The 57,671-nt window shown below is 68.8% G+C and carries 52 protein-coding genes and 3 pseudogenes (1 of these 55 running past the window's edge); 21 read left to right on the forward strand and 34 right to left on the reverse strand.

The features are described 5' to 3' along the window. Together ABD993_RS27940 and ABD993_RS27945 are read right to left on the reverse strand one after the other, a co-directional pair. A partial coding sequence (locus ABD993_RS27940; protein ID WP_345424891.1) for a 2-oxoacid:acceptor oxidoreductase family protein occupies positions 1-365 on the reverse strand: 365 nt, incomplete at its 3' end. 242 nt (positions 366-607) lie between these two features. Further along, positions 608-1,636: a YeiH family protein gene (locus tag ABD993_RS27945; protein WP_425569162.1), complete on the reverse strand. Its 1,029-nt coding sequence runs from the start codon at positions 1,634-1,636 to the stop codon at positions 608-610. 71 nt (positions 1,637-1,707) lie between these two features. On the opposite strand from ABD993_RS27945, the gene ABD993_RS27950 reads away from it, so the two are divergent. After that, positions 1,708-2,697, forward strand: coding sequence for a LysR family transcriptional regulator (locus ABD993_RS27950; protein ID WP_345424893.1), 990 nt, complete (start codon positions 1,708-1,710; stop codon positions 2,695-2,697). Positions 2,698-3,200: 503 nt separating this feature from the next. On the opposite strand, the pseudogene ABD993_RS27955 reads toward ABD993_RS27950, so the two are convergent. After that, a pseudogene (locus tag ABD993_RS27955) lies at positions 3,201-3,437 on the reverse strand (IS30 family transposase); the annotation flags it as partial. A gap of 173 nt (positions 3,438-3,610) precedes the next feature. Between ABD993_RS27955 and ABD993_RS36955 the strand changes: the two are divergent. After that, positions 3,611-3,799 (forward strand): IS3 family transposase, encoded by a 189-nt coding sequence (locus tag ABD993_RS36955; RefSeq protein WP_425569163.1) that lies wholly within the window; start codon positions 3,611-3,613, stop codon positions 3,797-3,799. A gap of 101 nt (positions 3,800-3,900) precedes the next feature. Here ABD993_RS36955 and ABD993_RS27960 read toward each other — a convergent pair whose 3' ends face one another. The 3 genes from ABD993_RS27960 to ABD993_RS27970 are packed head-to-tail and all read right to left on the reverse strand — an operon-like array spanning position 3,901 to position 5,814. Next, positions 3,901-4,743 carry a cupin domain-containing protein gene (locus ABD993_RS27960; RefSeq protein WP_345424898.1) on the reverse strand — a complete coding sequence of 281 codons (843 nt, stop codon included), beginning with the start codon at positions 4,741-4,743 and terminating at the stop codon, positions 3,901-3,903. Beyond that, positions 4,740-5,243 (reverse strand): nuclear transport factor 2 family protein, encoded by a 504-nt coding sequence (locus tag ABD993_RS27965; RefSeq protein WP_345424901.1) that lies wholly within the window; start codon positions 5,241-5,243, stop codon positions 4,740-4,742. Before ABD993_RS27965 ends, ABD993_RS27960 begins: the two co-directional genes overlap by 4 nt. A gap of 16 nt (positions 5,244-5,259) precedes the next feature. Beyond that, a complete protein-coding gene (locus ABD993_RS27970; protein ID WP_345424903.1) occupies positions 5,260-5,814 on the reverse strand; it encodes an antibiotic biosynthesis monooxygenase in 555 nt (184 codons plus the stop codon). Between the two features lie 200 nt (positions 5,815-6,014). Between ABD993_RS27970 and pdxR the strand changes: the two genes are divergently transcribed. After that, a complete protein-coding gene (gene pdxR, locus ABD993_RS27975) occupies positions 6,015-7,517 on the forward strand; it encodes a MocR-like pyridoxine biosynthesis transcription factor PdxR (protein WP_345424905.1) in 1,503 nt (500 codons plus the stop codon). Here pdxR and ABD993_RS27980 read toward each other — a convergent pair. The 9 genes and pseudogenes from ABD993_RS27980 to ABD993_RS28020 form a co-directional block, all read right to left on the reverse strand. Next, the gene (locus ABD993_RS27980; protein ID WP_345424908.1) at positions 7,510-8,058 is read right to left on the reverse strand and encodes a (Fe-S)-binding protein; all 549 of its coding nucleotides are present in this window, start codon (positions 8,056-8,058) and stop codon (positions 7,510-7,512) included. The two genes, pdxR and ABD993_RS27980, sit on opposite strands and share 8 nt — an antisense overlap. Then, positions 8,058-9,458, reverse strand: a complete 1,401-nt coding sequence (locus tag ABD993_RS27985) for an FAD-binding oxidoreductase (RefSeq protein ID WP_345424910.1) — start codon at positions 9,456-9,458, stop codon at positions 8,058-8,060. Before ABD993_RS27985 ends, ABD993_RS27980 begins: the two co-directional genes overlap by 1 nt. Positions 9,459-9,658: 200 nt before the next feature. Next, a pseudogene (locus tag ABD993_RS27990) lies at positions 9,659-10,276 on the reverse strand (FAD-binding oxidoreductase); the annotation flags it as partial. Beyond that, on the reverse strand, positions 10,258-11,838 hold the full coding sequence (locus ABD993_RS27995; RefSeq protein WP_345424913.1) for an AMP-binding protein: 1,581 nt from the start codon (positions 11,836-11,838) through the stop codon (positions 10,258-10,260). The pseudogene ABD993_RS27990 and the gene ABD993_RS27995, both read right to left, overlap by 19 nt. Further along, the gene (locus ABD993_RS28000; protein ID WP_345424916.1) at positions 11,835-13,007 is read right to left on the reverse strand and encodes a thiolase domain-containing protein; all 1,173 of its coding nucleotides are present in this window, start codon (positions 13,005-13,007) and stop codon (positions 11,835-11,837) included. The genes ABD993_RS27995 and ABD993_RS28000 overlap by 4 nt, the downstream gene beginning before the upstream one ends. Before the next feature lie 49 nt (positions 13,008-13,056). Then, complete coding sequence (locus ABD993_RS28005) at positions 13,057-13,779, reverse strand: SDR family NAD(P)-dependent oxidoreductase (RefSeq protein ID WP_345424918.1); 723 nt, start codon at positions 13,777-13,779, stop codon at positions 13,057-13,059. A gap of 45 nt (positions 13,780-13,824) precedes the next feature. Next, complete coding sequence (locus ABD993_RS28010) at positions 13,825-15,255, reverse strand: Rieske 2Fe-2S domain-containing protein (RefSeq protein ID WP_345424921.1); 1,431 nt, start codon at positions 15,253-15,255, stop codon at positions 13,825-13,827. Then, on the reverse strand, positions 15,252-16,385 hold the full coding sequence (locus tag ABD993_RS28015; protein WP_345424923.1) for an amidohydrolase family protein: 1,134 nt from the start codon (positions 16,383-16,385) through the stop codon (positions 15,252-15,254). The genes ABD993_RS28010 and ABD993_RS28015 overlap by 4 nt, the downstream gene beginning before the upstream one ends. Before the next feature lie 23 nt (positions 16,386-16,408). Then, positions 16,409-17,545: an amidohydrolase family protein gene (locus ABD993_RS28020; protein ID WP_345424926.1), complete on the reverse strand. Its 1,137-nt coding sequence runs from the start codon at positions 17,543-17,545 to the stop codon at positions 16,409-16,411. A gap of 236 nt (positions 17,546-17,781) precedes the next feature. Here ABD993_RS28020 and ABD993_RS28025 point away from each other — a divergent pair, with 236 nt between their 5' ends. From ABD993_RS28025 to ABD993_RS28035, 3 genes are all read left to right on the forward strand, one after another. Next, positions 17,782-18,522, forward strand: coding sequence for an IclR family transcriptional regulator (locus ABD993_RS28025; protein WP_345424929.1), 741 nt, complete (start codon positions 17,782-17,784; stop codon positions 18,520-18,522). Between the two features lie 319 nt (positions 18,523-18,841). Further along, positions 18,842-20,362 (forward strand): aldehyde dehydrogenase family protein, encoded by a 1,521-nt coding sequence (locus ABD993_RS28030; protein ID WP_345424931.1) that lies wholly within the window; start codon positions 18,842-18,844, stop codon positions 20,360-20,362. A gap of 89 nt (positions 20,363-20,451) precedes the next feature. Then, positions 20,452-21,294, forward strand: coding sequence for a cupin domain-containing protein (locus ABD993_RS28035; protein ID WP_345424934.1), 843 nt, complete (start codon positions 20,452-20,454; stop codon positions 21,292-21,294). A gap of 628 nt (positions 21,295-21,922) precedes the next feature. Here ABD993_RS28035 and ABD993_RS28040 read toward each other — a convergent pair. From ABD993_RS28040 to ABD993_RS28085, 10 genes are all read right to left on the reverse strand, one after another. After that, positions 21,923-22,579 (reverse strand): AmiS/UreI family transporter, encoded by a 657-nt coding sequence (locus ABD993_RS28040; RefSeq protein WP_345424937.1) that lies wholly within the window; start codon positions 22,577-22,579, stop codon positions 21,923-21,925. Positions 22,580-22,617: 38 nt separating this feature from the next. After that, positions 22,618-23,001 carry a hypothetical protein gene (locus ABD993_RS28045; RefSeq protein ID WP_345424940.1) on the reverse strand — a complete coding sequence of 128 codons (384 nt, stop codon included), beginning with the start codon at positions 22,999-23,001 and terminating at the stop codon, positions 22,618-22,620. Between the two features lie 45 nt (positions 23,002-23,046). Next, positions 23,047-24,063 carry a ribose-phosphate diphosphokinase gene (locus tag ABD993_RS28050; RefSeq protein ID WP_345424942.1) on the reverse strand — a complete coding sequence of 339 codons (1,017 nt, stop codon included), beginning with the start codon at positions 24,061-24,063 and terminating at the stop codon, positions 23,047-23,049. After that, positions 24,063-25,019 carry a nitrilase-related carbon-nitrogen hydrolase gene (locus ABD993_RS28055; RefSeq protein ID WP_345424944.1) on the reverse strand — a complete coding sequence of 319 codons (957 nt, stop codon included), beginning with the start codon at positions 25,017-25,019 and terminating at the stop codon, positions 24,063-24,065. The genes ABD993_RS28050 and ABD993_RS28055 overlap by 1 nt, the downstream gene beginning before the upstream one ends. Further along, complete coding sequence (locus tag ABD993_RS28060; protein WP_345424947.1) at positions 25,016-26,029, reverse strand: SIS domain-containing protein; 1,014 nt, start codon at positions 26,027-26,029, stop codon at positions 25,016-25,018. Before ABD993_RS28060 ends, ABD993_RS28055 begins: the two co-directional genes overlap by 4 nt. 70 nt (positions 26,030-26,099) lie before the next feature. Then, entirely contained in the window at positions 26,100-27,572 is a 1,473-nt protein-coding gene (locus tag ABD993_RS28065; RefSeq protein ID WP_345424949.1) for a nicotinate phosphoribosyltransferase, read from the reverse strand. A gap of 283 nt (positions 27,573-27,855) precedes the next feature. Continuing rightward, positions 27,856-28,866, reverse strand: coding sequence for a LacI family DNA-binding transcriptional regulator (locus ABD993_RS28070; protein WP_345424952.1), 1,011 nt, complete (start codon positions 28,864-28,866; stop codon positions 27,856-27,858). Between the two features lie 173 nt (positions 28,867-29,039). Continuing rightward, entirely contained in the window at positions 29,040-29,564 is a 525-nt protein-coding gene (locus tag ABD993_RS28075) for a pyridoxamine 5'-phosphate oxidase family protein (RefSeq protein WP_345424954.1), read from the reverse strand. A 10-nt stretch (positions 29,565-29,574) separates the two neighbouring features. Continuing rightward, positions 29,575-29,946, reverse strand: a complete 372-nt coding sequence (locus tag ABD993_RS28080) for a cupin domain-containing protein (RefSeq protein WP_345424956.1) — start codon at positions 29,944-29,946, stop codon at positions 29,575-29,577. Between the two features lie 175 nt (positions 29,947-30,121). Then, a complete protein-coding gene (locus tag ABD993_RS28085; protein ID WP_345424958.1) occupies positions 30,122-31,573 on the reverse strand; it encodes an aldehyde dehydrogenase family protein in 1,452 nt (483 codons plus the stop codon). 251 nt (positions 31,574-31,824) lie between these two features. On the opposite strand from ABD993_RS28085, the gene ABD993_RS28090 reads away from it, so the two are divergent. Together ABD993_RS28090 and ABD993_RS28095 are read left to right on the forward strand one after the other, a co-directional pair. After that, positions 31,825-32,733 (forward strand): pseudouridine-5'-phosphate glycosidase, encoded by a 909-nt coding sequence (locus ABD993_RS28090; RefSeq protein ID WP_345424961.1) that lies wholly within the window; start codon positions 31,825-31,827, stop codon positions 32,731-32,733. Positions 32,734-32,755: 22 nt separating this feature from the next. Continuing rightward, complete coding sequence (locus ABD993_RS28095) at positions 32,756-33,391, forward strand: HAD family hydrolase (protein ID WP_345424963.1); 636 nt, start codon at positions 32,756-32,758, stop codon at positions 33,389-33,391. A 584-nt stretch (positions 33,392-33,975) separates the two neighbouring features. Here ABD993_RS28095 and ABD993_RS28100 read toward each other — a convergent pair. Further along, complete coding sequence (locus ABD993_RS28100; protein WP_345424966.1) at positions 33,976-35,346, reverse strand: MFS transporter; 1,371 nt, start codon at positions 35,344-35,346, stop codon at positions 33,976-33,978. Positions 35,347-35,599: 253 nt separating this feature from the next. On the opposite strand from ABD993_RS28100, the gene ABD993_RS28105 reads away from it, so the two are divergent. Genes ABD993_RS28105 through ABD993_RS28135 form a run of 7 tightly spaced genes read left to right on the forward strand, consistent with a single transcriptional unit; the run spans position 35,600 to position 42,938 of the window. Beyond that, positions 35,600-35,980 (forward strand): RidA family protein, encoded by a 381-nt coding sequence (locus tag ABD993_RS28105; RefSeq protein ID WP_345424969.1) that lies wholly within the window; start codon positions 35,600-35,602, stop codon positions 35,978-35,980. After that, entirely contained in the window at positions 35,980-37,632 is a 1,653-nt protein-coding gene (locus ABD993_RS28110) for a hydantoinase B/oxoprolinase family protein (RefSeq protein WP_345424972.1), read from the forward strand. The genes ABD993_RS28105 and ABD993_RS28110 overlap by 1 nt, the downstream gene beginning before the upstream one ends. Beyond that, positions 37,629-39,722 carry a hydantoinase/oxoprolinase family protein gene (locus ABD993_RS28115; protein ID WP_345424975.1) on the forward strand — a complete coding sequence of 698 codons (2,094 nt, stop codon included), beginning with the start codon at positions 37,629-37,631 and terminating at the stop codon, positions 39,720-39,722. The genes ABD993_RS28110 and ABD993_RS28115 overlap by 4 nt, the downstream gene beginning before the upstream one ends. Beyond that, positions 39,719-40,450 carry a type 1 glutamine amidotransferase gene (locus ABD993_RS28120; protein WP_345424978.1) on the forward strand — a complete coding sequence of 244 codons (732 nt, stop codon included), beginning with the start codon at positions 39,719-39,721 and terminating at the stop codon, positions 40,448-40,450. The genes ABD993_RS28115 and ABD993_RS28120 overlap by 4 nt, the downstream gene beginning before the upstream one ends. A gap of 8 nt (positions 40,451-40,458) precedes the next feature. Further along, entirely contained in the window at positions 40,459-41,466 is a 1,008-nt protein-coding gene (locus ABD993_RS28125) for an LLM class flavin-dependent oxidoreductase (protein ID WP_345424981.1), read from the forward strand. Then, positions 41,463-42,119, forward strand: a complete 657-nt coding sequence (locus ABD993_RS28130) for a pyridoxamine 5'-phosphate oxidase family protein (RefSeq protein ID WP_345424984.1) — start codon at positions 41,463-41,465, stop codon at positions 42,117-42,119. Before ABD993_RS28125 ends, ABD993_RS28130 begins: the two co-directional genes overlap by 4 nt. A 48-nt stretch (positions 42,120-42,167) precedes the next feature. Next, complete coding sequence (locus tag ABD993_RS28135; RefSeq protein WP_345424987.1) at positions 42,168-42,938, forward strand: IclR family transcriptional regulator; 771 nt, start codon at positions 42,168-42,170, stop codon at positions 42,936-42,938. Between the two features lie 493 nt (positions 42,939-43,431). Here the strand turns inward: ABD993_RS28135 and ABD993_RS28140 are convergent, their stop codons facing one another. Continuing rightward, positions 43,432-44,895, reverse strand: coding sequence for an ammonium transporter family protein (locus ABD993_RS28140; RefSeq protein WP_345424990.1), 1,464 nt, complete (start codon positions 44,893-44,895; stop codon positions 43,432-43,434). Between the two features lie 599 nt (positions 44,896-45,494). Between ABD993_RS28140 and ABD993_RS28145 the strand changes: the two genes are divergently transcribed. Then, positions 45,495-46,274: an isocitrate lyase/PEP mutase family protein gene (locus ABD993_RS28145; protein ID WP_345424993.1), complete on the forward strand. Its 780-nt coding sequence runs from the start codon at positions 45,495-45,497 to the stop codon at positions 46,272-46,274. Between the two features lie 236 nt (positions 46,275-46,510). On the opposite strand, the pseudogene ABD993_RS28150 reads toward ABD993_RS28145, so the two are convergent. Next, positions 46,511-46,898: pseudogene (locus tag ABD993_RS28150) on the reverse strand (transposase); the annotation flags it as partial. Between the two features lie 124 nt (positions 46,899-47,022). Then, entirely contained in the window at positions 47,023-47,649 is a 627-nt protein-coding gene (locus tag ABD993_RS28155) for an AmiS/UreI family transporter (protein ID WP_345424996.1), read from the reverse strand. Between the two features lie 173 nt (positions 47,650-47,822). On the opposite strand from ABD993_RS28155, the gene ABD993_RS28160 reads away from it, so the two are divergent. From ABD993_RS28160 to ABD993_RS28180, 5 genes are read left to right on the forward strand one after another with little or no spacing between them, the layout of a single operon-like run. After that, positions 47,823-48,749, forward strand: a complete 927-nt coding sequence (locus ABD993_RS28160) for an FAD binding domain-containing protein (RefSeq protein ID WP_345424999.1) — start codon at positions 47,823-47,825, stop codon at positions 48,747-48,749. 2 nt (positions 48,750-48,751) lie between these two features. Next, a complete protein-coding gene (locus tag ABD993_RS28165; protein WP_345425002.1) occupies positions 48,752-49,285 on the forward strand; it encodes a (2Fe-2S)-binding protein in 534 nt (177 codons plus the stop codon). Positions 49,286-49,287: 2 nt separating this feature from the next. Continuing rightward, complete coding sequence (locus ABD993_RS28170; RefSeq protein WP_345425005.1) at positions 49,288-51,687, forward strand: xanthine dehydrogenase family protein molybdopterin-binding subunit; 2,400 nt, start codon at positions 49,288-49,290, stop codon at positions 51,685-51,687. Beyond that, the gene (locus ABD993_RS28175; RefSeq protein ID WP_345425008.1) at positions 51,684-52,628 is read left to right on the forward strand and encodes an AAA family ATPase; all 945 of its coding nucleotides are present in this window, start codon (positions 51,684-51,686) and stop codon (positions 52,626-52,628) included. The genes ABD993_RS28170 and ABD993_RS28175 overlap by 4 nt, the downstream gene beginning before the upstream one ends. Then, complete coding sequence (locus tag ABD993_RS28180; protein ID WP_345425012.1) at positions 52,625-53,809, forward strand: vWA domain-containing protein; 1,185 nt, start codon at positions 52,625-52,627, stop codon at positions 53,807-53,809. Before ABD993_RS28175 ends, ABD993_RS28180 begins: the two co-directional genes overlap by 4 nt. A gap of 23 nt (positions 53,810-53,832) precedes the next feature. On the opposite strand, the gene ABD993_RS28185 is transcribed toward ABD993_RS28180, so the two are convergent. The 5 genes from ABD993_RS28185 to ABD993_RS28205 form a co-directional block, all read right to left on the reverse strand. Next, positions 53,833-55,482 carry a helix-turn-helix domain-containing protein gene (locus tag ABD993_RS28185; RefSeq protein ID WP_345425015.1) on the reverse strand — a complete coding sequence of 550 codons (1,650 nt, stop codon included), beginning with the start codon at positions 55,480-55,482 and terminating at the stop codon, positions 53,833-53,835. Between the two features lie 143 nt (positions 55,483-55,625). Then, positions 55,626-56,642, reverse strand: a complete 1,017-nt coding sequence (locus tag ABD993_RS28190; protein WP_345425018.1) for an aromatic/alkene monooxygenase hydroxylase subunit beta — start codon at positions 56,640-56,642, stop codon at positions 55,626-55,628. 31 nt (positions 56,643-56,673) lie between these two features. Further along, complete coding sequence (locus tag ABD993_RS28195; RefSeq protein WP_345425021.1) at positions 56,674-56,979, reverse strand: MmoB/DmpM family protein; 306 nt, start codon at positions 56,977-56,979, stop codon at positions 56,674-56,676. A 34-nt stretch (positions 56,980-57,013) separates the two neighbouring features. Then, positions 57,014-57,367, reverse strand: a complete 354-nt coding sequence (locus tag ABD993_RS28200; RefSeq protein ID WP_345425025.1) for a Rieske 2Fe-2S domain-containing protein — start codon at positions 57,365-57,367, stop codon at positions 57,014-57,016. Positions 57,368-57,416: 49 nt separating this feature from the next. Then, on the reverse strand, positions 57,417-57,671 hold the 3' portion of the coding sequence (locus tag ABD993_RS28205) for a toluene-4-monooxygenase system B family protein (protein ID WP_345425027.1). Its footprint extends 18 nt past the window's final position; only the last 255 of its 273 coding nucleotides appear in the window; its start codon lies off the right edge, out of view; the stop codon is at positions 57,417-57,419.

Below are 57,671 nucleotides of genomic sequence, written 5' to 3' on the forward strand. Positions count from 1 at the left end.
TTGGTGAACTCGTCGGTGTTGACGATCAACACCCCGCCCTTGGGCAGGTCGGCGATGTTGGCCTTGAGCGCGGCCGGGTTCATCGCCACCAACACGTCCGGCCGGTCGCCGGGGGTGAGGATGTCGTAGTTGGCGAAGTGCAGCTGGAACGAGCTCACCCCGGGCAGGGTCCCGGCAGGAGCCCGGATCTCCGCGGGGAAGTTCGGCAGGGTCGACAGGTCGTTGCCGAACGTCGCCGTCTCCGAAGTGAAACGGTCACCGGTCAACTGCATCCCGTCCCCGGAGTCGCCCGCGAACCGGATGACGACCCGGTCCTTCGTGACGACGTCCCCCAGCATGGGCACGCCGTCGTGCGTGACAGACATCGGCCGGTCCTTCCCGAGAAGCGTTGTCATTCGTTGACTCGGACTGGGTCTATCAGTGAATGAAGCTAACTGCAGATGCAGAGATGAGCCGTGTAGCATGCATCACAGTCGGTTGCATGGTCCAGGCTGTCGACTGACTCGGATGAGAGCTGAGCCCGGCTGTACGACTGAGGGCTGCGCTCCCTCTTGCTGCCACGACGGAAATGACCGTACATTGGATGTCTATGTTCAGATCATGGGAGTCAGACGGCTCCCGCCACGGCCAGCGCCCCGAACCCGACGACTGCGACGAGCACGGTCGAGAGTGCACCGAGCACAAGGCCGCGGCGGCCCGTGCGCAGCAGTCGGCCGAGCCGGACGCCGGTACCGAGCCCGAACAGGGCGGCGGCGAACAGCAGCGTGGTCAGGGTCTGGGCGGCGGACAGCACGCCGAAGGGCATGATCCCGCTGCTGCGCAGCAGCATCAGCGCGAGGAATCCGAGGACGAACAGGGGCACGATCGGCGGCAACTCGCCGGTCCCCGTGTCGGCTTCCCGTCGGCGGCGCTCGAGCACGCTCACCCCGGCGACCATCGGCGCGAGCAGCAGCACGCGGGTCAGCTTGACGATCACTGCGATGGCGACGGCCGAGGCACCGGCAGGCGAGGCCGCGGCGACCACCTGAGCGACCTCGTGCACGCTGAGCCCTGCCCAGGCGCCGAGGTGTTCGGGAGTGAGTCGCAGCGCGCCGCCGACCAGCGGTACGAGGGCGATGGCCGCGCTGCCGTAGAGCGTCACGAGGGTGATCCCGGTGGCCACGTCCTCGCGGTCGTTCTCGGTCACGCTGTCCATCGCCGCGATCGCGGACGCACCGCAGATCGAGAACCCGGTCGCGACCATCAGGCTGAGGCCGCGGGACACCCCGAGCAATCGGCCCAGCGCAAGTGTGCCGAGGAATGCGACCAGCACGGTGACCACAACGGCGATCACTGTCCCGGCGCCGAGCCCGAAGACCTCGCGGAGGCCGAGCTGCAGGCCCAGCAACACGACCCCGAGCCGCAGGAACTTCCGGGTCGACCAGCCCAGCCCGGTCCGGCTGCACTCCGGCAGAACCTGGCCCACCAGTACACCCAAGACGACTGCGACGGTCAGGGCGCTCACCGACGGCAGCAGCCGGCTCACGCCGAACGCGATCGCGGTCCCGGCGGCAGCGCACGCCAGACCCGGCAACAGGGCGCAGGTTCGGAGCCGCACGCGGCGGGGAATGGCCGGTCGGTCATCCGCAGTAGTCACGGCGCAGACGGTGCGCCCTCTCGACGTCGCCCGGTACCCGCCGTCTTTGCCGGACGTCATCACCGTGGGGAATGGCCGTCGTGACCTGGCGGCCCGATCCGGAGTCGTTGAGTCTGCTCGTCCTGGTCGGCGAGCGGGGAAGCCTGACCGCCGCGGCCTGTGAGCTCGGCATCACCCAGCCCGCCGCGAGCAAACGGATCAGCCTCCTGGAGCGGCGTCTCGGAGTGCGACTGTTGGTACGAACCCGGCAGGGATCGGCCCTGACTGAGAGCGGAGACCTCGTCGCCGGATGGGCGCGGCGGGTCCTCGACGAACTCGACACGCTGGTCGACGGGGCCGCGGCCCTGCGTAGGCGGTCCGCGGCTCAGCTCGCGGTCGCCGCCAGTCTGACCGTAGCCGAACATCTGCTCCCGACCTGGCTCGGCGAGCTGCGGGCTGGCGCCGCGACGCTGCGGGTCGGGCTGGAGGTCACCAACTCGACGCGGGTGTGCGCCATGGTGCGGGGCGGCTCGGCCGACGTCGGGTTCATCGAGTCGCCCGGGGTGCTCGCCGGCCTGCGCGGGCGGCCGGTGGCGCAGGACCGACTGGTGCTGGTGGTGGCGCCTGGCCACCCGTGGGCGCGCCGTCGCCGCACAGTGGAAGCCGCGGAGCTTGCCCGGACCCCGCTGATCAGCCGGGAGGAGGGCTCGGGAACCCGGGACACCGCGGAGCGTGCTCTCGCGGAGATCGGGGAGCGGCTCGTGGCCCCTCTGCTGGAGCTCGGATCGAGCGCGGCGGTCCGCAGCACGGTGCTGGCCGGCGGCGGTCCCGCCCTGCTCAGTGAGCTGGTCGTGGGGGCGGACGTGGCTGTGGGCGCCCTGGTGGAGGTGCCGGTCGCGAGGCTGGACCTCGGTCGCACGCTACGGGTCGTTTGGCGAGCGGGTCAGCGACCGTCCGGAGCAGCGGGTGCGCTCGTCGAGCTTGCAGTAGCCGCAGGACAGGCCCGTAGCTCGTCTGCTCGGGGTGTGGGGGCGTCGGTGACGATAGCGGGATCCGAAGATCCCCTTCGCAATGGCAACTGACGGTCGAAGGAGCGCTCGGCCAGCGCCTGCGACAACTCGCCAGTCATTGTGGTCCGGTCGGCGACATCGGCCAGCAGACGCGACCCGGCATGCGACACCACCCCGGCCCCGTCGGCGGTCACGATGATCTTCGGACGGGTCGTTGTAGACTGCACTCGGAACGTGCCTCCTCGACCACGGTGAACAAAGCCCTCGACTCCCGGTCCGGTTGAACGGCCAGGTGTCGGAGAAGTCACTCACCGCGCCTGAGCCTTGCCCATGCCGTCTCCCGGAGCACGAATTTCTGGATCTTGCTGTCGCGGGATCGCGAATTCTGTCTGTGAGACTGCGTGGGCCGGTCCGGCCGGGAGCAGCCGGCCTGATCAGGAGCTTGACCGCCAGTAGCAGCTGGCGTATCCCGTCACAGTCATGCCGAGTCTCCCGAACCGGACCGGACCGGACCGAGCAATCGTCAAGACCTGTGGATCAAGCTCTTTTTAGGCGGCTTCTGGTTGAGGGTGCTGCTCCCCACGCGCGAGGCCGCGGGAGATCTCCTCACGCTCAGCGAGGGTGAGCGAGCCCTCCCGACGCCGCCGCGGCGCCGGAACGTACCCACCGGTGCCCCTGAGCACGGTGAACACCGACCCGGGCGGACGCAGGATCGCCCGCGCGATCTCGGAGATCGACTCCCCACGCCCCCACCGGTCCCACAACTCCTGCCTGTCCTCGTGCGACATGCCCGGACGGCCCAGCCTCGCCATCGCCAGCACCTCCACCATGATCATCTATCACGGTGTTGCACTGACCGGTTGAGCCCAGGCAATTCACGTCATGGGCGTTCGGTCGCCGACTCGTCGACGCCGGCCTCGTCCCCTCAATGGGTTCGGTCGGCGATTACTACGACAATTCCCTGGTCGAGTCGTTCTAGGAAACCATGCAACTCGAACTCCTCGACTCCCGAACGTGGGAAACTCGCACAGAACTTGCCACCGCGATCTTCGAATGGATAGAGGGCTTCTACAACCGCTGCCGCCGACACTCCGCACTGGACTGGATGAGCCCCGTACAGTTCGAAACCATCGACCGTCCATCGGGCCTGATCTCCTCACCGACGTGTCCGTGAAGCGGGGCCAACATCAACGAGTCCGTGGCAGCGGGGAAGGTCAGATGGAGCAGATCGGTCCTCCGTCTTCAGTGATCGAAGGCGGAGGGCCGACCTGAATCTCAGGCGGTCGGGGCACTCGCCTCGGTGATGACGAAGAACTTCTTCACGAACGGGGCGAGCGAGGTCCACCGCACCGGGCGGCCGGACGGCAGGCAGACCACGTCGCCGGCCTGGATGTCCCACTCCTGCCCGGTCTCTTCATCGAGCAGATGGGCGCGGCCCTCCAGGATGAGCATGGTCTCGTCCCCGAGTGGCGCGGTGTAAGGGACGGTCGAGGTGCCGTCGGGCTCGCAGCCGGCGATCCCGACCCCGGTGCGCCACAGCCCACACAGGTAGGTGCCGGTGGAGCCGGTGTCGCGGATGGTGAACAGCTCTCCGCACACCTGCGGGCCGTGATCGGGCTCGGTCCACTCGTAGGGGGTCCATACCTCGGGGTCGTCGTTGATGTTGGCGACGAACAGGTGGTCCTGCGGGGTGGCGGGCTCCGGGCTGTCCCACATCACCCAGAACTTCTTGAGGAACGGCTCGCGGATCTCCCAGTGCAGGTCCACGTTCTTCGGGTGGCTCAGGATCGTGCCCGCCGCGATCTGGTGCTTGGTCCCGGTCGCGACCTCGGTGATCTCCGCCGACCCCTCGAGAATGACCATGGTCTCGTCACCGAGCGGGGCGCTGTAGTCCACGATGCACGACCCGTCGGGCTCACATCCGGCGATCTCGTGCCCGGTCCGCCACAGACCTGAGCTCAGCGAGCCCGAGGTGCCCTCCGGGCGGATCACGACGACCTCACCCTTGGTCTGCGGGCCGTACTTCGGATCCACCCAGTCGAACGGAATCCAGTCAGCGCGTGGGGGGTTGAGGTTGCGGTCGCCGATGTTGATCGCACCGACTGTCGAAGTGGTCATGAGACGCTCCTTGAATGTTGGGTCGGTAGGTTGCGGAACCCTGTGGGCCGTGCGCGCTCTGGTTCGGCGATGTCCGCCTCCGCCCTCGAGGCCGAGGTGATCTCCCAGGCGCTGAGTAGGCCGTCGCGCAACGTCCAGAACTCGGTACCCTGGCTGTGCATCGTCCTGCCGGTCGTCGCGTCGGTCCACCGATCGCGCCAGTCGACGGCGAGGCCGTCGCCGTCGACCGCACGGAGGTGCTTCTCGAGATGCTGGTCGGTCCGTTCCGTCAACCGGTCCTCCAGGAACTCCTTGATCCGGTTCCGGCCGCAGAGAACGGTGGCCGGGTCGAACCGAACCTCGGCGTCCTCGGTGAAGCCTTGGAGGATCAGGTCGACCCGGCCTGAGGCAAAGGTCAGGACCACCCCGTCGATGATCCTCGAGGCCAGCTCGGGGGTCAGGCCCGGAGCGCCGCGTGCCACCGTGGACCCGGCCCCGTCATGCACCTCAGAGGTGGTCATCGTTCGCTCCGAGGACTCAGGCGTCGACGGGATGCCGGTCGTCCGCGGCCTGCGCGCTCCCGTTGGCGGCCGCGTTCGTGTCCGGTGTCGGGGTGTCGTCGAGCTGGTCGAGGGGGACGTCCTTGAACACGGCGAAGCTGGACGGCTGCTCAGTCAGGTACGGGAAGTGGAACCCGCAGTTCGGGCACTGCTCGCGCAGGACGGCCTGCTCCTGGGCGAGCTCGTAGACCTTGTCCTGCAGCTCCCCGCAGGTCGGACAGATGCGCAGCAGGCGCGTTCCCACCAACTCGAAGTTGGTGATGATGTCCTCCATGATGGCACCGTTGGCGGCCCAGGCCTTCGCGTGCTTGTGGTAGGTGTCGGTGTGCCAGTCGTAGAGCGCCTTCTTGCTCGTCCAGAAGCTGCACTCGTTGAACCAGCCCGCGTCGTCCGGGTGCTCCCACCAGGTGAGGTGCAGGAAGCCGGGCAACTTCATCAGGTGGTGTCGGGTGTCGCCGAAGACGACTTTGAACTTCTCGTAGGCGTCGGGGCTGGAGAATCGCACGCGTTGCATGCTCAGGTAGATCGGCACGAGCAACTCCTTCATCGGGTGGTGGCCGGGCGAGTGTCGGGATCGAGCGGCAGATCGAGGGAACTCATGCGGCCGGGATCGCCGCCGCGATTCGCCGGCGGTCCGAGACGGCTAACCTGGCTCCCGACCTGTTGGTTCCAGACTTTAGCGGGCTTTGCGGGACCCGTTGGTGCCAATTCGCGAGCGTTATGGGGGACCACGTGACACCTGCACGCAACACGGGCAGCTCCGTCGACGGGGATCGCGGCTCCTCGCGGGCGACAGCGGCCCCTGCTTACAAGGCGCTCTACGAGCAGCTCCGTACCAGCATCCTCACCGGCCAGCTGCCCGCGGGCACCCGTCTGCCGCCCAGCCGGAGCCTGGCGACGGAGACCGGCATGTCCCGCAACACCGTGCTGGCGGCCTTCGAGCAGCTCCAGGCCGAGGGGTACATCACAGGTCGCCAGGGCTCGGGCACCTACGTCGCGTCGGTCCTGCCCGAACAGGTCCTTCGCGCGACGACCGCGGGGCCCGCAGCACCGTCGAGGTCGACCGGTCACGCGAAGCTCTCCGCGCGCGGCAGGCTGCTCGCGTCGACCCGCAGGGTCCCGCTGCCGTCGGTCCTGGGCCGCAGGCCGCACGGCACGGCCTTCCTCATCGGGCTCCCGGCACTCGACGCGTTCCCCTTCGACACCTGGGCCAAGCTCCACCGCGAGCGGTTCCGCAAGTCCGGGCCACAGCTGATGCGCTACGACGATCCCGCGGGATATCGGCCGTTGCGCGAGGCTGTCGCCGGGCACATCAGCACCGCCCGCGGCATCCACTGCTCCCCCGAACAGGTCATCATCACCACGGGTTCGCAGCAGGCCCTGGAGTTCTGTGCTCGGATCCTGCTCGACCCCGGCGACCCCGCCTGGCTCGAGGACCCCGGCTACCTGGGGGCTCGGGCCGCGTTGATCTCCGCGGGTGCTCGGATCGTCCCGGTGCCCGTCGACCGCCATGGGCTCGACGTCGGCGCCGGCGTCGCGCTCGAGCCCGCCGCCCGGCTCGCCGTGGTCACCCCGTCCCACCAGTTCCCACTCGGGCACACCATGTCGCTCGAACGCAGGCTCGCCTTGATCGACTGGGCCGGCGACAACGACGCGTGGGTGGTCGAGGACGACTACGACGCCGAGTTCCGCTACCACGGCAAGCCGCACGCCGCGCTGATGGCCATCGACACCCGGCGACGGGTGATCTACGTCGGCACTTTCAGCAAGGTGCTGTTTCCCGGGCTGCGACTCGGCTACATCATCGCGCCGCCGGACCTGGTCGATGGTTTCATCGCCGCCCACCTGAGCACCGACATGCACGCGCACCTCGTCGACCAGGCCGTGGTCGCCGACTTCATCGAGCAGGGCCACCTCACCCGCCACCTGCGTCGTATGCGTGTGCTGCACCGGGAACGCCAGTACGAGCTGATCCGGTACGCCGAGCGGCTCGGCGACCAGCTCCGGCTCGAGCCGTCCGACGGCGGGCTGCACCTCGTGGGCCGGCTTCCGCAGGAACGCGACGACCGGGCCGTCGCCCGCGCTGCGCTGCGACAGGGAGTTCACACTTGGCCCCTGTCGATCCACTACCTGCGACCCGAGAACAGCAGCTCGGCGTTGCTCCTCGGTTACGCCGGCACCACGACCGAGGACATGCGCCATGGCATCGCCACCTTGTCGACGGTGCTCACCTGATCGCGGACGTGGTTCGACCGGGGCAGGTGCACGCGGCACGCCGCACGGCCACCGGTGCCCTCTTTGCACCGGAGTGCAGGTCGGCCAGCTCGCTACCTCGCGGAGTCGGGATGCTGTCTGTGAGCCGGGTGAGACGCTCGAGCACCTCCAGGACGTGCTCGTAGTCACAGCCGGTGGCTCGGCTCATGCCCAGTTCGCAGGTCCGGTCGCAGGAGGCGTGAGCGTCGGCGTCGACCCCGGCGAGCTCCCTCGCCTGCGAAGCGGTGGCCGACGCGGTCAGTTCTGGATGCAGCATGCCGCGGTCGCCTGCGAATCCGCAGCAGCCCCATTCGTCGGGGACGATGACGTCGTCGGCGACGGCCTCGGCGATCCGGCGCAGCGGATCGAGCAGGCCGAGCTGGATCGCCGAGCAGGTGGGGTGCAGCACCAGCCGGGAGAGCCGGTCGTGCACGGTGAGTACGGGCAGGATCCGTGCGGCGGTGAACTCGACGGCGTCGAGGGCCCGCAGGCCGCGGTACCGCTCGGGGCCGGCGGCGATCATCACACGCAGGCCCTCGGTGCACGAGGACGCGTCGGAGACCACCGGGACCGCGCCGGCGCGGGCGGTGGTCCAGAGCGGGTAGAGCCCGCTCCGCCATGGCAGCGGCGCCGTCGTGCAGGCCCTTGGACTTCCACGGCGTGCCGCAGCACAGCGACGGCAGGTCCGTCGGAGCGCTCGCCCTCAGGCCCGCCCGCTCGCAGAGCCGGGCGAACGCCGCGCCTGCGCCCAGGCCGGGGGAACCGAACATGACCCCGATGCAGGAGGAGAAGAGGATCAGCTCGGGATCGTCGGACACTCCGGCGGTGACACGATTCCCGCCGCCGCGGGGAGGTCCGAACTCCACTGCGGCACCTGCTCGGGGTCGGCGATCCGCCGCAGTGCCGCGGATACCCGGTCGCGACGGGCAGGGCGCACATGCCGTCGACGGCGCAGGTGTCGACGCCGTCGTAGGCGTAGTCGGCTTCGACGGTCGGCGTGGACTTGAGGCCGTCCAGGTGCGCGGTCGGGTCGTCGTCGAGCACGACGCCCGGGCTGAGCACGCCGTGCGGGTCGCACAGCCGCTTGACCTCGGCCATGACCTCGTAGAGGTCATCGCCGTACTGGCGGCGCACGAACGGCGCCATCATCCGGCCGGTGCCGTGCTCGGCCTTGAGCGTGCCTCCCTGCGCGAGGACGAGGTCGACCATGTCCTCGGTGAAGCGGCCGAATCGGTCCCGCCCGGCGCCGGACGTCCCGCCGAGGTCCTCGGTGAGCATGAAGTGGACGTTGCCGTCCTTGGCGTGCCCGAAGATCACGGCGTGCTCGTAGGCGTGCTCGTCGAACAGCTCGGTGAGACCCTCGCAGGTGGCCAGCAGGTCCCCGACGGGGACGGCGATGTCCTCCAGCAGCGCGGCCGTGCCCGGCGGCCGGGCGCCCGCGACCTTGGCGTAGAGCCCCTTGCGCAGCTTCCACAGCGCGGCCTTGGCGACCGGGTCCGCGGACAGCTCCCGCGGACCCTCCAACGGCAGCCGGGAGATCAGCCCGGAGGCGTCCCCGGCGAGCTGCTCGACCTCCGCGGCCGAGCGCCCGCGGTACTCCACGAGGAACGCGGCGTGCCGGTCGACGGTGATGGCGCGCAGCCGCGGGTCGCCGTCGGCGTCGCCCTGTCCCACCCGCAACGAGGTCGCGTCCAGCAGCTCGATCGTCGCCGCTCCGGAGTCGACCAGGGTGGGCAGGGCGCGGTTGGCGGCGGCGAGATCGTCGAACACCAGCAGCCCGGTGCGGGTGTGCGCGCGCACCGGCACCGTCCGCATCGTGATGGAGGCGAGGAACGCCAGTGTGCCCTCGGAGCCGACGAGCAACCGCGCCAGGATCTGCACCGGGTCGCTGTGGTCGAGGAAGGAGTTGAGCCCGTACCCCATGGTGTTCTCTTCAGCGAGAACTGCCGTTCGATCACGCCGCGCAGCGTCGCGTCACCCAGCAGCCGGTCACCGATGCGAGCCAGCCCCGCCCACAGCTGCGGCTCGCAGACCCGGAGCTGCTCGTCAGCCCCGGGCGCGCCGGTGTCCAGCGTGGTGCCCGACGGCAGGACGAGCTCGACCGAGTCCAGGAGCGCGTAGCTGTTCGCGGCGGTGCCGCACGCCATGCCGGAGGAGTTGTTGGCCACGACCCCGCCCAGCGTGCAGGCCACCTCGCTGGCTGGGTCGGGACCGAGTATCCGGCCGTGGCGGTCCAGCCGTGTATTGACCGACCGTACGGTCGCACCTGGGCCGACCCGCACCCGGGCGCCGTCGTCGGGGATCTCGATGCCGCGGAAGTGGCGGCGGGTGTCGACCAGGATGCCGTCCGTGACCGCCTGCCCGGACCGGCTCGTACCGCCGGAGCGGAACGTGAGCGGCACGCCCACCGCGGCGCGGAAGAGCGCCGCGACCTCGGCCGCGGACGCTGCGGTCACCGCCGCGGCCGGAGTGCGGGCGAAGTGCGAGGCGTCGTGCGCCATCCGCAGCCGGTCGATGGCCCGGGTGGTGACGGCGCCGGGCCGTACGACGGAGGCGAGGCGGTCGTGCAGGTCGGCGGCATCGGGCAGGGGCACGGCACAGCGCCTCCTTCGAGGTCGGTGGGCTGGTTGGTCACGACCGGCCTGCCGCTCGCCGAGCGCGCCGGCATCGCGTGAGCTGAGCGCGGTCCACGTCGCCGCGGTGCCCGTTCGGCGGGCGGCGCTCAGTCGGGCGCGGTCCATCCGGCCGCGGTGAGCTGGTCGTGGATCGTTCGCTTCACCACCTTGCCGTAGCCGGACTTCGGCAGCTCGGCCCAGCGCAGGATCTGCTTCGGCATCTTGTACCGAGCCAGTCTCGGTTCGAGCCAGCCGAGCAGCTCGGCCTCGTCGGCCTCGGCCCCCGACTGGGCCACCCAGACCGCGACGCCGATCTCGCCCCACTTGGGATGCGGCATTCCCAGCACGGCGACCTCGGCCACCGCCGGGTGGGCGATCAGCTTCTCCTCGATGTCCCGCGGGTGGATGTTCGACCCGCCCGAGATGTACATGTCCGAGGCGCGGCCGGTGATGTAGAGGTAGCCCTGCTCGTCGACGGCGCCGAGGTCGCCGGTGTGGAACCAGCCGCCCGCGAAAGCCGTCGCCGTCGCCTTCTCGTTACCGAGATAGCCGGCGCACACCGCTGGACCGGCCACGCAGATCTCTCCGATCGCGCCGGGCTCGAGCTCGGCACCCTCGCCGTCGAGGACGGCGATCTGCATCCCGGTCCGCGGCCTGCCGCAGGTACCGACCTCGTACTCGCCGAGCTGCGGCCGGCGGTGCTCGGCCGGCGACAACACGGTGATGTTGCCGGTCACCTCGCCGAGGCCGTAGTACTGGACCAGGACCGGGCCGAGGACGTCGAGCGCATGGTCGCGGTCCGCGTTGAGCATCGGTGCGCCGGCGTAGATGACGTGCCGCAGCGAGGTGTGCTCGAACTCGTGCACGGCAGGGTGCTCGACCAGGGTCGTGAGGATGGTCGGGACGGTGAACATGTTGGTCACCCGTTCGCGTTCCACCAGCTCCCACACCGCCTCGGGCCGCAGGCCGGGTGACGCCGGGATCACCGTCGCCGCGCCCCGGGCGACCTGGGGGAGCAGGTGCACCCCCGCCCCGTGAGAGAGGGGGGCCACCGCGAGCGATACGTCGGCCTCCGACAGCCCGGGCATGAGATCGGCCGCGTGGTTGGTGATCACGAAGCCCAGCTGGTCGTGTGTCAGGATCGCGGCCTTGGGTGAGCCGCTGGTGCCGGAGGTGAAGAAGTACCAGGCGTGGGAGCCGGGCTCGACCTCGGCGGCGGCGGCCTCTCCTGGGCCTGCGGGCGGCAGTGCGGCGAGTCCATCCGGACCGTCGTGCCCGCCGATCCACAGCGTGCCCGCCGGCAGGCCGGTGATTCGGCGGGCGGCGTCGACGTGCTCGTCGGTTCCGGTCGAGGCGATCATCGCAACCGGTCGGCAGACGTCGGCGATCACGGCGATGTCGTCCGGGGTGAGACGCACGTTGGTCGGAGCGACGGCCGCCCCGGCTCGCCATACGCCGTAGAGAGCCTGGATGTACTCGGGATGGTTGCGGCCGTGCAGCATGACGCACTGCCCGGTCCTGACACCGGATCGGCGCAGAGCAGCGCAGACGCGGTCGGCTCCCTCGTCGAGCTCCCGCCAGCTCCATCGGACCGAGCCGTGCACGATGGCCGTGGCATCCGGGAGCCGTCGGGCTGTCTGGGACAGCATCTCGGCGATGTTGACAGCGCGCACCTTCGGCACCGTCATCGCAGGCCCTCCAGCACCGTCGCGTAGTTGGCCACTGCGGCGCCGCCCATGTTGAACACAGCAGCCAGGTCGGCTCGAGGGAGCTGCATGTCGCCGGCCTCACCGACGAGCTGCATGGACGCCAGCACGTGCTGTGAGACCCCCGTCGCACCGATCGGGTGCCCCTTGGCCTTCAACCCGCCCGAGACGTTGACCGGCAGCGATCCGCCCGGCTCGGTCAGACCGTCGGCCAGCACGGTCGAGGCCTTCCCGGGCTCGGCGATGCCGAACGCCTCGTACTGCAGCAGTTCGGCGACTGTGAAGCAGTCGTGGGTCTCGATCAGATCGAGGTCGTCCAGGCCGACCTCCCCCTCTGTGAGGGCGCCGCGGAACGCCCGGCGGGCTGCGGCGAGGGCGAGGGGGTCAGGGCGGGAGAGGATCGGCATCGGGTCGTTCGCCTGCACCCGGGCCCGCACCCGGACCGCGCGACGTGCGGTACCGGCGAGATCCGGTCCGGCGACGACCACCGCTGCCGCTCCGTCCGAGACCATGGAACAGTCCGTGCGCAGCAGCGGGTCGGCGACGAGCGGGTTGCGCTCGGAGGCCGTCGAGCAGAACTCGAGACCCAGGTCGCGTCGCAGGTGCGCGTACGGGTTGGCGACGCCGTTGCGGTGGTTCTTCGCCGCGATCCGCGAAAGGGCCTCGCGCGGGTCGCCGTAGCGCTCGGCGTAGCAGCGCGCGAGCCAGGCGAACACTGCGGGGAAGCTGCCGAAGCGACCTTCGGTCGGGAGGTGGGCAGCGCCGAGGAGCATGTCGGTGATGTCGGCGCCAGGCGTCCTGGTCATCTTCTCCGCCCCGACCACGAGGACGGCCCGCGCGCGGCCGGCCTCGACCATGTCGAAGGCGGCGTAGAGCGCAGCGCTGCCGGTGGCGCAGGCGTTCTCCGAGCGCACCGCCGGAATGCCGGCGAGCTCCGGCACACCGGTGCCGACGAGTGCGGCCTCGAAGCGTTGGCGGCTGGTGTCGGTGCCGAAGACCCCGACCGAGATCGCGTCGATGTCACCTGGCGCGAAGCCGGCGTCCCGGACAGCGGCGAGGGAGACCTCGGCCATCAACGCCTCGACATCGGCGTGCTCGGACTTGCCGAACCGGCTGTGGGCCCAGCCGATCAGGTGGGGGGTGTGGGACACGAGCGTTTCACTCCTTGAGTAGTCTTCTCGTCGAGGGCGTCGGCCCCGGTCACAGTCGGATGCCGCCGTTGACATCGAGCACCGCGCCGGTCATGTAGGACGAGGCCGGGGACCACAGGAAGAGCGCCGCCGCCGCGATCTCCTCGGCGGACGCGAGCCGGCCGACCAGCGCCCGCTCGGCCAGCGCTGCGTGGATCTCGGGATCGTCGCCGACCATCGTGGTGGCGGTGCACCCCGGCGCGATGCAGTTGACTCGGACCTGCCGTCCGGCGAGCTCGCGCGCCGCACCCTTGGTCAGGCCGATCACGCCGGCCTTGGACGCGCCGTAGACGGGGCCGCCGACGTAGCCACCTCCGGTGTACGCGGCGACCGAGGCGCACAGCACGATCGAGGCTCCGGGGGCGAGGTGCGGTGCGGCTGCCTGGATCGCATTCAGCGAACCCAGGATGTTGATCATCAGGCAACGTTGGGCGTCCTCCTGGGACACCTCCAGGAGCGGCGTGGGCAGGGTGATGCCGGCCGGGACGAACACGGCCGTCACGGGGCTGCTCTCGGCTGCGAGGGCGAACCCCTTCTCCAGGGCCGAGCGATCCAGGACGTCGGCCTGCTGGTAGCGCGCCCCGGGGAACGCCTCGGCCACCTGCGGTGCCTCGTCGGGCAGGTCCAGCACGGTCATCGAGGAGACGTGGGTGGTCGCGAGTCCGACGGCGGCGAGTCCGATGCCCCGTGCCCCTCCGACGACGACGGCCGAGCCGGCCGGTTGCTCACTCATGTGCTGCTCCGATCATGGTCGATGCCCGGGCGGGGCCGGGGGTGGTTACAGGTCGAGGACGAGCTGCGGGGAGTGCGATCGCGAGCAGCACGGCGTCATGACCTCGTTCGACGCGCGCTCCTGCGGGCTCAGGAACGAGTCGCGGTGGTCGGGGACACCGGCCAGGACGACGGTCTCGCAGGTCCCGCAGGTGCCCTCGCCGCAGGAGGTCGGGACGTGGATCCCGGCGGCAGCGAGCGCCTCGACGACCGACTGTCCCTCGGCGACCCGAACGACCGTGTCCGACCGGTCGCACACCACGTCGAACGCCGTCTTCGCTCCGTTCAACGCCCCCTCTGCGGCCCGGAACCGTTCCACGTGCAGGGTCCCCTCGGGCCACGACGCGCAGTGCTGCTCAACGGCGTCGATCAGTGGCCCCGGCCCGCAGCAGTAGACCGCGACGCCGTCGCGCGACTCGCCGAGAGTGACCGCGAGGTCGAGGAGCCCGAACTCGTCCTGCGGCCGAACGGCCACCCGCGCGCCGTAGGGCTCCAGCTCGTCGAGGAATGCCATCGACCGGCGGAAGCGGCCGCCGTAGACCAGCCGCCACGGCCGGCCCGTCGCCTCGCACTGAGCGATCATCGGCAGGATCGGCGTGATCCCGATGCCCCCGGCGACGAAGACGTACTCCTTCGCCTCGACCAGCGGGAAGTTGTTCCGAGGACCGCGACAGCGGATCTTGTCGCCGATCTGCAAGGTGTCGTGCACGTGCGCTGAGCCCCCCCGACCCTGCAGCTCGCGGAGCACCCCGATTCGCCAGGTCCCGCGATCGGCCGGGTTCCCCGAGAGGGAGTACTGGCGCACCAGATCCTCGGCGAGGATGACGTCGACGTGCGCACCCGGGCTCCAGACAGGCAGGGGTGCGCCGTCGGATCTCTCGAGCTCGATGACGACCACGCCGTCGGCGGCGGTCTGCTTCGTCGTGATGACGGCGGTCAGCTCGCCCGGCTCGTCCGCTGGTCGAACGGGGCTCGTGCTCCGGCCCGGCCGCCTCCGGGAGGTGTCGACGACGAGCAGGTCGCCCTCGACCGTGACGTCGTACCCCTCCAGCACCAGTGGGCCTTCCCGGCGACCGTGGTCCGGTTCGACGACCTGTTCCGGCGCGGCGACGACCTCCACCGGGTAGCTGCGCACCCGGGTGTTGCGCGGGTCGTAGAAGGACACCCCCGTGCGCAGGTCGAACTCCCACGCGTGCCACGGGCACCGCAGTGAGCGGGCCCGCTCGTAGGAGATGGGGCCATCGGGCTGCTCGGCGTTCGACAGACCGAAGACCGTGCCGGACTCACACAGGGGCGCGCCCGCGTGGGGGCACCGGTTCACCAGGGCGACATACTCACCGTCGACGTTCAGGATCCCGACCGACCGACCCTCGAGCTCGACGATCTTGCGTTCGCCCGGGGCGATGTCCGAGACACGCGCGACGACGTAGCGGGTCATGGGCTCACCAGACCGAAGAACTCGCGAGCGTTCTCCCGCAGGATCCGGTCCTTCACCCCCTGCGGGACAGCGGACGGGAAGATCTCGTGCGGGTCGTCGAAGTCGAAGTGCGGGTAGTCGGAGGCGAAGAGGACCCGGTCGGAGCCGAACGCCTCGATGTAGTCCATCAGGTGCGCCGGATCGTCGGGCTCGTCGATCGGCTGCGTTGAGACCCACACGTGGTCGCGCACGTACTCCGATGGCTTGCGCTGCAGGTCCGGCACTTCGCTGCGCAGGGAGTGCCAGTGGTAGTCGAGGCGCTGGGTCAGCGGGACGAAATGCGCGACGTTCCCCTCGACGAACATGATCCGCAGTTCCGGGAACCGGTCGAACGTGCCCGAGAGGACGAGGTTGAGGAGTTGGGACTGGAAGCTCTGCACCTGTCCGACGTGGTACTCGGTATGGTAGGACGGCCACCCGGTACCGGTGGCCGGGTTGCCGCCACCCTGGGACAGGTGGACCTGGAGCGGGAGATCGTGCTCCACCATGGCCTCGTAGATGGGCCAGTACCGGCGGTGGCCGAGAGGGTCACGGGTCTTGCTCAGCCCGAGCACCGCGATGACGCCCGGGTGCGAACCCAGCCGTTCCACCTCGGCGACCGCCAGATCGGCGGCCTCCCAGGGGAGTGAGATCGCGGCCCGCAGCCGTGGCTCGGGACGTACCAGGTGCTCGAGTTGCCAGTCGTTCACCGCACGGGTGAGAGCGTCGGCCAGCTCGGGACGCAGCGCCTGCGCGGCCGGGTTGAGTGCCTGGCCGCCGGGCGACAGGCACTGCAGGACCCCGAGCTCGATGTTGTAGAGGTCAAGCAGCTGCGAGCGGATCAGGTTCAGGTCCGAGCCCGGGAAGCCCTCGTCCGGCCAGGAGTCGGCGCGCATCGCGCCGCCGTAGAGCTGCGGGTACTCGCCGAGATTGTGCAGGCCGTTGGTCGTGCGAACCCCGTACTCGGTGATCAGGTCCCGCCAGCGCCGGGGCAGGTACTCCGCGACGGCACCGGTCGGAGGCACCGGATGGATGTCGACGTCCACGATTCCCGTGGTGACCGACGGTGTCGGCAACGCGTCGTGGGCCGGACGCTCATGGACGAGGGTCATGATCTCTCCTGACAGACGGTGGATCAGCGGCTGGTGCCGGCCGGGACGCTGAGCCCGTAGAGGCCGAAGGCGTTGGTGCTTCGGATCCGCTCGCGAATCGCCGGGTCGGTCGTTCCCCGCTCGATCTCCCGGGGCGCGGAGAAATGCCGGTGCGGGTAGTCGCTGGAGTAGACGAGCATCTCGTTCGACCCCAAATGGGCGATCGTCCGGTCGAGCGCCCCGGGCTCCTCGGCGCCGTCGGACGGAGCGGTGGTGAACCGCACGTGGCGACGGATGAGGTCCGAAGGCCGCTCGGTCAGCCACGGGACGTCCGGGCGGTAGCTCTTCCAGAGCTTGTCGAACTTCCAGAGGAAGGGCGGGACCCAGCGGAACCCGAGCTCGGTGACGACGATCCTGGTGTCGGGGAACCGCTGCAGTACGCCTTCGGAGACGATGGAGCACAGCTGGGCCTCGAGAGTCGACTGCTGCCCGACGTACCACTCGAGGTGCGTCGTCGGCCATCCGACGGAGGTGGGGGCCTGTCGAAAGACGCCGCCGAGGTGGATGGCGACCGGCAACCCGTGTCGCTGGGCGGCCTCCCAGATCGGCCAGTTGATCCGGCGGCCGTAGAGCAGCTCGGACTGGCCGAGCAGCAGGACCTGCGCGAATCGGGGGTCGGCGGCACAACGGTCGATCTCCTCGGCCGCGAGCTCCGGGGTCCCCTGTGGGACGACGATCGACCCACGCAGCCGGTCGTCACGGTCGAGCCACTCGCGGGCGAGCCAGTCGTTGAGCGCTGCCGCGTGCGCAACCTCCCGGCGGGGCTGATGCACCTGCTGGACGCCGTACAGGCAGTTCACGATCGCGAAGTCGGTCTCCCCGTCGGCGAAGACGTCGGCGACGAGAGCGTCGGCCGACGTCGCAGCGCGGCCGTCCGGGCCCTGGGTGTGGCCCGGACGTTCAGCGATGGGGGAGCTCGGCGGGTGGTAGCTAGGCTCGTAGGTGGGCGCCATCTGCGCCTGTAGCTGCGCGTTCCAGTAGTCGTCCAGGTAGGGGAGCAAGGCGCGGGCCGTGGGCAGGATCGCGTGGACGTCGCAGTCGACGACGGCCGCGCGGTGTGCCTCGGGGAGGGCGTGGCCACCAGGCGGGGCAGCTGCCGACGTCGACGTGGTGGTGATCATGTGAGTTGCTCCAGCTCAGCGGTGAGTCCGTCCTCTGCCCCCGCAACGGTGCGTGCGCCCGAGGGTGCTCGTCAACCAGCCAGCCCGTTTTCGCAGCTCACCGTTCCACATCGTGACCATTGACGGCTCGCGAACGCAGTCCCTATCCTGTGCCAGTGAGTTTCAGTGGAGATTCGTTCCACAATGTGACAGACCGCCCTCGCGCTGGAGCCGAGGCGCGACCGGGCTCCCAGAGCGTGCGCCGCGCGCTCGACCTGCTGTCGCTGGTCTCGGCTTGGGAACGCCGGGGCGGCTTGTCCGTGGCCGCGATCGCCGAGGAGACGGGCTTGGCCAAACCGACGACGCACCGACTGCTCGCCGAGCTGCTCCACGCCGGGTACCTGGAGCAGGCTCCTGATCGTCGGTACCGCCTCGGGCCGGAGTCCTACGTGGTCGGAAGCGCGGCGGAGTTCCGCTACGGCGTTCAGCAGCAGTCCCAGGAGGCGGCGTTCCGACTCGCGGGAGCCTCCGAGGACGTGGCTTTCGTGTCGATCCGCAGGCACCACCACCACGTGTGCGTGCACCGGGAGGAGGGCCGGTGGCCGATTCGCAGCCACGTGTTCCAGGTGGGTGACCGACTTCCGCTCGGGGTCGGCGCGGCCGGACTGGCCTTCCTCGCGGCGCTCGAGCCGGATGCGGCGGCTGCGGCCGTGGCCGCGAACGAGTACGAGATCCTCCGCGACCACCCGACCCTGAGCACGACCCTCATCCTGGAGCTCGTCGCGTCCGCGCGCGAACGCCGCGGCATCGCGGTCAACCGCGGGCTCGTCGTCGACGACTCCGCGGGTATCAGTTTGGTCGTCCCGGCACGGCACGGAGACCCGGTGGTGGCACTCGGCATCGCGACGATCGCGTCGCGCATGCAGCCCGAACGGGAGCAGTGGTTGGAGTCACTCCTCCGTCGCGAGGCCGAACGTCTGGGCGCGGGGCGCGTGTGACCACGCGTTTCACATTATGAGCGATCTGGCGAGCCGCTAGAGGGGCACGACGAGGGAAACTGTCAAGGGCCTAGGGAGTGGTAGCCATCATGTGGAACGCCGACCTGCGACAACTCACTTCGTTGTTGACCCCGTCACACGACCTCCTCCATCTTTTCGGTGCCCAGCTGCACGCTCGTCGGACCGGGTGCTCGTCGGTTCGGAGACCCGGACGGCACGGCGGAGAGGTGCGCATCCGCAGCACCGCTCGCGCAGGCAACGGCGGAACCCGAAGTGCCTGGAACCGCACCGTCACACGACGGTCCGAAGAGGAGGTCGAATGTCTCTGACGCACCCGCTCACGCTTCCCCCGGAAGCCCGCACCGTCGACCACGTGTCGATGTTCGTCGACGGCGAGTTCGTCCCGGCTGCGGCGGGGGCCACCTTCCCCACCGTGGACCCGAACACCGGCGAGACGATCGCTCAGGTCCCGCGGGCCGACGGCACCGACGTCGATCGCGCCGTCGCCGCGGCGAAGCGTGCGGCGATCGACTGGCAGTTCACCGACACCATCGCTCGAGCCGCACTGCTCCGGGCTCTGGCCGGTCTGGTCACGGCGAACGCCGACGAACTCGCCCGGCTCGAGGCATTGGACTCCGGACACTACCTGTCCAAGGCCCAGGACCTGGTCGGAGCGATCCCGCTGTGGCTCGACTACTGGGCGGGCCTCGCCGACAAGGTCGGCGGACGGACGATCCAGGTGCCCGGCAACAAGTTGTCGTTCACCCTGCTCGAGCCACTCGGTGTGACCGCGCACATCGTGCCGTGGAACTACCCCCTCCTGGTGATGGTCCGTTCGATCGCGCCGGCGCTCGCCCTGGGCAACACTGTCGTCGTCAAGCCGGCCGAGGACACGTCGCTGTCCACGTTGAAGTTCGCCGAGCTGGTCAAGGAGGCCGGCTTCCCGGCGGGTGTGTTCAACGTCGTCACCGGGTTCGGCAGCGAGGCCGGTGCCTCGCTGGCCGCGCACCCGGACGTCGCGGGCATCACCTTCACCGGCTCCACCGAGACCGGCAGGACCGTGGCCAAGCTCGCCGCTGACCACATCGCACAGGTCAACCTGGAGCTCGGTGGCAAGAGCCCGACCATCGTGTTCCCCGACGCCGACCTCGACGACGCGGTCGAGGCTGCGATCCAGGGCTTCTGCTCGCACGCAGGCCAGGTGTGCGTCGCGGGAACCCGGCTGTTCGTACACACCGACATCCGTGAGGAGTTCCTGACCAAGCTCACCGACCGGCTCCGGTCCACCCGGGTCGGCGACGGGTTCGCCGAGGGCACCGAGATGGGCCCGCTGGTCTCCCAGAAGCAGTACGACCGGGTCCGCGAGTACATCGAGATCGGCAAGACAGAGGGCACCCTGTATCACGGCGGCGGCCGCCCCGAAGGGGCGCCGGAGGGCGGCTACTTCGTGGAGCCGACGGTGTTCGTCGACGTTCCGCTCGACGCCAGGATCGCCCGCGAGGAGATTTTCGGACCGGTCGCCTCCGTGCACTCATGGAGCACCGACGACGAGCTCGTCGAGGCCGTGAACGACTCGATCTACGGGCTGTTCGCGCTGCTGCTCGGCAGCGACATCAAGCGGCTGCTCTCCACTGCCCGGCGGCTCCAGGTCGGCGGCGTGATGATCAACGACTGGTTCGGCGAGCTGCCCATGACCCCGCATGGCGGGCACAAGCAGTCCGGCACCGGCCGCGAGGAGGGTCTCGAAGCCGTTCACGGATACACCCAGGTCAAGCACGTGAGCGTCAACCTCGATCCGTCACTGCGCGCGGGCACCAACTGGGTCGACGCTCCGCTCTAGGCGGCGCGGACCACCGAACGACCTCAGCCACGCGAACGAGGGGCGGCACCGCCCCGACCACGAAGTTCAGCACCCGAAGGAGAATGGCGATGACCTCTACGACGACACGCGGGCTGTACCGCGGCAACCGCAACATCAACCCCCCGAAGGACGAGTGGGTCCCGTTCGCCTGGGAGGATCCCAAGCACGGCTCACAGGTCAAGGGTGAGGTCGTCTTCATCCGTGCCGAGGGGACTTCCGGAACCCTCATGTCGGGTCTGTGGCGCACCGGCCACGAGATCGCCGGCTGCCGTGAGGACGGCTCGTGCGAGGTCGTGTACTCCGCACCCCTGGGCGATGAGACCATGGTCATCCTGGAGGGGACCGCCGACATCACCGAGACCGCCACCGGTAAGAAACACCGTATCGGGGCCGGTTCGATCCTGAGCCACCCCAAGCACGTCGATCTGCACTGGGAGATCCACAGCCCGTTCCTCAAGAAGTTCTGGGTGATGTGGGACAGCCCGAACCCCGCCACGAAGACCGATCACCTGATCACCGCCACAATCAGTGACGACCCGGGGACCTGGACGCCGTTCGAGTGGGACGAGCCGGAGCACGGGCACCAGACCTTCGGTGAGCTGTTCACCATCCGGGACACCGGCTCCACCGGCACCTACAAGTGCGGTCTGTGGCGGACCGGGGTCGGTGTCGCCGGTTGCAACCCCGACGGCACGGGCACGACCCGTTACACGGCCCCGCTCGGCGACGAGACCATACTTCTGCTCGAGGGCCAGGTACACGTCAAGAACGAGGACACCGGCGAGGAGTTCGACTTCTCCGCCGGTGACGTGATCGGGTTCTCATCGGGGACCCCGATCACCTGGACCTCGAAGACCCCGTACGTGAAGAAGTTCTGGGTCATCACGAACGAGGACACACCGACCGCCTGACCCGGCTGCACGACGATCCGGCAGAACCGCCACCGCAGTGGGTCGCGTTGAACGGCCCACTGCGGAACGGTGAGACGCGGAAGGATCACGTCGATCGCGACCCCTCGAGTGGTGACCTGGTTCTCTGCGGTCATGTCATGCCGTGATCAGCTCGACGGTCGCTACTTCGGCTGCTGGTGTACGCGCGAGCAGTGACTCGCCCTGGGTCTGGTGGAGGCCACATCTGTCCTCGGCGACAAGGCTAGCTTCCCTTGTCTCCTGGCTCACAAGGGTCGAGACTTCCGGCAGCGCCGTGAGCAAGTCACTCGGCCGCCTAGTACTGCCGTTGCAGTATCAATCGCCGACCATCGGCCCGATCTCCCTTGACCATGCAGTTTTGTCCGCGCACGGACAGCGCTCAGCCACGAGCGACCATCCTCGGCGCAGGCAGCGCAGTAGGTGCACTGGACACTGCAGATCCGAGCGTCCCGGGGTCACCGGCGGCAGGTCCTGGTCGCAGCGCGTCGCAGCCGGAACGCGTCTTCAACGTGTGCACGGGGTTCTCGCTCGTCGTCGACGTCGATCCTGTGCGGTGTCCGGTACGAGGTCGGCGGGTCGAGCCGACAGCCCGCCCGACCCCGCCGACCGGTCAGGACGTCGTGGCGGAGGGTTCGGCGCCCACGCTCGGGGCGGCGGCGGGTTCCGGGTGTGAGGACCGGCGTCGCAACGCGGCATACAGCGCGGGGTAGCCGACGATCCCGAGCGCCGCGAATCCGATCGTGAGCGGGAGCGCGTAGCCGCCGCCCCACACCCCTAGCAGGATCAGCAGGCCCGGCACCGAAGCGGTGAGCCAGCCCTCGATCGCGGCGATATAGCCGGTGTAGCGCGCCAGCTCGCCCCTCTTGAGCCCGAACACCAGGAAGAAGAGGACCCAGAGGAAGGACCAGTGCAGCCACAGCACGCCGAACGCCGGATCGTCGCCCCTGGTGAAGTTGATGACGGAGTAGGCCACGGCGCAGATCGCCACGAAGAGTGCGAAATAGCCGAAACCGGCGCTGTCCATGTCGGTGAAGAGCAGGAATGCGACGTAGAGATAGGTGAAGCCGAACAGGTACAGCCCGGAGGCGCCGAGCAGTGTGGCCGCGTCTCCGCCCGAGGTGAAGACCAGATAGGTCGGGGTGATCACCTGCAGGACGCCGACGAAGACGTTGAGTGGGCCGGCCGCGCGCGCGCCCACCGCACCGGTGAGCACCAGACCGTTGACGAACAGGACCGCTCCGACGTACAGCAGACCTATGGCTGCCATGGGTGAACTCCTCCGTGTGCGGGTTGGGGGACTACGGGTCAGTCACGACCGCGACGGCTCGCGCAGCGGTCGAAGAAGTCCGGCTGTGTCAGCAGGAGGGTGCATGCGGTGAGTTGCGTGACGACCAGGGCGACCGTCGCGTACCCGACGACGGCCCGCCCCGCCTGGAACGCCTCGCGGACGCCGGATGCGTATTCGACGATGCACCCGACGGACGCCAGGATCGCGACCAGTCGGGCCGAGGCGCGACCTGCCGCGACCGGCCACGCAGCGACCGTCACGACCGCGGCACAGCCCAGAACGAACCCGGTCGGACCGGTCGGGGTCCGGCTCGCGAGCCCCCACCAGACCCACGTCTGGAGGAAGCCCGCGCTCACCGCCGCGACCAGGAGAGCAACGGTCAGGGCGGCAGGCCGCCTCACGCCGGATGGCGGCCGCGGGAAGGGGTCGGGAAGCACGGCCTGCACTCAGGATCGGCCGTCGAAGAGACTGGTGACCGACCCGTCGCCGAACACCTCGCGGATCGCTCGGGCGATCAGCGGAGCCACCGAGAGCACCGTCAGCTGGGGGAAGCGCTTGTGCTCCGAGAGCGGGAGCGTGTCCGTCACGATGACCTCGCGGACCCCGCAGGCGGACAGGCGCTCTCGAGCGGGTTCGGACATCACCGCATGTGTCGCGGCGATCAGCACGTCCGATGCTCCCGCGGCCAGCAGCTCCCGAACGCCTGCAGCAACCGTGCCACCAGTGTCGATCATGTCGTCGATCACGACACAGGTGCGACCCATCACGTCCCCGACCACTCGGTTGGCCACGGCTTCATTGGGTCGCAGCGGATCGCGGGTCTTGTGGATGAACGCGAGCGAGGTACCGCCGAGCGCGTCCGCCCACTGCTCGGCGAGCCGGACCCGGCCGCTGTCGGGGGAGACGACGGCCAGGTCTCGACCGACGTAGCGGCGCCGGATGTGATCGGCGAGGATCGGCATCGCGAAGAGGTGATCGACCGGTCCGTCGAAGAAACCTTGGATCTGCGCGGTGTGCAGATCCATGGTCATCAGCCGATCCGCGCCCGCGGTGCGGAGCAGGTCGGCCACCAGCCGGGCCGAGATGGGTTCCCTCCCGCGATGCTTCTTGTCCTGCCGGGCGTAGGGGTAGAAGGGGAGCACGGCGGTGATCCGCTTGGCGGACGCCCTTTTGAGGGCGTCCACCATGATGAGCTGCTCCATCAGCCACTCGTTGATCGGCCGGTCGTGGCTCTGCAGAACGAATGCGTCGCACCCGCGAACCGACTCGTTGAATCGCACGAAGATCTCACCGTTCGCGAACTCGAGCGCGGTCTGCGGGGTGACGCTCACGTTCAGCTTCTCGGCGATCGCCTCGGCGAGTGCCGGGTGAGATCGGCCTGCGAAGAGCATGAGGCTCTTCGTAGGCCTGCCTGCCCGGCTGGAGGTGACGCCGTCCGAAGCCAGCGGTTCGGCGAGTGACATCACGGTCTCACCGGAGGACGGTCCGAGGTGCCGTCGTCGACCAGGTGCTGCGGGCGAGTGTCCACGTGGAGCGAGAACAGGTCGCTGCGCGAGTAGTGGCCGACCGCGTCGAAGTCCAGTGTGGCGCGTGGGATGTCGGCGAGGTCGAGGTCCGCGCACAGCAGCGCCTCCCCTTCACGCTCCGGGCCTGCGAGGACTGTGCCGAGCGGGTCGACGATCACGCTGCCGCCCGTGCACAGCACCTCCTCGGCAGGCGCGTCGAGGGGATAGTCGACCGGGTAGTCCGAGCGGCGGACGAACTGGTTGGCCGCGAGAACGAAGCAGCGCCCCTCCAGAGCGATGTGTCGCATGGTCGCAACCCAACCGTCCCGGTCGTCCGCCGTGGGAGCACACCAGATCTGCACGCCCTTGCTGTACATGTAGGTACGCAGCAGGGGCATGTAGTTCTCCCAGCAGATCGCAGCCCCCACCCGCCCCACACGGGTCTGGTGGACCGGAGTGCGTGAGAGGTCGCCCGAGCCCCACACCACGCGTTCCGTCCCGGTGGGCAGGAGCTTGCGTCGTGTGCCCACGACGCCTTCCTCCGGGTCCAGCCAGACCGCCGTGCAGTACAGAGTTCCACCGGAGCGCTCGATCACGCCTACCACCATGACGAGGCCGGTGGCGGCGGCGATGCCGCACAGCTCCGCCACCTCGGGGCCGTCAAGGTCCACGGCGGCTTCGTGGTAGCGGCGGAACCAGTCCCGGCCCTCCGGCGTGCGCCGCCCGACACTGGCCCCGAAGGTCAGGCCACGGGGGTAGCCTCCGACGAACGCCTCGGGGAAGAGCACCAGCTGCCGGTCGAGATCGACCGCTCGTCGGGCATAGTCGCGGACCACCTCGACTGATGCCCGCGGGTCGAACGGCACGCCGGCGGCCTGGACGACTCCCGCCCGGACCGGACCCGTCCGTGTCACAGCCGGATCCCGGTCATGACCCGCTCCCACGGGTCCCGACCGCCGTGCATCGTATCCGGGTTGGTACCCCGCAGCCGGGCGAGCTCCGCGGTCAGTCGTTGGAGGGGGACGATCGCCGTGATCGGCCGCAGCAGCGGGTGCGGAGCCGTGAAGGCGAGGGGCCCCTCGGTCTCCGCGCCGACGTCGAGCGTCCGCAGACCGAGGTCGCTGACGACCTCGCGGAGGCGCTCGGTCCGACCGCCGTCGTCGAACGTCGGCTCCAGGAGCACTGCCGCCATGTCCGGGCGGTAGCTCGCGGGGGTGCCGTGCAGGGCGAACTCGGGCGACATCGCCTCCGTCCACATCCAGGCCCCCTCCTTGATCTTCAGGGCCGCCTCCTGTGCCGTCGGGAGGTCGATCCCGAAGCCGATCAGCAACAGCACCGCCGAGTCGACCAACTGCGCCGCGGCTTTGGCGGGGTCACCGAGCTTGAGGGTGTCTGCGACGGCCTGCGGGATCCGGCCCAGAGCCTCGGCGAACGCACGGTCCGGCGAGCGATCCAAGGGGGCGACCAGCGCCGCCAGCACGGTCAGTGAGCTCAGGTAGGACACTGTGAACGTGCCTGCCGTCTCGTTCGCACAGGCCCGGAGCGTGTGTTCGGCGGGCTGCTCGGGCGCGGTCTCCCCGACGATCGCGACGGTCGAGGCGCCGGCCTCTGCGGCCCGGCGCAGCGCCGCCGTCGGGAAGATCTTGGTGCCGCGGTGGCTGATGACGACGACCTGCTCGTCCGAGCGAATGGGTGCCCACGTCCCGATGTCGTGGGCGTCCACGGCCCGGGCACGCACCTGACCTCCGGTGAGGAGCGAGACCCAGTCCGCAGCGATCCGGGCGGCGTGCAGCGATGTCCCGATGCCGGTGAACAGGACCGGCCTCGCCGGATCGAGCTCGGGGATCTCGACAGCATCCAGGATGGTCTGCAGGGTGTTCGGGGCCGAGGCGATCTGTCGGTCCAGATTGAAGTCGTGCGTCATGCGAGCGTGCTCCACGAGTCGGTGGATGGGGGGACGGCCGGGGGCACCCGGCCGTGAGAGGGACCCCGGATCAGGCGCTGACCGCGACCGGGATCGTGTTGGTGGTGCGGGCCGCGATGATCGAGGCGACCGCCGCACTGTAGTAGCTCTCCGGGACTTCCTTCTCGCTGAGCGCGATGAGCTCGGTGAAGTCCTGCATTCGGAGGAGCTTGCCGTCCCGGAAGACCGGCTGCAGCAGGTTCTCCTCCGCAGGCACGGAGTCCTTGGGAACGGTCACGTACTCACCGTCGCGCAGCACCAGGGCGAGGCGGCCCGCCTTCGAGTGCTTCACACCGTCGCCGGTCGGCGCCTTCGACACGTCCCGCCACTCGCCGTTCACCCGCACTGCGTTGCACTTCATGCCGAAGGCCATGGTGTCCCGGTTGACATGCTGGAGCAGGCCGCCGCCCATCCCGAACGCGGCGTTGTCGATCGCGTATCCGCGACGCTCCATCTCCATAAGGACCTGCGGGAAACTGTCCCGGGTCATCCCGTCGCCCTGGATGACCCGCACGAAGTCGGGCAGGACCTTGAAGCCCTTGCTGTTCACCGTGTAGCCGAAGATGTCCATCAGCCACCCGATGGTGTCCGAGGTGACCTGCACCGGGTCCCCCGAGTCCGGGCGGATGCCGACCATGCCGGGGAAGTTCTCCACCATCGACTTGAGCTCGCCGCCGATGATGTTCTTGACGCAGCTCTCGTGGTCGTAGGTGTCGGTGAGCACGATCGCGCAGCCGGTCGGAGCGTAAGTCTCCAGCATGTTGCGGATGGCGTCGGCCTGGTGCTCGCGGCCCCAGGAGGACAGGACCGAGTGCTCGGTGCTCGGGCCGGAGCTGGAGGTGTAGCCCGCGTTGTAGTACTTCTTCGCGGCGCTGATCCCGGTGATCGTGTCCGACTGGCTGAAGTTGACCAGGCTGGCCATCCCGCCCAAAGCGGCCGACTCGTTCGAGCTGACTCCACGGGCGCCGTAGTCGTGCAGGATGCGCCGGACGAGCTCGGGCTTGTCCGAGGTGGCGGCGATCACGTCCGCGATCTGCTGCTTGGCGAGCCAGGCGACGGTGCCGACGGTGGTGGGATACCAGATCGCGCGCAGCAATGCGGTCTCGATGTAGGTGGTCACCCACGGGTACCGCGGGTCGGTGTTCGTCAGCTGGATCAGGACGTTGCGGACGGGCAGTACGGTGCCCTCGGGGACGGCCTCGATCTCGACCGGCAGGTAGCCGCCGTGGTCGCGCAGGATGCCCAGCCAGTTGTCCCGGTTGAAGTGCATGCCCTGCTCGGTGGCGATCGCCTCCGCCTCATCGATGTCCTCGAGCGTGATGGGGTGCATCAGGTACTCGCGGACGAACGCCTGGAGCCCGACGAACATGGCGACGGGAAAGGCGCCGCCGCGCGACTCGATGTAGCTGGACACGTACTCCGTGCCCTTCGGGTACAGCGCGTAGTGACAGTTCTTGTAGCTGTCGATGTTGATGATGATGTTGTGGAAGTCGTTGCGACGCATCGGCACCTCGGCTTGTCGAATCGTTTCGTTCTGAGTCACACCGCTGTTCTGTGGAGTCCGGGCGAGCCGAGCCTCACGAGCACCCAAACTAAGGACGAGGTGTTGCGGGGAGGTTACCGGGCACAAACGATAGGTTTCTAGTTCGGCTCTTACTACTGTTCGAGGCGTCATGGTGGGCGGTGGTGGCGATCTGTGATGCAGGTGAGGTGAGATGCTGATCGCCCTAGCCGATACTCGAAAGCTTTCGATTCGGCCGCCAGGCATTCTGCGACGACGGCTCCGCTCAGCCGGGCGCGGGGCCCACCGATCCTCGGACCTGGACCTCGGTCGTGAAGACCGGCGGCTGCGGCGGCGGGGCCGAGGCCGGGGTCCGGATGAGCTCGAACAGCAGCTTGGCCGCCTCGTAACCCATCGCGTGCGCAGGCTGACGCACGGTGGTCAGACCGGGGCTGGTGAGCCGGGCGACCGGGATGTCGTCGAATCCGGTCACACTGACGTCCTGCGGCACCCGCAGGCCGGCGCTCTGACAGTAGTCGAGCACGCCGAACGCCATCAGGTCGTTGGCACAGAGCAGGGCGGTGGGCCGCTCGTCGGGTGGCGCGGCGAGCAGGCGGGCGGCGATGGCGGCCCCCGACCCCTCGCGATGGTTCCCCTCGAGCACCGGAACGGCGTCCGGGTGGAGGCCGTGGGCCGCGATGGCCTCCCGGTACCCGGACAGCCGCTGCTCGGAGGTCCACAGCGCCTGCGGGCCGCCGATGATCGCGAGCCGACGGTGGCCCTGGGCCAGGACGTGGGTGGCGACCTCCCGAGCCCCGGAGCGACTGTCCGCCACCACCGTCGGGACGTCGAAGCCACGCACCCGCTCGTCGACCATGACGACCGGGCCCGCCTCAGCCAGCTCCAGGCTCAGGCTCAGCGCCATGCCCGCGCCACCGGGAAGGTAGATGATCCCGTCGAGGCTCTGGCCGCGGAGCAACCTCGTGTAGTGCTGGATGGGCCGGTTGATCGCTTCGGGGGCGCACAGCATGACCAGCGCCTCACCCTCAGCGGCGGCGAGTTCCACACCTTCAGCGACGAGGGCGAAGAACTGGTTGGTCAGGTCTGGGAGGACGAGCCCGATGGTGGAGGCGGCCTTCTTCCGCAGCCGTCGCGCCGACTCGTTGGGGGTGTACTTGAGCACCCGTATCGCGTCGAGGATGCGGGCCCGGCGCGACTCGCTGACGGGGCCGCTATCGTTGAGCACGTAGCTGACGGTGCTCAACGTCACGCCGGCGTGCTCTGCGACGTCCTTCATCGTCGGCCTGCGTGGGTGGCCGTTCCCGGCCCCGTTCGCCGGTCCCCGTTCGTTCACCTGTCGACCCTCGCTGGTGGGCGACGCGCCGCCTGCGGGCGACGACGTGGCCGTGTCGTCCCTGGCGCCGGTTCCGGCCCCGGGTGGTGATCGATACTACCGTCGAAACGCTCCGCTCAGTCGTTCACGCGCACCCGGCGGTCCACGCTGCCCGGGGGCAGCAGGCGCCGTTCGCGGCTCTGCGGGTGGGTGGACTCCCGCGAGTCCCAGCCGACCGTCTTCGTGGAGACGAACTCGTAGTAGCGCCGACCCGACCACTCGCCGAACTCGAAGTAGGAGTCCGCGTGCGGGTGTCCGACATGGAAGTACTTGTCGAACAGCAGCCCGGGCATCTCCGCCAGCAGCACCTCGTCCTCGACCTGGTGGACGGTGCCGTGCAGCTGCAGACCGCTCAGCGACCGGTACTCCTCGCCCTGGTCGACCAGGACGGTCACCACGCGGCCGGCGTCGAAGTTCTCACCGTGCCTGGCCGAGTCGATGACGAGGAAGAGCCGGCGCTCTCGCACGACGAACCACAGGGGCGACAGGTAGATGGTGCCGTCCTCGTTGAGACTCGCCACGCGGGCGGTCGACGCGCCTGCGAGGTAGGCCCAGCGCTTCGCGGGCGGGAAGACGGCGTGGGTGATCCGGTTGTCGGGCATCGTCGCTGTCTCACTTCCCGCGCAATGCGATGAGCTGGGCACTGTACTCGGAGGCGCTGATCCCGCGCCGGGCCGACGGCCCGCTGCTGAACAGGAAGCGGGTGGGCACCCCGGTGGCCTCCAGCTCATAGTGGAATCCCGCGGGCAGGTATATGTGCTCACCCGGGGCCGCCTCGAGGACGATCCGCTGTCCAGCCGCGTCCTCGACGTTGACTCGGACCAGGCCCTCCTCGCAGAACTGGTACTCGTCGAAGTTCGCCGGGAACCAGGCGTAGGTGACGGCGTCGGCCGCGATCCAGCAGCAGCCTTGCCGGAAGTGTCGAGCGTCGTCCCGCTCACGGGACAGGAAGATCGTCTGATCGATCCCCTCGCTGAACCGCATGCGGGGGAGCGCATCGATCTCGGCCGGGGTGATGACCCGGGGGAAACGTCGCGCGTGAGGGGCGCTCGGGTCGTACCCGTCGGCCGTCGTTGGTGCAGTAGTCACGAGAACTCCAGTCGATGAGCCACCCAGGTGGGGTGGGCGGACCGCCCGACCCACCCCCACCCGAGGAGTGTCAGGCCAGGTCGCCGAACAGCGACTTGGCCTCCAGGTACTCCTTGATCCCGTGGGCGCCCGCCTCCCGGCCGTTCCCGGACTTCTTGTAGCCGCCGAACGGCGCTGCGGCATTGGTGGACCCGCCGTTCACGTGGACCATCCCAGTCCGCATGCGGCGGGCCACGGTGCGGGCGCGGTCGAGGTCTCCCGATGACACCATGCCGGACAGCCCGTACGGGCTGTCGTTCGCGATGCGGACCGCCTCGTCCTCATCGTCGTAGCCGATGAGCGTCAGCACCGGACCGAAGATCTCCTCTTGGGCGATCTCCATGTCGTTGGTGGCGGTGAACACCGTCGGTCGCACGTAGTACCCGGCCTCCAGGCCCTCGGGCCTTCCGAGGCCCCCGGTCACCAGGGTGGCGCCCTCGGCGATGGCGCCGTCGATCAGTCGCTGCACCTTGTCGAACTGGGCCTGCGAGACCAGCGGGCCGAGGTCGGTCGTGTCGTCCTCGGGAGAGCCCACGGTGAGCGAGTCGGCCTGCTTCTTGGCGATCTGCGCGGCCTCGTCCAGGCGATCGCGCGGGACGAGGATCCGGGTACCCGCGTTACAGGATTGCCCCGAGTTCGCGAACATCTTCGGGATGTCGCGGTTGAGGACGGCCTCGAGGTCCGCGTCGTCCAACACGATGTTGGCGGACTTGCCGCCGAGCTCCTGAGCGACCCGCTTGATCGTCGTCGCCGCGCGCTGCGCCACGTCGATGCCCGCCCGGGTCGAACCGGTGAACGAGATCATGTCGACGTCCGGGTGCTCGGCGAGCGCCACTCCTACGGTCGGCCCGTCTCCCTGAACGAGGTTGAACACGCCGGCGGGCACGCCCGCCTCGGCCAGCACCTCGGCGAACACGATGGCACTGAGCGGCGCGACCTCGCTGGGCTTGAGCACCATGGTGCACCCGGCCGCGAGGGCGGGGCCGACCTTGAGGCAGATCTGGTTGAGCGGCCAGTTCCACGGCGTGATCAGGCCACAGACCCCGACCGGTTCGAGCCGGACCGTCGTCTTCGCGAGCGACTCCTCGAACTCGAAGTCGCGCAGGGCGGCGAGGGTGGTCTTGAGGTGACCCAACCCCGCGGGGGCCTGCTTGGTGGTGGCCAGGGTGACCGGTGCGCCCATCTCCGCGGTCACCGCGGCGGCGATGTCCGGGATGCGCGACTCGTACACCTCGACGATCCGCTCGAGAAGCGCGACACGCTCCTCACGCGTGGTCTCCGAGAACGTGGTGAACGCCCGCTTGGCGGCGACGACCGCGGCATCGACGTCCGCGGCCGAGCCGAGCGCCACCGTGGCGACGGTCCTCTCGGTCGCGGGGTTGATCACGTCGATCTCGGTCGGGGCGAGAGGGGTCGACCACGCGCCGTCGATGTAGAACTCGTGGGTGTGCCCGACGATCGGGGCAGCCTGTGCGGTGTCCATGAGACTGTGACTACTCCAGGTTCAGAGGGGAGGGACGGATCTCTCCGCGGCCGAGTAGAAAGCTATCACGATGTCTGACTGCGTACCGGGGACTAGCCGACTGCGAGAGCAGGTGATAGGCCATGTTTCGTGGATGTTAAGAGTGGATCAGCAGTATAGAAAGCTTTCGTTTTGTGTTACGTTCGAGCAGTGGAACTGTATGTAGGCCCCGGTGGAAGCAGGCCGAAAGCGGCCGGTGCCGGAGGTGCCCGGTGACCGGGCGTCTCGTGATCGCGGACGAGGTGCGGGCAGCGCTCGCCGACGGGCTCGGTGTCGTCGCGCTCGAGTCCAGCCCGGTCGCGCACAGCGGGCCTCCGCTCGGGGGCGTCGAGATCGCCGCCGAGACCGAGGGCGCGGTGCGCGAAGCGGGCGCCGTCCCCGCGACCGTTGCCGTTCTCGACGGGGTGCTCCGAGTAGGACTCGGCTCCGCGGACCTGGTGCGGCTGGCGGAGGCCGGCGCCGCGGCCGCCAAGGTCGGACCACGGGACCTGCCCGCCTGCCTCGCCTCGATGGGCCTGGGGGCCACCACGATCGGCGGGACGCTGACCATCGCCGGCCTCGCCGGGATCCGGTTCACCGCGGCTAGCGGGCTTGGGGGAGTCCACCGTGGGTTTGCCGATCACCTCGACATCTCCGCCGACATCACCGAGGTCGCCCGCACCCCGGTGCTCGTGGTCGCGTCCGGGGTGAAGTCGATCTTGAACGTCCCAGCTACGGCGGAGCTGCTTGAGACGCTCTCGGTTCCGGTGCTCGGCTGGCGTACCGACACCCTTCCGGTGTACTACACGGGCAAGGGCGGACCGGCGGTGTCGACCCGGGTAGAGACGGTCGAGGAGGTTGCCGAGATCGTTCATCACCACTGGAACACCCTCGCGCGAGCGGGCGGGGTCCTACTCGGCCTGCCGCCGTCCCAGGATCTCGACGACGTAGAGTCGTTGATCGGGGACGCGTTGGTGGCAGCGGACGCGGACGGCGTCACCGGCCCGGCGATCACCCCCTACGTCATGAGCCGAGTGCACCGGGCCAGCGGCGGGCGGACGGCCGAGGCGGGCAGGCGGCTCATGATCGAGAACTCCCGTCTAGCGGGCGCGGTTGCTGCGGCGCACGCGAGGGCCTGGTGACCCGCGCGCAGGGGAGGTCACGGTGAGCAGGCTGCATGTCTTCGACATGGACGGCACGCTGCTGCGCAGCGCGGCCACGGTCGAGCTGTCGCGCTACCTCGGCAGCTTCGCGCAGGCCCACGCCATCGAGCAGGCATGGGAGCGCGGGGAGATCGAGGGCGTCGAGTTCTGGTCGGCGGTGCTGCCGCTGTGGTTGGGGGCGAGCGAGCCGGAGATCGACGCGGCCTTCGAGGCCGCCCGCTGGATCAGCGGCGTGCGGGAGGTCTTCGCGGACATCCGGGCACGCGGCGAGCACGCGGTGGTGATCTCACAGTCGCCCCACTTCTTCGTCCACCGGCTGGAGCGCTGGGGCGCGCACCGGGCCGTCGGCGCGAGCGTTCGACCCGGCGTCGTGCCGCAGCCGTCCGATCTCGTCTCAGCTCGCCGGAAGGTCGATCTCGCACTGGGCATCGCCGAGGAGCTCGGACTGACCCACGACGACTGCGTCGCGTACGGGGACTCCCGCTCGGACGTTCTGCTGTTCGAGCGGCTGAGCCACACGGTCGGGGTCAACCCCACGGCCCTGCTACGAGGGCGCTGCGCGGCGGTCTACGACGGAGAAGACCTCCGCGGCGCCTACGCGCTCGGCCGCGAGCTGCTGGACGGGACAGTCCCCTGAGCCCGTCATCGGGGGGAGGGGCGACTGCGCCTCCTGCGCAGCGGGCCTCCACCGCGAAGTGCTGCAGCGACGAAGCCCACCTCTGTGGCCGCGGCGGGCTGACGAACTCCTCCGGCTTGACCCACCGCTCGACGGGGTGGTGCCTCGGATTGTCGTTCTTCTCGGACGGCGCAGCCTTGGGCGTATCAGGGGGTCGCGGCCGAATGAATCCTGTCCACCACCTCGGTCCAGCGTCGAACCTCCCGATTGAGCCACAGCGTGTCGAGCAGCCCGCGAACCGAGCGTTCACGCTGCGGCGTCGGGCCGGCAGCAGGCTACGTGCGGCGGCGCTCGCACCCATGGCCCGACGGCTTGGGTGCCGCCGCCATCGGGTTGCAGCGGCGGGCGGCTGCACCTCTGCCGGGCAGCGGCGCGGCGATCGCGGTGACCATCCCGATGCGGGCGTCGAAGGCGCCCACACCAGACCCCGGAAACCGGCGTTCCCGTGCTTCGCAACGCTAGCCGTGACCGAGACCGGGGGAGTTCGACACTGTCGCGGTCCATCCTGGTGCGCGTCCTTCCGGGGTAGCAGCCGGAGGTCACGTCTACCTCGCGCGAAGCTCTACCGGTTTCGAGGCTCCCAGATCCAGGTCCTTCGTCTCCGGTCCGCGCGCAGCTCCGATGATGGTCAGCAGTGCCCCGACGGCGAGCAGTACGAGCACGGTGTAGTCGGCAGGCATGATCTTCCCCAGCCACAGCTGGTAGAAGCTGTAGAACGACGGGATGATCACGGACAGGCTGTACGCCAGACCGTAGCCCGAGCTGCGCACACCGATCGAGAAGCGCTCGTTGATGTAGGCCGGCATGAGCGCGAACGGCACGTCGATGATCGTCACGATCAAGATCGTGAGCAGGGTGACGGTGACCAGGTCGCTGGGTCTCGCGGTGACCAGTGCGGCGTAGGTGCCCACGCCGGCGGTGAGTGCCAGGGCGCCGAGCACGATCAGCACCCGCCGCCTGCCATAGCGCTGGGACAGCAGCCCGACCGCGATGTTCGACGGTATGAGCGTCACGTAGCTGATCGTCAACACGGCGGTGACGGCGGATGCCGACAGCCCCACGGTGCGCGAGAGCACACCGGGCAGGATCGCGGCTGCGGTCTGCAGGGCCAGCCACAAGCCCGTCATCAGCACGAAGACCTGGAGGAACCCGCGGCGCGTCTCGGCCGAGCTGAAGAGGTCGCGAAGCGGGTTCCGCTTCTTCGTGCCGGAGCCCTGTTCCTGGTGCTCCCACAGATCGGACTCGTCCACGGCGAAGCGGTAGTAGGCGAGGAGTCCGAAGGCCATCAGCGCGCCGAGGATGAAGGGGATGCGCCAACCCCACTGCACGTAGGCGGAGTCCAGGTCGCCGGAGGGCATGACTGCGAGCAGCCCGACGGTCAGCAGTGAGGCGGTGGCGTACGCCATCGGGAAACCGCAGTTGATGATGGCGCTGTAGAGGCCGCGATGACGCTTCTCGGCGTTCTCCATCGCGAGGGGGTTCGCTGCGGTGTACTCGCCCCCGAGGAAGATGCCATCGATGAAACGCAGGGCGATGAAGGCGACGATCGCCCAGCTCCCCCAGGTCTCGTAGCCCGGCAGCAGGCCCAGAGCCAGCGTGCACACTCCGAAACCGGCCACGGCGATGAACGTCGTCCGTCTGCGTCCGATCGTATCGGCCAGATGGCCGAAGATCGCAGCGCCGATCGGCCTGCCGAGCAGCGTCGCGACGAAGATCGCGCCCCCGACCAGCGATGTCGTCGCCGTGTCGATGTGCGCGGGGATGAAGTAGATCAGCGCCGGGGCGAGCACGATGATCGGCAGATAGATGTCGAACATGTCGACGTAGTAGGCGACCGCAGCGCCCTTGAGAGCGTTGCGGCCGCGCCGGTGCCGATCCGGATCCGCCGCGGGCGCGACAGGAGGCGGGGTGTCCATGGGGTCTCCCAGGTGAGAGGTGGAGGACGCGACGGACGTCACTGGAGTGTTCGACGTAGTCAAACGAAGTTCGATGGCCGCGTCTTGGACGTACCCTCACTAGTGCTACTGGGCGAGGTCAAGGTGTGAAACCAAGCGTGTTCATGCCGGTAACAAGCTGTTGACACCTCAAAGCTTGAACTCGACACAGCCCGGTAGGCATGGTGAATGCAGTTTGACGATGTCAAACCCAAGGACCGATGAGGAGTAGTACGTGAAGCAGATCAGCACCTCCGACGCACCGGGGTACCTGCCGTTCCTCACTCAGGGAATGGTCTCGAACGGCCTGCTCTGGGCGGCGGCGATCCCACGTGACCCGAAGACGCTGGACATCCCGGCCACCTTCGAGGAGCAGGTGCGCCTGTCCTTCCGCAACCTCGCCGCGGTCCTCGACGCGGCCGGGCTCACCCTGGACAGCCTCGTCAAGGTCAACGTCTACCTGGCCGACATGGCGGACTGGGCGGCGTTCAACGAGATCTACAAGGAGTACGTGAACCTGTCGCTCCCACCCATGCGTTGTGCGGTGCAGATCGCCGGCCTGAACAACGGCTACCTGATCGAGCTCGACGTCATCGCCGAGGTCGAGGAGAGCTGATGGACGCCCCTCTCCCGGCGGCGCCCGCGAGCGCGGCCGACGCCCCACCCCTGGACGACCCGGTCGGCCTGGAGGTCTTCCGCAACTCTCTCGTGGGAGTCGCCGAGGAGATGGGCGAGGTCATGATGCGGGCGGCGCTCTCGCCCATGATCAAGGAGCGCAACGACCGGTCGTGCGCCGTCTTCACCCGAGATCTGCAGCTGGTGGCGCAGGCCGAGCACCTCCCGATCCACCTGGCGCTGCTCGTCCGCACCGTCCCGGCCGCTCTCGCCGAGCTGCGCGAGCCCCTGCGTCCGGGCGACGTGTCCATCCACAACGACCCCTACCTCGGTGGGTCCCACCTGCCGGACATCACGTCGATCGCGCCGATTTACGACGCGGCGGACACCGAACTGCTCGGCTACTGCGCGGTCATCGCCCACATGGCGGACATCGGCGGCTCCACGCCCGGCGGAGTCGGCGGGCTCGCCCGCGACATCATCGAGGAGGGTGTGCTGATCCCCCCGGTGCGCATCGTCCGGGGTGGTCGGGTCGTGGCCGAGGTGCTGGACCTGCTGATGGCGAACGTCCGGCTCCCGGAGGTGCTTCGGGGCGACCTTCTGGCACAGATCGCCGCGGTGCGCGCAGGCGGGCACGCAGTGCGTGACCTGGCGGAGGCCGTGACGGCGGATCGTTTCCACGAGATGTGCCGACAGATCCTGGACTACTCGGGCCGTCGGACCAGGACGGCGATCGAGAACCTTCCCACGGGCGAGGCGCAGTTCGTCGACGTGGTCGACGACGACGGGCTGGGGAACGGGCCGCTCCCGGTCAGTGTGCGGATCCGGATCGACGGCGACGGCGTGGAGGCGGACTTCACGGGGTCCGCCCCGCAGCTGGCGGCTCCGGTGAACGCCTCACTCGCGGTGACCCGTTCCGCCGTGTTCTACGTCGTGCGCTGTCTGATCGACGCGTCGATCCCGACGACGGCGGCCTGCTTCGATGCGGTCCGGGTCGTCGCGCCCGAGGGCAGCATCGTCAACGCGACGGCGCCGGCCCCCGTCGGCGGCGGATCGCTGGAGACGGCGCAGCGCATCGTCGACGCCGTGATGGGCGCCTTCGCCCAGTTGGTCCCGGATCTCGTCACCGCCGCGGGAATGGGCTCGCACAACACCATCGCCATCGGGGGGACCTCGGCGACGACCGGACGCCGGTTCGTGCTGACGGAGAACCTCTCCGGTGGGGGTGGGGCACGAGCCGGTCTCGACGGCGTCTCGGTGCGCCGGGTCAATCTGATGAACACCCCGAACACCCCGGTCGAGGTGCTCGAGCGCGAGATCCCGGTGCGGGTCGTCCGGTGCGAGATGCGGGACGGGTCCGGTGGCGAGGGCCGCACGGTGGGCGGGCTCGGCCTGCGCAAGGAGTACGAGTTCGCGCAGGACTGCAGCGTCTCCATCCTGGCCGACCGCCAGGTCAACGCGCCGTGGGGCCTGTTCGGCGGCGGAAGCGCACAGGGTTCGTCCCACGAGCTGGTCCGCGCCGACGGAACCCGGGAGACGCTGCCGAGCAAGGTGGCCCTCACGGTTCACGCCGGGGACCGCTTGATCGCCCAGACCGCGGGTGGTGGCGGATACGGGCCCGCGGCGGTCACCACCGAGGAGGAGACGCCATGATCATCACGGAGGCGGAGCGCCAGGGAGGTCAGGTCGGCGTCGACGTCGGCGGCACCTTCACGGACGCCTACTTCGTGGCGGCCGACGGCACCCGGGCGACGGCGACGAAGCATCCCACGACCCGACCCGACCCGACCGGTGGGATCGTCGGGGGTCTCCGTGACCTGGTCGACCGCCACGGGGTGCGGCCGGACGAGATCGGCCAGGTGACCGTGGGGAGCACACTGGCACTGAACGCGGTTCTGGAGGGCCGCGGTGCCCGGACCGCGCTCGTCACGACGCGCGGGTTCCGCGACATCCTGGACATCGCGCGGGAACGTCGCGCCTCGCTCTACGACCTCCAACAGGTCGTTCCGGCCCCCGTCGTTCCGCGCGGGCTCCGATTCGAGGTGGACGAACGGATCGGCGCCGACGGTGCCACCGTGACCGCTCTCGACCTCGAGGCCTGCGGGGACGCGTTGCTCGCGGCCCTCGACGCGAGCGAGGTCGAGTCCGTCGCGATCTGTCTGATCAACTCGTTCCTCCGCCCCGAGCACGAGGAGGCGCTGCGCGAGCTCATCACCCGGGCCCGACCGCACCTGTTCGTCAGTGCCTCGGTCGACGTACACCGGCAGTACCGGGAGTACGAGCGCACGCTGGTGACGGCGATGAACGCCTACGTCGGTCCGATCATGCAGCACTACCTGCAGCGTCTGGGCACTGCGGTGGCGTCGATCGTTCCAGGCGCGGCCGTGCGCATCACCGACTCGGTCGGCGGCGCGATGAACATCGCCGCGGCGGGCCACCGCCCGGTGTTGACGATCATGTCCGGCCCCGCGTCCGGTGCCGCGGGCATCGCCGCGGTGTCCGAGCAGATGGCACACCCTCGCGACGGGGCGGGCGCGCTGCCGACGACCATCGTGGGCATGGACATGGGCGGTACAAGCTGCGACGTCACCGTCGTCGCGGACGGGGTGCCGGACCTCACCGCGGGGGTGTCGGTCGGCGAACATCGCGTGGCCGTGCAGGCCGTGGACATCCACTCCATCGGTGCGGGCGGCGGCACCATCGCCTGGGTGGACGATGGCGGTCTGCTGCGCGTCGGCCCACGCAGCACGGGGTCGGTCCCCGGCCCGGCCTGCTACGGGCTGGGCGGCACCGAGCCCACCGTCACCGACGCCCACCTGATCCTCGGTCATCTGGTGCCGGACATGGTGCTCGGTGACCGGATCCGCCTGGACCTCGAGCGCGCCATCGAGGCCTTCCGGCCGCTCGCACAGCAGCTGGGCATGACGGTGGAGGAGACCGCGCGGGGTGCGCTGCGCGTCGCCGACGCCTCGATGAGCAGGGCGGTCGAGACGATCACGGTGCGCCGCGGGATCGACCCGCGAGGCTGCGCACTCGTGGCCTACGGCGGCGCGGCGGGGCTGCACGCCGCCGGGATCGCCCGGTCCATGGGGATCTCGCAGGCGGTGATGCCCCGGTTCGGAGGCGTGCTCTCGGCGAACGGTGCGGTCTGGGCGCCCGAACACTACGAGGCCGCCGCCGCCGTGCTTCGACCGAGCGACGCGCTCACGTCCGGAGAGCTCACCACGCTGGTCAAGGAGCTCGAGGAGAAGGCGCGCGACACGGCGGGGGAGGCCGCGGCCGCGGCGATGACCCACGAGGTAGCACTCGACATGCGGTTCGTCGGACAGACCTCCACGTTGCGCGTCCCGGTCCCGGACCCGGACGCCCCGGATGCGCTGACCCGTGCGCACGACGACTTCACGGAGCGGTACCGCACCGTGTTCGGCTACGTGCTGCCCTCGGCGGCGTCGGAGATCGAGAACGCCCGCGTCCGGTTGACCGTGGTCCGGGACCGCATCGTCCCCCTCCCCGCCGACCCGCGCGGCGCCCTCGTCGAGCCGACCCGCTGGTCCGCGGTGTTCGACGGGGCCGAGCGGGTCGGCTGTGACCTGTGGGTCCTCGATCCCGAGGGAAGGGTCCCGGAGCGCATCCAGGGCCCGGCCGTGGTCGTCGGCGGCGGCTCGACGGCCCTCGTCCACCCCGGTCAGGTCGGCACGTTCGACCCGCACCGCAACATGACCATCAGTGAGGTGACGCCGTGAGCGAAGAGTCCGTTCTGATCCTGCAGCACATCGCGTGCGAGCCCCCCGCGCTGTACGAGGACGTCCTGCGCGCACGCGGCGCGACGCTGACCCGGGTCGAGGTCGACGAGGGTGAGCCGGTCCCGGATCTGCGCGGCTTCTCCGCGGTGGTGGCGATGGGCGGCCCCATGGGCGCGTACGAGGACGACCGTCTCCCCTGGTTGACGGCCGAGAAGGCCGCCATCGCCGACGGTGTCCGGGCCGGCGTTCCGTTCTGGGGGGTCTGCCTGGGTGCCCAACTGCTCGCGGCGGCGCTCGACGCCGAGGTGTGCCCCGGGCCCACTCCCGAGGTCGGCATCGGCACGGTGCACACCACCCAGGCCGCAGCCACCGACCCGGTGTTCGGCGAGCTCCCAGGGCGGTTCCGCTCCCTGCAGTGGCACTCGGACACCTTCGACCTGCCCGCGGACGCGGTGTTGCTCGCATGCTCGGACGCCTACCCGCACCAGGCCTTCCGCGTGGCCCGTGCCTACGGGCTCCAGTTCCACCTGGAGGTCACCCCCTCGCTCCTCGTCGAGTGGGCGGCGGTACCGGAGTACGCCGCCTCACTCGAGGCGGTCGACGGACCCGGTGCGGTCTCCCGGCTGCTCGCAGCGGCCGAGGAGGCCGCCGCCGAGACCGCGACGCTCGCCGGTCCCCTGTTCGAGCGGTGGCTCGACCGCGTCGTGGCCCCGGCGGTGGCATCGTGACCCTGTCGATGGGAGTCGGACTGTTCCCGACCGAACCGGTACCCCGGATGCGGGAGCTCGTGCTGCAGGCCGAGCAGCTCGGCTACGCCAACGCGTGGGTCGGCGACTCGCAGAACATCTGGCGGGACGCCACCGTCACCCTGGGAGCGGCGTCCGTCGGGACGTCCCGGATCATCCTGGGCACCGGTGTGACGAACCCGGTCACCCGCCATCCGTCGGTGCAGGCCTCCACCTGGGCGTCGCTCCACGAGGCGACGGCGGGCCGCGTGGCCATGGGCGTCGGGGTCGGCGACTCCGCGCTGTTCACCATGGGGCTGAAGCCCGCGCGGCTGCAGGAGCTGGAGTCCACCATCACCGATCTCCGCTCCCTGTGGGCCGGGAGGGAGGTCACCGAGGGTGCGACCGGCACCGGCTACCGCCTGGCCTATCTCGACGAGCCGAGCCCGGTCCCGGTCTACATCGCCGCCACGGGTCCGAAGATCCTGCAGCTGGCGGGCCGGGTCGCGGACGGGGTGATCCTGCTGGCGGGCACCTCGTCCGCGTTCGTCGAGGCGGGTCTGCGGATGATCGAGAAGGGCGCGGCCGAAGCGGGGCGCACCCTGGACGATCTGCACATCGTCCTGTGGACACCCACCGCCATCGACCCGGACCCGGTCGCCGCCCGCGACCTGGTGCGGGCGCACGTCGCCCGGGTCGCCATGCGACCCTTGCCGGTCGCCGTCGGGCCCGCGGAGGCCGCCGCCATCGAGCGCATCCGCGCGGCCTACGACTACTACGAGCACATGGAGGTCGGGGCCGCGCACTCCGCGCTGGTCCCGGACTCGCTGGTCGACCTGTTCGCCCTCGCCGGGACTCCCGACGAGTGTGCGGCCCGCCTCACCGAGCTCGACCATCTCGGCGTCGACCAGGTCGCCATCGTCCCCTACGTCGCACCCGGCGCCGACCGAGCAGACACCCTGAGCGCCTTCGCAGAGATCGTGAGCGGGGAACGACCCCGGAGAAGAGGAAACCGATGAGCAGCACCGAGCAACTCCCGCAGACGCCCGACACGCGCGTCCACCGCTACCGCTGGCTGCAGCGGGAGAGCCGGCAGGATCTCTACGACGTGCTCGACGCGGCCCTGGTCGCTCATGTCGGGTTCGCCACGCCGGACGGCCGCACGATGGTGATCCCCATGGGTTACGCCCGGGTGGACGACGCCATCCTCATGCACGGCTCCACGGGCGCCGGCCTGAACCGCAACGCCAAGACCGGGGTCGACCTGACGGCGACGATCACCGTGCTGGACGGCCTGGTCTTCGCCGAGTCGTTGTTCGACTCGACGCTGAACTACCGCTGCGCCATGGTGTTCGGCACCGCCGACCCGGTCGCGGACGAGGAGAAGGAGGCGTGCATCAAAGCGATCTCGGACAGGCTGATGCCGGGTCGGTGGGAGGAGGTGCGGCCGCCCACCACGCGCGAGCTCGCTGCGACCTACGTGCTGCGTCTGCCACTGGACAAGGCGAGTGTGAAGGTGCGGGAGGGCGGCCCGGACGGCGACGTGGTCGACGGACTGTGGACCGGGCACGTCCCGTTCGTCTCCTCGATCGGGGAACCGATCGTGCAGGAGGGCGTCGGGGCCGCGGCTCCGGCATCGGTGGCCAACACACTGGCCCGCTTCCGCGGCTGACCCAGGACACGGCCGCTCGGCGTCGTCGGCTCGAATACAGTACGTATCGTGCCGAGTGACAAGCGCATCCAGTCCGTGGCCAACGCGTCTCGGCTGCTCCTCGAACTCGCTGCGGTCAACGGGCCGATCCGGCTCAACGACCTGTCCGCGCGCCTCGGCATGAACAAGAGCTCGGTGCACCTGTTGCTGAGCACACTCGCGGACGCGGGCTTCGTCGAGCAGACGGCTGACGCCACCTACCGGCTCGGTCTCGCCCTGTTCGAGGTCGGGACCGCGGCCCTGCAGCAGTACGGACTGGGGGCTCGGCTCGCCCCGCCGATGGAGGCCCTGGCCGAGCAGACCCGAGAGGCGGTCACCCTCGGTGTGCTGCACCAGGACGACGTGCTCCTGGTGCAGCGCTTCGAGAGCGACCAGGTGCTCCGGGCGTCCATCCGCGTCGGCTCGCGCATGCCGTTGCACAGCTCGGCCTCCGGGCGGGCCATCCTGGCCTTCCTGCCCGAGGACGAGCGCCGCCGCCGGCTGACCGCGACCGGCATCGGGGCTGTGACCACGCGCCAGGTCCTGGCCCGCATGCAGGAGATCCGGGACGCGGGCTACGAGACCCAACAGGACGAATGGGCAGTCGAGGTCTCGTCCATCGCGGTGCCGGTGTTCGGGCTCTCCGGGGCCCCGGTCGCCGCGCTCAGCGTGTCCAGCCCGTCCGTCCGCTTCGCGCCGGACGGCTGGGTGGCACCGCTCGTCGCCACGGGCGAGCAGCTGACGATCCTGATCCAACAGATGTCCATGACGCGTGCGCATCTCGCGCGCATCGCTCCATAGCGACGGTCGGCCCCGGTGGTGGTGTCCGGCCGCCACAGCGAAGGGAAGATCGTGTACGCGCAGCAGAGCGCCACCGCAGGTCGGTGGTCGCGACGGACCGGGTGGGGATCCGGTTCGCGGGCGACTCGGGTGACGGGACCACCCAGACCGGGTCGGCCCACAGATCCTGCCCGGGCAGTCCGAGACGCCCCGATCATCCGCCCCGAAAGCCGGTGCCACTCCCCGATCTCCACAGCCGGTGCGAGCGCGTGCTGACAGATCGTCGTGACGTCGCGGTCCTCGACACGGCCGGCACGAAGATCGACGAACGCGGAGCTGTCGGGGCCGCCAGGCAGGTTGTGAAGGGTCGGCCGCCCGAGAACATCCACAGTGTTCTATGAATCTCAACCCAGGATGGCGATGGCCTGCATGTCCGCTGCGGGCACGTACGGTGACGACACGAGTCGACGAATGGCCGGCGCCCGGCCGTGGCCGGGCGCCGGCTCACTCACTGTCAGTCCGAAACTCCAGCCGGGTCAGATGCGACACCCCTTTCAACCGTTGCCGACACAGGCAACGTTGCCGGTTCGACGGGCATATCCCTCTCAACACCGTCGGCATCCCTGAGCGATGGCACGCTCCAGTAGGTCGGATCCATACCGTCGAGTTCGGTCTTCTCGCTTACCCGAAGTCCGATCGTCTTTTCGAGCAGGAAACAAAGGACCAGCGCCGAGACGACGGCGATTCCAACAGTGACGCCCAGCCCGACCAGCTGCCACCAGAGATTGATCTCCGCGTTCTGGAACGCGTACTCCCCATCCGTGATACCGACGAACCCACCCGTCTTCGTCCCCCAATGAACGATTCCAGGCATCAGGGCCCCATAGACGCCCGGTCCAACCAGAAGGGGGATCACCTTGGTCTCGTCCAGGCCAATCCTGGTGATCAGGCGATACACCCCATAGGCAAGGAACGGCCCCGGAATGGCGACGAGCAGCATGATCCACGGCTGGGTGATATCGAACATGGCGGTGCCGGCAATGTATCCAGCAATCGGACCAAGCATCGCCCAGAACGAGTTCTTGAGGCGATAACCCAGCAGAAGCCCACCCAAGCCGCCGCCGAACATCGCCGCGAAGACATTGATTGCCGCGATCCCGAATCCACTCGTCGTCATCGAGATGCCGACGTATCCGACCCCAGGGATGATGAAGCCACAGCCGAGTGCAATCCACGGAATGCAGCACATGAGGACGAGTACGCCGATTGTGGCCTTGCTCAGATCCGAGGGTCTCGGACCACTCGTCCGCAAGTCTGGCCGGGATGCCGTTCCGAGCCGTGGCCCCAGGCGCCACGCAAGAACGAGCGCAGTGAAGCCGACGTAGATGTAGAGCCCAAAGAGTCCCACATAATCGTGCACGCCCCGGTTCGTCAACGGACTCGTTGATCCCCAGGTCAAGTACAAGATCACCGGAATAAGGACCCCACCAGCAGCCGCGGAGAAGACGTACGTTGCGGCTGGCTTCATTCTCTCCAGTCCCACACCATGCAGCAGCGCACCGGCCGCCATCATAAAGGTGGCAAAGAAGATGAAGAAGACCTGGAATACATCGGCCTCGAACTGCAGCTTCGGATCAATGTTCTGCGAGAGGTGAGTGAGGTTGTACCCACCGAGCCACCAATCCGAGATTGCCCGACTAAGCGGGTTCGGGTCACCTCCCCCCACGACACCCGCCTGATAGTACTGCCAGATCCAGATCGCATATCCTACAAAGAGGAAGGCGGCACCGGCAACGATAGCCGCAAGTAGTTTCTGCACCCACGTATCGAGCACATTTTTTGGCCTTACGACTGCGCTGTCGATGAGACCGAAGGCGATGACCGCGCCCACCAGAGCAACCGAGCATACCAGGAAGAACGTCGACGAAAAGAAAGTCAGAAGGCTCACTTGATCTTCGAATGTCTGCGCAGAGAGCACTGCACGCCCCTTCCGGGATAGGTTTCCTGCCGCTACCTCAAGGCCTACTTCTGTAACGGCCTCACACCCCAATTGTTCGTTGGAGTGACGAGTCCGGGGAATGACGAGTCCGGCCGCGACAGGAGTCCGCCGCGGGGTCCTCCGCGCCGGACTCGAGCCTCACCACCGCCTAGTCGGACCTGGTCGTACCGTCGGCGGCCGCCGACTCGATTGCTGGCCTAGCAGGTTGAGCAGTGTCGGGCAAAGATACTGTGTACTCGCACAGCTGTCAATTCTGCCATGGTACAGTGACTTTTGTCCGTTTAGGCGGGTCCCCGGTTCGGTCGGCAGCAGTGCCACGCGCCAGCGGAGGGCCTATCGAGACCTTGGACGCCGAGGTCAAGCGGACCGTGTCACCCCCGATACCTTCCTGGTCACCGCGAGGGCTTGCCGGCCACTGGTTACGGCACGACGTGTTGCACCCTGTCGTCGATGATCTGGGGGATGCCACCGTGGCCGGAGGAGATCCGGGCACCTACCAGCTACCCCACCGACAGCATCGGCTCAGCCTTACCTGCGGCGAGCCCAGATTGAGACGATGCCGGTGTTACGGTCCGCTGATGACCAGCATCGTCGAGAAGGCCACGCAGCTGCGTCGCCTGCACGAGGCGCCCGAGCTGCTGCTCGTCGTCAACGTCTGGGACGCGATCACCGCGCGGGTCGTCGCGCAGACGCCCGGCACGAAGGCCCTGGCCACCGCTAGCTATAGCATCGCGGCCTCCCGCGGTTACGAGGACGGCGAGAACATCCCGCGGGACGAGATGATCGCCGAGGTCGGGCTGATCGCCCGGGTCGCGGGTGACCTACCGGTGACCGCGGACCTCGAGGCCGGCTACGGCGACCCGGGCGGCACCGTCGCCCGCGCCATCGACGTCGGGATCGTCGGCGCGAACCTCGAGGACCAGATGAAGCCGCTGTCCGAGTCGGTCCGGGCGGTCGAGGCCGCGCTCGCCGCCGGGGAGAAGGCGGGCGTGCCGTTCGTGCTCAACGCCCGCACGGACGCGTTCCTCCGGGCCGGCGACCGGGACCCCGAGGAGGTCCTGGCCGACGCGGTCGAGCGCGGCCGCGCGTACCTCGAGGCCGGCGCGACCACCTTCTTCGTGCCGGGCAAGCTCGACGAGACCACGGTCGGCCGCCTCGTCGAGGCGCTCGGCGAGCGCAAGATCAACCTCCTCGGCGTGCCGGGGTCCATCCCGCTCGAGACCGCGCAGAAGCTCGGCGTCGCCCGGGTCTCCCAGGGCCCGTGGAGCCAGAACGTCGCCCTGACCGCGCTGGCCGCGCTCGCCGAGGACGTCTACGCCGGCGGCGGGCTGCCCGCCGGCACCCGGAAGCTCAACTGACGCGGCCTCAACCCCCGCGGCGCACGAGCATCTCGAGCGAGACGCGGGCGGGCGGTAGGTAGAGGGCCCGGACCAGCCTGCTGCGCAGGGGAGCACCCCACCGACAAGAGGCCCACTTCATCACTCCAACCCATCGAGGAACTCGATCTTGGCCGTGCCTCTCCCGTCGAGCCAGGACCAGGTGCCGAAGGGCTTTGTGTGTCATAGGGCGCAGCGGCTGGAAGACCGCGGTGGGTGAGTCCGAACCCGACCGAATAGGACAAACGCTGAGACACCAGCCGGCCGAGGAGTTCGTCGGAGGCTCCGGCGCCGTCGACGCGGATCAGGACTTTCAATCCGGCTCGGCGCCCGGGCCGGAGGCCGCGCAACCGGCGCAGCGCCGCCCGGATCACGGTGATGTGGTCGGCGGCGGTGTCCGAACCGGCGTTCCCCAGGGCGCACCAGCGCGGCGAGGGGCTCACCGGTCCCGGCGACGCCGTGGTCGACGAACGCCCACAACGGGTGCTGCCCGAACCCCTTCTTGAACCTCGGAGCCGCTCCCTGCTTCTCGGAGTGAGCGGTGACCAAGGTGGCGTCCACGTCGATGACCAGCGGGTTCGCCGCGTCGATGTCGTGGTCGCGAGCGGCACGGCGATCAGGCTGGACACCGGCAGCGAGGCAACCATCGAGATCCTCCGAAGTCACGCCCTGCTCACGCGGTCTGATCGCCGCAACAAGCAGACGTCAGCAGGCGCCTCGCACGTATGGATCAGGAAGCTTCCACTTCCACAGGGCGAGGCAGCCCGAAGTGACGACGCTCGCGGGTGTACAGGCCGCCGAACACGACAACGGCGAACACCAGGTAGACGACCGTGAGGATCGCCACCCCCTCACCCCAGAAGCCAAGCAGGAGCAGTGCGGCGGGAATGGCGCACGTCACCCACCCCTGCAGGATGGCGACGATCCCCGTGTAGCGAGAGAGTTCCTGCTTACCGAGACCGAAGACGAGGAAGAAGAGCGTCCACAGCAGGGCCCAGTAGAGCCAGATGATCCCGAAGACGGGATCGAGGAATTTCACGAAGTTCACCGCCGCATACCCCACTGACGCGATCGCGACGAAGAGGCTGTAGTAGCCGAAGCCACCGCCGTCGAGGCCGAAGAACAGCAAGAATGCGACGTACAGGTAGGTGAAACCGAAGAGGTACAGGCCCGACGCGTTTAGCAGTGTGGACGCATCCCCATCGGCCGTGAAGATGAGGTATGTAGGCGTCACGACTTGAAGCAGCCCGACGAAGAGGTTGATCGGCGCCACGCCCTTGGCTTCGAGGCGACCCATGAGCAAGAAGCCGTTCACGAAGAGCACGGCACCTACGTAGAACAGGCCTATTGCAGACACTGAGGGGCTCCTTCCGGCATTCTCATTGGACGCACGTGCTCGACCTCAAGATTGCTCGGATCGAGTTCTAGTGCGAGGTCAGGACTGTAGTAGCTACGAGCAGATCAACATGTAGTACGTCTCACAATCCCCGCGGTCGTAGATTTGAGAAATTACAGTGGGGCCGCCTTGGAGTGACGTGCAACACTGCTCGCCCACCACTTCTGCGACCGGACTGGAGCAGCGACGTCGTGAAGCCCCCAAGATTCAGGTACGTCCGACCGACAACCCTCGACGAGGCACTCGACCTCAGGGCCGACGAGGACATTGAGTCCGTCATTCTGGCCGGCGGGCAGAGCCTTATTCCGATGATGAACTTCCGCCTGGCTCGTCCGGAGCTCGTCATCGACATCGGGGGGATCAAGGAGCTTCGCGCCATCTCGCGGACGACGGACGCTCTCGTCGTCGGCGCAGGTACTCGTCAAGCCGACGCACTCATTGCCCCCGAAGTAGCGAGCGGGGCTCCGCTCTTCATCCAGGCTCTGCGGCACGTCGGGCACGTGGCCATCCGCAACCGCGGCACCGTGGGGGGCTCCATCGCTCACGCCGATCCCGCTGCCGAGCTGCCTGTCGCTCTGCTCGCCCTCGACGGGTCGGTCGTCGCTCAGGACCGATCGGGACGGAGGACCGTCCGGGCGACGGAACTGTTCGAGACGGCCTTCACGACCAGCCTGAGATCGACGGAGATCCTGGTCGAGGTGCACGCACCGGTCGAGCCGCGGGCTCAGGTCTCCTTCGTCGAGATCTCTCGCCGGCACGGCGACTTCGCGCTGGTCAGCGCGGCCGTGTCGACCACGGTGGACGACGGCAGGTTCTCCAGCGTCCGCATCGCGCTGGGTGGAGTGGCTCATGTGCCCGTCCGCTGTGAGGCCGCGGAGCAGCTCGCCCTCGAGGGTGGCCCCACCGCCGACCATATCCGGGAGGTCGCCCGGGCCGCGGCGGCGGGCATCGACCCGAGCGACGACTTCCACGCGACCGCCGCCTACCGCAGGCAGGTAACGGCGGTCCTTGTGGAGAGAGCGATCACGGACACATGCGGCGTACTGACGGAGGTGGCGTGACGATGACGACCGACGAGAAGACCGAAGCGCATCCGGTCGAGTTCGAGCTGAACGGGCGGAGGATCCGCCTGCAGGTCGACCCCCGAACCCTCCTGGCTGACGTCGTCCGGCACGAGGCCGGTCTCACCGGCCTGAAGATCGCATGCGAGCAGGGCGTGTGCGGGTCGTGCACCGTTCTGGAGGACGGCCGCCCCATCAGGTCCTGCATCACACTCGCCGTACAGGTCGATGGTTCATCGATCGAGACCATTGAGAGCATAGCGGGGCACAGCGCCGACCTGCACCCGATCCAGGAGTCGTTCCAACGAGAACATGGTCTGCAATGCGGGTTCTGCACCCCGGGGATGGTCCTGACCGCGAAGGCGCTCCTGGCCGAGAACCCCGACCCGAGCGAACAGGAGATTCGCGAGTACCTGTCGGGCAACGTCTGCCGGTGCACCGGATATGTCGGAATCGTCGCATCCGTCCGGGATGCGGCGCGCTGCACGAGATCTGCCCGTACATCCACGGTCGGCACTGAAGGCGAAGGGGTCTGACGATGGTAGCGGTCGAGCCGATGGCGCCAGTTGCGACAGCAGAGTCACCTGCTCCCTACATCGGCCGAAAGGTGTTGAGGTCGGAGGACCCGCGCTTCCTGACGGGTCGCGCTCGGTACACCGACGACGTCGCCGAACCGGTGGGGCTGTTGCACGCTGCGTTCCTGCGGAGTCCGCACGCGCATGCACGGATCGTCTCGATCGATGCTTCTCGCGCGCTCGGGATAGACGGTGTCGAGGCTGTCTACACACAGGCGGAAGTTTCCGGCGTTCTGGGTGACTTCACCACGACGCTGCCGATGCCCGAGGTCAAGACGATCACGCGGCCGATCCTGAACTCCACTCGGGCGTACTGGGTGGGGCAGCCGATCGCCGTCGTACTGGGGACGTCCCGCTACACCGCCGAGGACGGTGTGGACGCGCTCGACGTCGAATGGGAGATCCTCGAGCCGCTCATGGACGCCGAGCTGTTGCTCACCGATCCCCAGGAGCCGATGCACGACGCCTTTCCGGACAACAACTTCGCTCACATCGAGTACCAGATGGGCGATGTCGACGAGCTGTTCGCGAAGGCGGCCCACACGTTCTCGAAGCGGTTCCACCAGGGCCGCTATATGGCCGCACCACTGGAACCGCGCGGCGTGATGGCCGACTTCGATCCATCGACGGGCGAGCTCACGGTGTGGAGCTCCACGCAGGTGCCGCATTTCATGCGATCACTCATCGCCGGACCCCTGGGGATTCCTGAGTCGACCATCCGTGTCATCGCCGACAACGTCGGCGGCGGGTTCGGGATGAAGTGCCACGTCTTCGATGAAGAGGCGATCGTGCCTGCGGTGTCGAAGCTCAGCGGCCGACCGGTGAAGTGGATCGAGGATCGCTACGAGAACCTCGCGGCGTCGTCGCACGCGAAGGAGACGGTGTGCTATCTCGAAGCAGCCGTCGACGAGGCGGGAACGCTCCTCGCGCTGCGCGGGCGGTTCATCGGGATCGGTGGCGCGTGGCCTTCCCACCCGTGGACGTCGCTGGTCGACACCGTCGTCGCAGCACAGCACATGCCGATGATCTACGACCTCAAGGCCGTCGGGTACACGGTTGACACTCCTGTCACCAACAGGTGCCCCACCGGCGCCTACCGCGGAGTGGGATGGACGGTGGTCTCGTCGGCGCGCGAGACCTTCGTCGACGAGATCGCACGGGAGCTCGACATCGACCCCGTGGAGTTCCGTCTGCGCAACTGCATCCCGGACCGGCCCTTCACCACCGTGACCGGTCAGACCTTCGACGGGGGGAGCTATCAGGGCTCGCTGCGGAAGGTGCGGGAGATGCTCGACTACGACGCGTTCCGCAAGCGCCAGGCCGAGCTGCGTGAACAGGGCCGTTACATCGGGCTCGGCCTCTGCGCCTATGTGGAGCCGACGGCGTGGGGCTCCGACATCGCGGTGCAGCAGGGCTTCAAGAACGCGGCGTACTTCGACGCCGCGAGCGTCACCATGGAGCCGGACGGCTCGGTCACGGTCACGACGGGAATGCATTGCCACGGTCAGGCACACGAGACGACTCTCGCGCAGGTGGCTGCCGACACCATCGGCGTGACCCTGGAGTCGGTGCGCGTCATCGAGAACGACACCGCTCGAGCGGTCTACGGCATGGGAACCTGGGGAAGCCGGAGCGCCGTCATCGGCGGCGGTGCGATCATGCGAGCCGGTCGTGACGTCAAGGCCAACCTGCAGCGGATGGCCGGGCGCGCCATGGAGGTCGCGCCGGAGGACATCGAGATCTCGCAGGGCGTCGCGTCGGTGGCGGGCATGCCGTCCCGGTCGATGACGGTCGCCGAGGTGGCGGCGTTCGCCTACTACGGGGGCGACAGCCGCCCGGACGGCCACGAGCCCGCCCTGACGGCGACCCGGTCCTACGACCCCGATCCCGCCTACTCCAACGGCACCTTCGCGGCGATCGTGGAGGTCGATCCGCAGACCGGAGAGGTCACCATCGAGAAGATGGTCATCTGCGAGGACTGCGGCGTGATCATCAATCCGATGATCGTCGACGGTCAGATCGCCGGCGGCGTCGCGCAGGGCATCGGTGGCGCCATGTTCGAGGACCTCGTGTACGACGGTGGCGGTCAGTTCGTCTCGGGCAGCCTCATGGAGTACCTGTACCCGTCGGCCACGGAGGTGCCTCCGATGGAGATCTCCCACATCGAAACAGCCTCGCCCGTGACGGAGGGCGGTATCAAGGGCATGGGCGAAGCGGGCGCGCTGGGCGGAGTGCCGGTGCTCAACGCCGTCGCGGACGCACTGAGCCCGTTCGGCACGATCGTGATCGAGAAGGCCCCTCTGCGGCCGTGCGATGTCCTCGAACTCATCGAGCGAGCGCGCGCCGCGGGGCCGGCCACGTGAAGGACCGGGCCGACGGGCGGCCCGAGCGTCCGGGAGAGGACCGGGCCGCCCGTCGCCCAACCACGCCGGTGTCCATCGAGGAGCTGACGTCGGCGCTGGAGGGAGTGGGGTACTTCGCCGACCGCGGGCTGGCAACGGCCCTGTTCCTGGCTCTGCGGTCCCGGCGGCCCCTCCTCCTCGAGGGCGAGGCAGGCGTCGGGAAGACCGAGGCCGCGAAGGCGCTGCGCGCGGTCCTCGATGCCGACCTCATCAGGCTCCAGTGCTACGAGGGCATCGACGCGCGGCAGGCGCTGTACGACTGGGACTATCCCCGCCAATTGCTCGCGGCCAGGCTCGCGCACGAGTCCGGGCCGGGCAACCGTACCGAGGTGGACGATCTGTACGGCCCTGAGTTCATCACCGAGCGGCCGCTGCTGCGGGCGCTTCGCGCAGGAGAACGGGCCGTACTGCTGGTGGACGAGATCGACCGAGCCGACGATCAGTTCGAGGCGTTGATGCTCGAGTTGCTCTCGGACTTCACGATAAGCGTTCCGGAGATGAACGAGACCATCCGAGCGGCAGTGCCGCCGGTCGTCGTCCTGACCTCGAACCGCACCAGGGAACTGCATGACGCACTTCGCCGCCGGTGCGCCTACGTGTGGATCGACCCGCCCGACGCCCAGCTCGAGATCCGGATCGTGCGGGCGCGGCTGCCGGGGATCGAGCCGCGGTTGGCCGACTCCGTCGCGACCGCAGTGGCCCGGATCCGCAAGCTGGATCTGCTGAAGGTTCCGGGAATCGCGGAGACGCTGGACTGGGCCCGCGCGCTCGCGATGATCGGTGCCCACGCCGTCACCGTCGAGGCTGCACGGGCCACCCTCGGCTGGGTGGTGAAGACCCGGGAGGACACCAGTGCCGTGGGCGCGGTCCTCGACGACATCGTCGTGGAACCGGCGTCGTGAGTGACGTCGACGACAGCACCGCCGGCAGCTCGGCCGAGGCCGGCTCCTCCGGGCCCGCCCTCCTCGATGAACTCCTCGGATTCTGCGGGCTGTTGAGGGCGGAAGGCCTGTCGAACGATGCGGAGCGGGTCCGGACCTTCTGCGAGGCCGTCGCCGAACTCGGACCCGAGAACTGCTACTGGGCCGGCCGGACGATCCTGACGTCCGAGCGCGAGGACGGACCGACCTACGATCGCGTCTTTCGCCGCTACTGGCGGGCCAGGGGACGCGCCCTCGCCTCGGTCGCCGTGGCGATGCCGGCGCAGGAGACATCGCTCGTCGCCGTCGACGGGGCGGGGCTCGACCCGCCGGGGGATGCGACGAGGCTCGTCGGCGGGAGCGCCAGTCCGGTCGAGGCGTTGGGCGGCAAGAGTGCGGCGGGTTTGTCGCCGGAGGCTCAGGCCGACCTGCAACGCCTCTACCGACGGCTCGTGCTGCCGCTTCCGTCCCGGACCACTCCCCGCCTCCGGCCGGCGTCGACAGGCACCGTCGACCTGGCGCGAACCATCCGATCAGCGCTCCGGACCGCGGGCGAACCGGTTCCGCTGTCCCGTGCACGACGCCGCCGCCGGCCCCGCCCCCTCGCGCTGCTGATCGACGTGTCGCGGTCGATGGCGCAGCACTCCGAGCGTATGGCGGTGTTCGCGCACTCGATGGCCGATCGGCAGGTGGGGTGTGAGGTCTTCTGCTTCGGCACCCACGCCACCCACGTGACACCGTCGTTGCTCCGCCGATCTTCCCAGGAAGCCCTTGCGCAGGCGACCACGGCCGTCACGGACTGGAACGGAGGCACTCGGATCGGCGAGTCCTTGGCCCAGTTGCTGGCCGACCCACGTCACGCGGCACGGCTGCGAGGCACAGTCTGCGTTGTCGTGTCGGATGGGCTGGACACCGGAGACCCCGAGCTGATCGGCAGCACCGTCGCCAGACTCCGCAGGCTCTCGCACCGCCTCATCTGGATGAACCCCTTTGCCGACGAACCCGGCTACGCCCCACGGGCTCGGGCGATGCAGGCGGCTCTGCCCCATCTCGACGCCTTCGTCTCCGGCTCCGACCTGTCCGGTCTCGCGGCCGCCCTCTCGTCGTTGCAGGTCGGTTCCCGGCGATCTGCTTTCCGGCCGGTGGACCGACGCCCTCTCTAGGCGTGGGGACGGACGCCCGGTGTCTACACGGAGCTGCGCGAACGAGGTTGGCCGATAGCGACGGCGACGGAGAGATCGGCTCGGTTCAGGGTCGCCGATCTCACGGCCACCTCCGATGACGCACGCATCCGCGCCAGCACCTGGACGGCGAGGTAGATGTCGACGATCGTCGTCAGCTCCCGCAACGATCTGCCGATCAACTCCTCGGCCCGACTGATGCGGTAGCGCACCGAGTTGGGGTGGATGTGCAGCTCATTGGCCGTGTCGTTGATGCTCAAGCTGTTCCCGAGGTACGCCAGGAGCGTCTCCAGGATGGGCGCGTTCTCCTCGAGAACAGCGATCAGGTCGCGGGCTCGTCGACGGAGCTGGTCCTCGTTCCCCGTGCTGATGGCGATGTCGGCGACAGTGAAGTCCTCGAACCGCTGGACCGATGCACCCCCGCCTGATCGTGCGACAGCTCGTGCGAGGGCCAGCCGCGCATCGCGGTAACTGTTGACGATCTGGTCGACAGACGCCACCTTGCGGCCTACACCGGCCGATGCCACGAACCCGCGCGCCTCGAGGACACCGAGACACTCCTCGACGCTCCCTGCATCGGACGCCTGCACGAGCAGGACGATGAGATCCTCGGTGCCGGCGACGAGATTGGGGACGGACGCGTTGGCCATCAGTCCTCGGACGATCTGGGCGGACTCGCGCAGCTGCCGTCCGTGCAGCTCAGGATCCAGCCGCTTCTCACACCACTGGGGCTGCGCTATCGACGCGACGAAGCAGGGACCGTGCGGGACGAAACCGAAGGGTCGCAGGTAGTCCCAGCCGAAGCGCTCTTGCTCGTTCCCCGAGATCAGGCGGGTCAGTACGTCTGCCCGTTGCAGCGCTTCCTCGTTCGCCGCCGCCCGGCGGCTCAGGGCGATGACGTCGAGGAGTTGCTCGACCGTGGCGATGAGAGGCGAGACGACGTCGTTCGAAGGCGCGGAACCCCGCTTCGCAAGGACGATCCAACGGAGGCTCTCGTCTGGACCGCTGATCATCGATGCCACGACGTGCCACTGCCCGACGGAGAACCGCTGCCGGGAGTGGTTTCCCTTGTTGATGTTGCGCCAGATGACCTCGGTCGGCCCTTCTCCGGTCACGGAGATCACCCGACCGTCAGGGTGGTACAGGATGACGGTGCTGTGCACGACCGCCCCGAGTCGACGGAGGAGTGAGCCGGTCGGGTCGGGCGCCGAGACGGCACCGATCAGACTTGACTGCAGCGTCAGGAGGCGTTGATAGAGCTGCAGGTCCGCGCGGGTGTTGCGTTCGGTGATCGCGTCCTTGATCTCACGGAGAGAGGCGCTCGAGCCCGCGGTCAGCAGCGCGAGCCGATGTTCCTCCGCGGCAGCACGCATCGCAGGGGGAAGCGGGTCCGAGTCCGAGACCGACCGCACGATGCCGGCCGCTCCCGCGACGCGTGCTGCCGCGATGAGACGCGTGTCGGCCGCGTCGTCCGAAGCGACAGGTCCTCCGCTGGTGAGTAGCAGTACGCCGTGATGACGGTCGCTACGCGGCTGCTCGCCGAACGGCAGGAACGCCGAACCGACCACCTCCGTCTCGAGCACCGCTTCTCCGCCGACTACAAGTTGCAGGTCGAGGTCGGGTTGTCGTAGGACATCGCGCAGGTTGAGCGTCATCGGTCCTCCCCAGTGCCGCATCGTCGGGGCCGTGCCGTAGGCGGAGAATTCGCGATTGTTGCACAACGACTTGCGCCGCCGCGACGCTCCGTAGCCGGTGGAGGCCGAACGGGCGTCGCGGCGGCACCCTGCCGCGTCGGGCGTCAGGTCCTCGCCGGCGCCGCTTCCACGAGTGACTCGCGGTGCGCGGCGAGCTCGTCGACCAGCTCATCGGTGTTCAGCTCGGGAGCCAACGCGCCGCAGTACGCGGTGGCCGCGGCGTCGGCGAGCGGTACCCACTTCGCGAACCACGACCGGACCAGCTCGCGGTTGTCGGCGCCGTGCTCGGCCGAGTCCAGTGCGTAACGCAGCAGCGCCTCGGACCAGCGAACGGAGCGCTCGCTGTCGATGAGCTGCGCGCGGCAGAGCAGGGCGAGGAGTGTGTCCCCGTTGTCCTGCGCCACCGAGGACAGGGTACGAAGCAGTGCGGTGTCGATGGCAGGCTTGGCGACCAGGTTGAGGGCGACGAACTGCTCTGCCCAGTCCCAGGACACGAGGATCTTCTCCATCAGTTCACGGAAGCCCTGCCAGGCAGGATCCACCTCCCATGCAGCACGCTCCTGACGGCCGAACTCGAACCCGGCATGAGTCGTGCCGAGCTCAGCCGTGCGGTACGCGGTCCGTGAGACCCACCGGAGCTGGTCCCCGGACTCGAAGATGAAGCAGTTCTCGATCGTGCTCGATGGCGACAACGCGGCCAGGTAGGCGGCCGACATCTGGACGGTGTGCAGCAGGTACTTGGCCGGCGTGTAGAACGTCGCCAGCTTGCCGACCCATTCGGAGGTCAGCCCCTCGTCGTGCTCGTTGCCGCTGTGATCCTGCAGGAGGGCATCCACATGGGACTCCTGCCCGTCCTGGATCATGTTGTACGTCCGGTAGACGAGTTGGTCCGGGTCGCGGAATCCGTCCCAGTCCTCGTGGCGCAGCGGACTGTTGTTGCGATACTTGATGTACCACTGGCTCAGCGGAACGGCTGGCCCCATCGCCCAGGGCGCATCGTCATCGGTGCTCCAGAGCAAGTTTGTTGAGACTATCTCGTACTCGGTCGGGCGTCGCCGGTTCTTGGCCAGATGGCTCCACGTCCGTAGTGGCTTGAAATCACCCTCGTGCTCGACAGCCACGGCAGTGACTCCCTTCTGATCGGAATGCGGACTACGACTGGATGAAGTACCAACGCATGTATTCGTCATGCGTATCGATCTGCCCGGAGTAGCCGGTGAGATTGACCTCGAGCTCCTGCATCGAGAACGGGCGTCCGAGGAGCCGTTCCATGGTGGCGCGCCGGATCACCAGACCTCCCTCGGCCTCGACCCGGACGTAGGTGCGGTGGTCGTCTACGTAGATGTCCTTACCTGGGTTGTCTTCCTGGATGGCGTCGACCGCCACGATAGAGATGTCACCACCGCGCAAGAGAGGTCCCGCGCGGTGCGCGGTCACATGGGTGCGAGTCTCGGTCACTTCCGTCCTCCTGGTGAGCTCATACCGCATGCCGTCAGGCGTGCGAATGAAAGGTCTTGATCCCGTCGATGGCGACATAGATGCTGCCGTCGCGCTCCTCGACCGGATACATCGCCAACTTCGCGTCGTCGGGATTGATGCTCCGACCCGTCGACACATCGAACTCCCACAGGTGCGCACCGCAGATGAGGGTGCAACCGTCGAAGTCGCCTTCTCGCAACGGATGATCTTGGTGGGGGCAGATGTGCTGCACGGCGCGAACGGACTCGTCATCGATGCGCAGCAGGACGACTGGGGTCCCCGCGACCGTGAACTCCTTCATCTCACCTGCCCAGATCTCGTCCGCAGCACATACCTCGTGGAACTGCGGCGAACCTTCTTCGGACATGTACGCCTCCACGGTGGCCCCCGAGGCGACGTCTGGGGGGCCACCGACATCACTCGTCCGACACGTAGATGTCGATCTGCTGGAAGTGCCTCAGCTTGGCGTCGGCAACCGTCATGGACCGTGGGAACGGCTCTGCGTCGTCGCTGTCGGTAGTGAGGCGCACCCTCAACTTCGCGCCGGGCTTCGGGTGGCGCGCCTGGTAGCCGACAGCCGGAGCCAGGCACGCGTCAACGACCTCGTCCATGGTGAAGTCGGTGTCAACATCGATGATGCGTGTGTGGGCGTCATTCTCCAGGCGCCCGAT

The sequence above is a fragment of the Pseudonocardia xishanensis genome, from assembly GCF_039541715.1.
GTDB classification, from domain to species: Bacteria; Actinomycetota; Actinomycetes; order Mycobacteriales; family Pseudonocardiaceae; genus Pseudonocardia; species Pseudonocardia xishanensis.

Coding starts and splice junctions, on each gene's coding strand:
- ABD993_RS28040 (WP_345424937.1), bottom strand. CDS start 22,579: ATGGCAGCCATAGGTCTGCTGTACGTCGGAGCGGTCCTGTTCGTCAAC.
- ABD993_RS27980 (WP_345424908.1), bottom strand. CDS start 8,058: ATGATCGCCGCCGGCCCCGAGCGGTACCGCGGCCTGCGGGCCCTCGAC.
- ABD993_RS28085 (WP_345424958.1), bottom strand. CDS start 31,573: ATGGACACCGCACAGGCTGCCCCGATCGTCGGGCACACCCACGAGTTC.
- ABD993_RS28065 (WP_345424949.1), bottom strand. CDS start 27,572: ATGCGTCGCAACGACTTCCACAACATCATCATCAACATCGACAGCTAC.
- ABD993_RS28145 (WP_345424993.1), top strand. CDS start 45,495: ATGACCAGCATCGTCGAGAAGGCCACGCAGCTGCGTCGCCTGCACGAG.
- ABD993_RS28070 (WP_345424952.1), bottom strand. CDS start 28,866: ATGAAGGACGTCGCAGAGCACGCCGGCGTGACGTTGAGCACCGTCAGC.
- ABD993_RS27965 (WP_345424901.1), bottom strand. CDS start 5,243: ATGACCACCTCTGAGGTGCATGACGGGGCCGGGTCCACGGTGGCACGC.
- ABD993_RS27960 (WP_345424898.1), bottom strand. CDS start 4,743: ATGACCACTTCGACAGTCGGTGCGATCAACATCGGCGACCGCAACCTC.
- ABD993_RS28100 (WP_345424966.1), bottom strand. CDS start 35,346: ATGGACACCCCGCCTCCTGTCGCGCCCGCGGCGGATCCGGATCGGCAC.
- ABD993_RS36955 (WP_425569163.1), top strand. CDS start 3,611: ATGCAACTCGAACTCCTCGACTCCCGAACGTGGGAAACTCGCACAGAA.
- ABD993_RS28200 (WP_345425025.1), bottom strand. CDS start 57,367: ATGTCCGAAGAAGGTTCGCCGCAGTTCCACGAGGTATGTGCTGCGGAC.
- ABD993_RS28015 (WP_345424923.1), bottom strand. CDS start 16,385: ATGACCCTCGTCCATGAGCGTCCGGCCCACGACGCGTTGCCGACACCG.
- ABD993_RS27985 (WP_345424910.1), bottom strand. CDS start 9,458: ATGGGGTACGGGCTCAACTCCTTCCTCGACCACAGCGACCCGGTGCAG.
- ABD993_RS28005 (WP_345424918.1), bottom strand. CDS start 13,779: ATGAGTGAGCAACCGGCCGGCTCGGCCGTCGTCGTCGGAGGGGCACGG.
- ABD993_RS28035 (WP_345424934.1), top strand. CDS start 20,452: ATGACCTCTACGACGACACGCGGGCTGTACCGCGGCAACCGCAACATC.
- ABD993_RS28020 (WP_345424926.1), bottom strand. CDS start 17,545: ATGATCACCACCACGTCGACGTCGGCAGCTGCCCCGCCTGGTGGCCAC.
- ABD993_RS28060 (WP_345424947.1), bottom strand. CDS start 26,029: ATGACGCACGACTTCAATCTGGACCGACAGATCGCCTCGGCCCCGAAC.
- ABD993_RS28080 (WP_345424956.1), bottom strand. CDS start 29,946: ATGCGGTTCAGCGAGGGGATCGATCAGACGATCTTCCTGTCCCGTGAG.
- ABD993_RS28130 (WP_345424984.1), top strand. CDS start 41,463: ATGAGCAGCACCGAGCAACTCCCGCAGACGCCCGACACGCGCGTCCAC.
- ABD993_RS28165 (WP_345425002.1), top strand. CDS start 48,752: ATGACGACCGACGAGAAGACCGAAGCGCATCCGGTCGAGTTCGAGCTG.
- ABD993_RS28075 (WP_345424954.1), bottom strand. CDS start 29,564: ATGCCCGACAACCGGATCACCCACGCCGTCTTCCCGCCCGCGAAGCGC.
- ABD993_RS28030 (WP_345424931.1), top strand. CDS start 18,842: ATGTCTCTGACGCACCCGCTCACGCTTCCCCCGGAAGCCCGCACCGTC.
- ABD993_RS28185 (WP_345425015.1), bottom strand. CDS start 55,482: ATGACGCTCAACCTGCGCGATGTCCTACGACAACCCGACCTCGACCTG.
- ABD993_RS28010 (WP_345424921.1), bottom strand. CDS start 15,255: ATGACCCGCTACGTCGTCGCGCGTGTCTCGGACATCGCCCCGGGCGAA.
- ABD993_RS27950 (WP_345424893.1), top strand. CDS start 1,708: ATGGCCGTCGTGACCTGGCGGCCCGATCCGGAGTCGTTGAGTCTGCTC.
- ABD993_RS28170 (WP_345425005.1), top strand. CDS start 49,288: ATGGTAGCGGTCGAGCCGATGGCGCCAGTTGCGACAGCAGAGTCACCT.
- ABD993_RS28125 (WP_345424981.1), top strand. CDS start 40,459: ATGGGAGTCGGACTGTTCCCGACCGAACCGGTACCCCGGATGCGGGAG.
- ABD993_RS28110 (WP_345424972.1), top strand. CDS start 35,980: ATGGACGCCCCTCTCCCGGCGGCGCCCGCGAGCGCGGCCGACGCCCCA.
- ABD993_RS28050 (WP_345424942.1), bottom strand. CDS start 24,063: ATGTCACTCGCCGAACCGCTGGCTTCGGACGGCGTCACCTCCAGCCGG.
- ABD993_RS28115 (WP_345424975.1), top strand. CDS start 37,629: ATGATCATCACGGAGGCGGAGCGCCAGGGAGGTCAGGTCGGCGTCGAC.
- ABD993_RS27995 (WP_345424913.1), bottom strand. CDS start 11,838: ATGACGGTGCCGAAGGTGCGCGCTGTCAACATCGCCGAGATGCTGTCC.